The 57,671-nt window shown below is 46.4% G+C and carries 48 protein-coding genes and 2 tRNA genes (1 of these 50 running past the window's edge); 19 read left to right on the top strand and 31 right to left on the bottom strand.

The window, feature by feature from the left end; genetic code table 11:
* The 12 genes from ACEW81_RS11175 to ACEW81_RS11120 form a co-directional block, all read right to left on the bottom strand.
* Positions 1-2,577: the 5' portion of a tetratricopeptide repeat protein gene (locus tag ACEW81_RS11175; protein WP_373533068.1), read on the bottom strand. The gene continues 456 nt to the left of window position 1, outside the view; the window shows 2,577 of its 3,033 coding nt (coding positions 1-2,577); it begins with the start codon at positions 2,575-2,577; the stop codon falls past the left edge of the window.
* On the bottom strand, positions 2,578-3,900 hold the full coding sequence (locus tag ACEW81_RS11170) for an HlyD family type I secretion periplasmic adaptor subunit (protein ID WP_373533067.1): 1,323 nt from the start codon (positions 3,898-3,900) through the stop codon (positions 2,578-2,580).
* A gap of 15 nt (positions 3,901-3,915) precedes the next feature.
* Complete coding sequence (locus ACEW81_RS11165) at positions 3,916-4,254, bottom strand: type II toxin-antitoxin system PemK/MazF family toxin (RefSeq protein WP_373533066.1); 339 nt, start codon at positions 4,252-4,254, stop codon at positions 3,916-3,918.
* A complete protein-coding gene (locus ACEW81_RS11160; RefSeq protein WP_373533065.1) occupies positions 4,254-4,496 on the bottom strand; it encodes an AbrB/MazE/SpoVT family DNA-binding domain-containing protein in 243 nt (80 codons plus the stop codon). Before ACEW81_RS11160 ends, ACEW81_RS11165 begins: the two co-directional genes overlap by 1 nt.
* A gap of 75 nt (positions 4,497-4,571) precedes the next feature.
* Positions 4,572-6,707, bottom strand: coding sequence for a peptidase domain-containing ABC transporter (locus ACEW81_RS11155; RefSeq protein WP_373533064.1), 2,136 nt, complete (start codon positions 6,705-6,707; stop codon positions 4,572-4,574).
* A 4-nt stretch (positions 6,708-6,711) separates the two neighbouring features.
* On the bottom strand, positions 6,712-8,022 hold the full coding sequence (locus ACEW81_RS11150; protein ID WP_373533063.1) for a TolC family protein: 1,311 nt from the start codon (positions 8,020-8,022) through the stop codon (positions 6,712-6,714).
* A gap of 172 nt (positions 8,023-8,194) precedes the next feature.
* The gene (locus tag ACEW81_RS11145) at positions 8,195-15,877 is read right to left on the bottom strand and encodes a calcium-binding protein (RefSeq protein ID WP_373533062.1); all 7,683 of its coding nucleotides are present in this window, start codon (positions 15,875-15,877) and stop codon (positions 8,195-8,197) included.
* 12 nt (positions 15,878-15,889) lie between these two features.
* Positions 15,890-16,348, bottom strand: a complete 459-nt coding sequence (locus tag ACEW81_RS11140; RefSeq protein ID WP_373533061.1) for a hypothetical protein — start codon at positions 16,346-16,348, stop codon at positions 15,890-15,892.
* Between the two features lie 9 nt (positions 16,349-16,357).
* Entirely contained in the window at positions 16,358-17,140 is a 783-nt protein-coding gene (locus ACEW81_RS11135; protein WP_373533060.1) for a hypothetical protein, read from the bottom strand.
* 2 nt (positions 17,141-17,142) lie between these two features.
* Positions 17,143-17,646, bottom strand: coding sequence for a hypothetical protein (locus ACEW81_RS11130; protein WP_373533059.1), 504 nt, complete (start codon positions 17,644-17,646; stop codon positions 17,143-17,145).
* A 188-nt stretch (positions 17,647-17,834) separates the two neighbouring features.
* On the bottom strand, positions 17,835-18,182 hold the full coding sequence (locus tag ACEW81_RS11125) for a hypothetical protein (protein WP_373533058.1): 348 nt from the start codon (positions 18,180-18,182) through the stop codon (positions 17,835-17,837).
* A 166-nt stretch (positions 18,183-18,348) separates the two neighbouring features.
* Positions 18,349-19,203 (bottom strand): tyrosine-type recombinase/integrase, encoded by an 855-nt coding sequence (locus tag ACEW81_RS11120; protein WP_373533057.1) that lies wholly within the window; start codon positions 19,201-19,203, stop codon positions 18,349-18,351.
* A 138-nt stretch (positions 19,204-19,341) separates the two neighbouring features.
* Between ACEW81_RS11120 and ACEW81_RS11115 the strand changes: the two genes are divergently transcribed.
* Positions 19,342-19,716, top strand: a complete 375-nt coding sequence (locus tag ACEW81_RS11115) for a hypothetical protein (protein ID WP_373533056.1) — start codon at positions 19,342-19,344, stop codon at positions 19,714-19,716.
* A gap of 33 nt (positions 19,717-19,749) precedes the next feature.
* Here ACEW81_RS11115 and terL read toward each other — a convergent pair whose 3' ends face one another.
* From terL to ACEW81_RS11095, 4 genes are read right to left on the bottom strand one after another with little or no spacing between them, the layout of a single operon-like run.
* Positions 19,750-21,402, bottom strand: coding sequence for a phage terminase large subunit (terL, locus tag ACEW81_RS11110; protein ID WP_373533055.1), 1,653 nt, complete (start codon positions 21,400-21,402; stop codon positions 19,750-19,752).
* Positions 21,302-21,757 (bottom strand): hypothetical protein, encoded by a 456-nt coding sequence (locus ACEW81_RS11105; protein WP_373533054.1) that lies wholly within the window; start codon positions 21,755-21,757, stop codon positions 21,302-21,304. Before ACEW81_RS11105 ends, terL begins: the two co-directional genes overlap by 101 nt.
* On the bottom strand, positions 21,732-22,382 hold the full coding sequence (locus tag ACEW81_RS11100) for a ParB N-terminal domain-containing protein (protein WP_373533053.1): 651 nt from the start codon (positions 22,380-22,382) through the stop codon (positions 21,732-21,734). The genes ACEW81_RS11105 and ACEW81_RS11100 overlap by 26 nt, the downstream gene beginning before the upstream one ends.
* 2 nt (positions 22,383-22,384) lie before the next feature.
* A complete protein-coding gene (locus ACEW81_RS11095) occupies positions 22,385-23,455 on the bottom strand; it encodes a DNA adenine methylase (RefSeq protein WP_373533052.1) in 1,071 nt (356 codons plus the stop codon).
* A 100-nt stretch (positions 23,456-23,555) separates the two neighbouring features.
* Between ACEW81_RS11095 and ACEW81_RS11090 the strand changes: the two genes are divergently transcribed.
* Positions 23,556-24,392, top strand: a complete 837-nt coding sequence (locus ACEW81_RS11090; RefSeq protein WP_373533051.1) for a hypothetical protein — start codon at positions 23,556-23,558, stop codon at positions 24,390-24,392.
* Between the two features lie 56 nt (positions 24,393-24,448).
* Here ACEW81_RS11090 and ACEW81_RS11085 read toward each other — a convergent pair whose 3' ends face one another.
* On the bottom strand, positions 24,449-24,925 hold the full coding sequence (locus tag ACEW81_RS11085) for a hypothetical protein (RefSeq protein ID WP_373533050.1): 477 nt from the start codon (positions 24,923-24,925) through the stop codon (positions 24,449-24,451).
* Between the two features lie 387 nt (positions 24,926-25,312).
* Here ACEW81_RS11085 and ACEW81_RS11080 point away from each other — a divergent pair, with 387 nt between their 5' ends.
* Positions 25,313-26,455 carry a virulence factor gene (locus tag ACEW81_RS11080; RefSeq protein ID WP_373533049.1) on the top strand — a complete coding sequence of 381 codons (1,143 nt, stop codon included), beginning with the start codon at positions 25,313-25,315 and terminating at the stop codon, positions 26,453-26,455.
* Positions 26,456-26,567: 112 nt separating this feature from the next.
* On the opposite strand, the gene ACEW81_RS11075 is transcribed toward ACEW81_RS11080, so the two are convergent.
* Entirely contained in the window at positions 26,568-27,488 is a 921-nt protein-coding gene (locus ACEW81_RS11075) for a restriction endonuclease (RefSeq protein ID WP_373533048.1), read from the bottom strand.
* Between the two features lie 255 nt (positions 27,489-27,743).
* On the opposite strand from ACEW81_RS11075, the gene ACEW81_RS11070 reads away from it, so the two are divergent.
* Genes ACEW81_RS11070 through ACEW81_RS11060 form a run of 3 tightly spaced genes read left to right on the top strand, consistent with a single transcriptional unit; the run spans position 27,744 to position 30,702 of the window.
* A complete protein-coding gene (locus ACEW81_RS11070) occupies positions 27,744-28,682 on the top strand; it encodes an ABC-three component system protein (RefSeq protein ID WP_373533047.1) in 939 nt (312 codons plus the stop codon).
* Positions 28,679-28,930 (top strand): ABC-three component system middle component 6, encoded by a 252-nt coding sequence (locus tag ACEW81_RS11065; RefSeq protein ID WP_373533046.1) that lies wholly within the window; start codon positions 28,679-28,681, stop codon positions 28,928-28,930. The genes ACEW81_RS11070 and ACEW81_RS11065 overlap by 4 nt, the downstream gene beginning before the upstream one ends.
* Positions 28,927-30,702 carry an ABC-three component system protein gene (locus ACEW81_RS11060; RefSeq protein WP_373533045.1) on the top strand — a complete coding sequence of 592 codons (1,776 nt, stop codon included), beginning with the start codon at positions 28,927-28,929 and terminating at the stop codon, positions 30,700-30,702. The genes ACEW81_RS11065 and ACEW81_RS11060 overlap by 4 nt, the downstream gene beginning before the upstream one ends.
* Before the next feature lie 881 nt (positions 30,703-31,583).
* Here the strand turns inward: ACEW81_RS11060 and ACEW81_RS11055 are convergent.
* The 3 genes from ACEW81_RS11055 to ACEW81_RS11045 form a co-directional block, all read right to left on the bottom strand.
* A tRNA-Pro gene (locus ACEW81_RS11055) sits at positions 31,584-31,660 on the bottom strand.
* Positions 31,661-31,818: 158 nt separating this feature from the next.
* Entirely contained in the window at positions 31,819-33,012 is a 1,194-nt protein-coding gene (locus ACEW81_RS11050) for an NAD(P)/FAD-dependent oxidoreductase (RefSeq protein WP_373533044.1), read from the bottom strand.
* Positions 33,005-33,739 carry a methyltransferase domain-containing protein gene (locus ACEW81_RS11045; RefSeq protein ID WP_373533043.1) on the bottom strand — a complete coding sequence of 245 codons (735 nt, stop codon included), beginning with the start codon at positions 33,737-33,739 and terminating at the stop codon, positions 33,005-33,007. The genes ACEW81_RS11050 and ACEW81_RS11045 overlap by 8 nt, the downstream gene beginning before the upstream one ends.
* Positions 33,740-33,912: 173 nt before the next feature.
* Here ACEW81_RS11045 and ACEW81_RS11040 point away from each other — a divergent pair, with 173 nt between their 5' ends.
* Positions 33,913-34,989 (top strand): type III polyketide synthase, encoded by a 1,077-nt coding sequence (locus ACEW81_RS11040; protein ID WP_373533042.1) that lies wholly within the window; start codon positions 33,913-33,915, stop codon positions 34,987-34,989.
* Between the two features lie 46 nt (positions 34,990-35,035).
* On the opposite strand, the gene ACEW81_RS11035 is transcribed toward ACEW81_RS11040, so the two are convergent.
* Positions 35,036-36,121: a hypothetical protein gene (locus tag ACEW81_RS11035; RefSeq protein WP_373533041.1), complete on the bottom strand. Its 1,086-nt coding sequence runs from the start codon at positions 36,119-36,121 to the stop codon at positions 35,036-35,038.
* Between the two features lie 43 nt (positions 36,122-36,164).
* Complete coding sequence (locus tag ACEW81_RS11030; protein ID WP_373533040.1) at positions 36,165-38,378, bottom strand: vWA domain-containing protein; 2,214 nt, start codon at positions 38,376-38,378, stop codon at positions 36,165-36,167.
* Positions 38,379-39,017: 639 nt separating this feature from the next.
* Here ACEW81_RS11030 and ACEW81_RS11025 point away from each other — a divergent pair.
* A complete protein-coding gene (locus ACEW81_RS11025) occupies positions 39,018-39,590 on the top strand; it encodes a hypothetical protein (RefSeq protein ID WP_373533039.1) in 573 nt (190 codons plus the stop codon).
* 41 nt (positions 39,591-39,631) lie between these two features.
* On the opposite strand, the gene ACEW81_RS11020 is transcribed toward ACEW81_RS11025, so the two are convergent.
* Positions 39,632-40,393, bottom strand: a complete 762-nt coding sequence (locus ACEW81_RS11020) for a nitroreductase family protein (RefSeq protein ID WP_373533070.1) — start codon at positions 40,391-40,393, stop codon at positions 39,632-39,634.
* Positions 40,394-40,412: 19 nt separating this feature from the next.
* A complete protein-coding gene (locus ACEW81_RS11015; protein WP_373533038.1) occupies positions 40,413-42,758 on the bottom strand; it encodes an ATP-binding protein in 2,346 nt (781 codons plus the stop codon).
* A 323-nt stretch (positions 42,759-43,081) separates the two neighbouring features.
* Between ACEW81_RS11015 and ACEW81_RS11010 the strand changes: the two genes are divergently transcribed.
* On the top strand, positions 43,082-43,780 hold the full coding sequence (locus tag ACEW81_RS11010; protein ID WP_373533037.1) for a dienelactone hydrolase family protein: 699 nt from the start codon (positions 43,082-43,084) through the stop codon (positions 43,778-43,780).
* Positions 43,781-43,832: 52 nt separating this feature from the next.
* Here ACEW81_RS11010 and ACEW81_RS11005 read toward each other — a convergent pair whose 3' ends face one another.
* Both ACEW81_RS11005 and ACEW81_RS11000 read right to left on the bottom strand, forming a co-directional pair.
* A complete protein-coding gene (locus ACEW81_RS11005) occupies positions 43,833-44,936 on the bottom strand; it encodes a M48 family metalloprotease (RefSeq protein ID WP_373533036.1) in 1,104 nt (367 codons plus the stop codon).
* 147 nt (positions 44,937-45,083) lie between these two features.
* On the bottom strand, positions 45,084-48,185 hold the full coding sequence (locus ACEW81_RS11000; protein WP_373533035.1) for a carboxypeptidase-like regulatory domain-containing protein: 3,102 nt from the start codon (positions 48,183-48,185) through the stop codon (positions 45,084-45,086).
* Positions 48,186-48,488: 303 nt separating this feature from the next.
* Here ACEW81_RS11000 and ACEW81_RS10995 point away from each other — a divergent pair, with 303 nt between their 5' ends.
* The 6 genes from ACEW81_RS10995 (at position 48,489) to ACEW81_RS10970 (ending at position 52,665) form a co-directional block, all read left to right on the top strand.
* Positions 48,489-48,980: a hypothetical protein gene (locus ACEW81_RS10995; protein WP_373533034.1), complete on the top strand. Its 492-nt coding sequence runs from the start codon at positions 48,489-48,491 to the stop codon at positions 48,978-48,980.
* 190 nt (positions 48,981-49,170) lie between these two features.
* Positions 49,171-49,434: a hypothetical protein gene (locus ACEW81_RS10990; RefSeq protein ID WP_373533033.1), complete on the top strand. Its 264-nt coding sequence runs from the start codon at positions 49,171-49,173 to the stop codon at positions 49,432-49,434.
* Between the two features lie 68 nt (positions 49,435-49,502).
* A complete protein-coding gene (locus ACEW81_RS10985) occupies positions 49,503-50,444 on the top strand; it encodes a hypothetical protein (protein WP_373533032.1) in 942 nt (313 codons plus the stop codon).
* A gap of 66 nt (positions 50,445-50,510) precedes the next feature.
* Positions 50,511-51,392: a hypothetical protein gene (locus ACEW81_RS10980; protein WP_373533031.1), complete on the top strand. Its 882-nt coding sequence runs from the start codon at positions 50,511-50,513 to the stop codon at positions 51,390-51,392.
* A 199-nt stretch (positions 51,393-51,591) separates the two neighbouring features.
* Positions 51,592-52,068: a thioredoxin family protein gene (locus ACEW81_RS10975; RefSeq protein ID WP_373533030.1), complete on the top strand. Its 477-nt coding sequence runs from the start codon at positions 51,592-51,594 to the stop codon at positions 52,066-52,068.
* Positions 52,069-52,098: 30 nt separating this feature from the next.
* Positions 52,099-52,665 (top strand): hydrolase, encoded by a 567-nt coding sequence (locus ACEW81_RS10970; RefSeq protein WP_373533029.1) that lies wholly within the window; start codon positions 52,099-52,101, stop codon positions 52,663-52,665.
* A gap of 13 nt (positions 52,666-52,678) precedes the next feature.
* On the opposite strand, the gene pip is transcribed toward ACEW81_RS10970, so the two are convergent.
* Positions 52,679-53,626: a prolyl aminopeptidase gene (gene pip / locus ACEW81_RS10965; protein WP_373533028.1), complete on the bottom strand. Its 948-nt coding sequence runs from the start codon at positions 53,624-53,626 to the stop codon at positions 52,679-52,681.
* Positions 53,627-53,796: 170 nt separating this feature from the next.
* Between pip and ACEW81_RS10960 the strand changes: the two genes are divergently transcribed.
* Positions 53,797-53,879 (top strand) — tRNA-Leu (locus ACEW81_RS10960).
* A 112-nt stretch (positions 53,880-53,991) separates the two neighbouring features.
* Here the strand turns inward: ACEW81_RS10960 and ACEW81_RS10955 are convergent.
* A complete protein-coding gene (locus ACEW81_RS10955; protein WP_373533027.1) occupies positions 53,992-54,543 on the bottom strand; it encodes a DNA-3-methyladenine glycosylase I in 552 nt (183 codons plus the stop codon).
* A gap of 456 nt (positions 54,544-54,999) precedes the next feature.
* Between ACEW81_RS10955 and ACEW81_RS10950 the strand changes: the two genes are divergently transcribed.
* Entirely contained in the window at positions 55,000-55,218 is a 219-nt protein-coding gene (locus tag ACEW81_RS10950) for a hypothetical protein (RefSeq protein WP_373533026.1), read from the top strand.
* A 179-nt stretch (positions 55,219-55,397) separates the two neighbouring features.
* Here the strand turns inward: ACEW81_RS10950 and ACEW81_RS10945 are convergent, their stop codons facing one another.
* Both ACEW81_RS10945 and ACEW81_RS10940 read right to left on the bottom strand, forming a co-directional pair.
* On the bottom strand, positions 55,398-55,757 hold the full coding sequence (locus tag ACEW81_RS10945) for a DUF3768 domain-containing protein (RefSeq protein ID WP_373533025.1): 360 nt from the start codon (positions 55,755-55,757) through the stop codon (positions 55,398-55,400).
* A gap of 73 nt (positions 55,758-55,830) precedes the next feature.
* The gene (locus ACEW81_RS10940) at positions 55,831-56,433 is read right to left on the bottom strand and encodes a tyrosine-type recombinase/integrase (RefSeq protein WP_373533024.1); all 603 of its coding nucleotides are present in this window, start codon (positions 56,431-56,433) and stop codon (positions 55,831-55,833) included.
* A 121-nt stretch (positions 56,434-56,554) separates the two neighbouring features.
* Here ACEW81_RS10940 and istA point away from each other — a divergent pair, with 121 nt between their 5' ends.
* Together istA and ACEW81_RS10930 are read left to right on the top strand one after the other, a co-directional pair.
* Entirely contained in the window at positions 56,555-57,316 is a 762-nt protein-coding gene (gene istA / locus ACEW81_RS10935) for an IS21 family transposase (RefSeq protein WP_373533023.1), read from the top strand.
* Positions 57,317-57,339: 23 nt separating this feature from the next.
* Positions 57,340-57,561 carry a hypothetical protein gene (locus ACEW81_RS10930; protein WP_373533022.1) on the top strand — a complete coding sequence of 74 codons (222 nt, stop codon included), beginning with the start codon at positions 57,340-57,342 and terminating at the stop codon, positions 57,559-57,561.
* The last annotated feature ends 110 nt before the right edge of the window (positions 57,562-57,671 follow it).

Genomic DNA, 57,671 nt, shown 5'->3' with positions numbered 1-57,671 from the left:
TGCCCCCAGTTGTTTTCGTAAAGCCAGATCGTTAATCAGGCGCACGTAAGCCTGTGTGCACGCTGGAATATCCACCGCAATGGATTGACTGGTTTTGCCAATATAAAGATCATACGAATCGTGTTGGGTGAGATATTGGTAGGCCAAGTCTTTCCCCATCCCAGGGCCTGGCATGCAAGTGGGAATTAAATACCCATCCAGTCCCTCTCGAATCGTTTCCCGGTACCCATCCCAATCACTGGCCACTACCGGCAAGCCCGCGGCTTTGGCTTCTAAGGGCGTTAAGCCAAAGGTTTCCTGAATGTTATCCGATAGAGACGTAAACACATCGGCAGCCGCCCAAATCTTCTCTCGGATGTCTGGCTTCCGCCCGTCCAACACAATCACGGCAACCGACGGGCACCAGAGCGCGGCCGCTTTTTCAAATTCAGCCTGAATGGCCGCATTGGCAAACCAGCCAGCTAAGAGTAACACCAGTTTCTTGCCCGTCTGTTGAGCGGCGGCTTCCAGAGAAACCATCATGGGATAAGGGTGGGCTTTGGCATGAAAACTCAAACGTCCCATAAATAAAAACACCACCGCCTCTGCCGGAATATTCAGCGTTTGCCGCAATTGCTGCCCCGCCTGCCGCTTAGCCTCCGTAGGGGCCAAAGCCGAGGCCTCAATGCCCAGCGGAATGACCGGTAATTGCACCGGGCATTTTAAGCTTTTACTCTGAAATCGCTCACGGAGATAAGCTTGGTATTCGCCCAAAACTTGCTCAACCATCGCTTTGACTGGATGAGAGGTACAGATTAACGCATCCCAAGGCTGGGTGGGCGCAGTCAATAATTCCCCAATGCTGTCCATCACCCGATCAGAAGCCGTGGTATGCGTAATGCCGCATAAACTATAGGCACTATTTGAAACCATGCGCCGTTGCCAGGCCCATTCTCCCAAACCTGGTCCAGGCAAAAACAAACACCCCGCCTCAGTCAATCCTGTTGAATCATTCGGCGAACTCCAATGGGCCGCTTTCTGTGAAAATTGTTGAACCTGCTGTGCAAATACTTTTTCGGTCGCAGGTAACAGCCCATAGCCATGCACCCGCTCAAACCCAGAGTGCTGACACCAGGCTTTTAAAAAACTTTCCCCCGCCGCTTGACGACCCATCAGTTTAGAACCGGTGGTGGAAAAGCCTTCAGGATGATAAAAAATCACTGGATTCACAGGCATTGTATCCCGGGCTGATTGAATCATCCGCTCCCTCATTACCCCTTGTAATGCCTGAGAGACCCCCTGAATCACTTCTTCCCAAGCTTGCCCGTATTCTTGACGGAACAAGCGCACGCTGGGATACCAGGGGGTGTCTGTCCGGTTTGAAAACCAACGCCACTCGGATCCACTGGGAAGTAAAGCCCAACAGGGAATGTTCAATGCACCGGCCAAATGCACCATGGCCGTATCCACTGAAATCAGCAAATCCATGTGTTGTAAAAGCGCTGCTGTATCGGCGAAGTCTCCCATCTCAGCATCCAGATTGTGAATCAGGCTTTCTAGTCCTGAGTCTTTCAAGGCAGCCACAGCAGGCCCTTTTTGAAAGCTGTAAAATTCACATCCGCTTTGAGTCAATAACGGGATTAGCAGGTTCAAGGAAATCGAGCGCTGGCGAGTCCCCACATCCGCATGGCCACTGGACCAAACCAGACCAATTCGTTTAGCCGAAATCGCTAGCGGCAATGTTTTATGCTGGAGGGGGAGGGGCTTTAAATAAGGGGTTTCATTGGGAATGTTCTCTAATGTCGTTCCCATCACCGCCGGTAAACTTAATAACGCACAATGGGTATCAAAAACAGGCATTGGTTGCTGAGGGCACACCACCTGATCCAGATAAGGCAAGGTCTGCATAAGGCGTTGAAGCGGTTGGGGGCATTCCAGGATTAACTGCCCGCCCGCTTTTTCAATGTGGGCTGCAAACCGGATAAATTGCAAGGTATCCCCAAACCCCTGCTCACTATATAACAGTAAAGTCTTACCTTGTAAGGATTCACCTTGCCATGCGGGTTGCACATAAGATCGTTGTAAGCGTGGCTCATAGGCAAAGCGACATTCATAAGCCCGAAACCCCGCCAATAAATCCCCCGTTTGCAAAAGGCACACTGCCCGGTCAAAGGGCGCATCCACCCGCTGTGGTTCTAAACGCAATGCGGCATCAAAACAGGCAATGGCTTTTTCAGGTTGCTGAAAATCCATATAGGTCAACCCCAGATTATAATGGGCCGCCGCAAAGTCTGGCTGCAGCATCAAAGCTTGTTTGAGGATTACAATGGCTTCATCCAACTGACCCAAAGCGCGCAACCCGCCCCCTAAATTGCTCAAGGCGGGTACATAATTTGCATCCAGGGTGAGTGCATTTCGATAAGCGGCAATGGCTGCTTTAATGTGCCCCTGGGTTCGTAAGGCCACCCCTAAATTGGTATAAGCAACCGCCGTAGGATGGGTCTGAATACAATGGCGGTATTCCGCAATCGCCTGGGTCAAGTCTCCGCGTTGGTGATACGTCAGCGCTTGCGCTAAAGAATCTTGCTGAACCACCATTTACCGCACGCTCATGCCTTCATCCAGATGTTTTATCAATGGATAAATAAAGAACTCGATAATCCGGCGCTGCCCCACTTTGACTTCCGCGGTCACACTCAGCCCTGAACTCAAGCGCTGAGTCTTTCCATCCACGGTAAGATCTGTTTTTAAAGGGCTTATTTGCAAGGTATACACCGGCCCCAGCTTTTGATCTTCTCGGGCATCTTTACTCACCTGCAGCACTTTGCCCGGAATAATCCCGTATTTCTGAAAATCATAGGTATCCACTTTAATGGCCACCGGCATGCCCGCTTTCACAAAGCCAATATCCTTATTGGCCACCGTGGCTTGCACGGTTAAAGGGGTATTCACCGGCACAATGGATAAGACTTTCTGAGCCGGAGTCACCACCCCGCCCAGGGTGTGAATAAATAATTCATGCACATACCCGTCCACCGGTGAAACCAGATTTTGGCGAGCATTTTTAAAGGACGATTCCTGGATATTGGCTTTCAGCTGGGTGATCTGTTTTTCCTTTTCTGAGAGCTCATTCAAGGTAGTGGATTTAAAATTCTGCCGCAAATAGGCCATCTCTTCCCGGGTTTGCCTTTGCTGAAAGCGCAGTTGCTCTAGTTCATGGGTTAAAGCGCTCAAGCGATGCTCTGCGGTCTGTACCTCATTCTGCACCCGTTCATACTCGTCTTTGGCGATAATGTCTTTCACCGCATCCAGCCGGACTTTTTTGGCCAGATTCAACCCCAGGCTCTCTTGCACCTGGCCCACTTCCACTTGTTTGCCTTGCAATTGCTGATCAATGCCGGATAGTGTTTGCACCTTGGCATCCAGTTGCTTTTCCAAAGCACTTAAAGACGCCGCATACAAGGCCGCTTGCGTCTCATCGCTGCTACGGTACCCCCCTCCCCCTTGTCCTGAAGCCGCTTTTAACCGGGCCTCCTCCGATTGCACATGGGCTAAACTCTGCTGGGCGCTTTGCAGCTGTGGAGCGGTGGCGGAGGGATCAATCACCACCAGGGTCTGCCCTTTTTTCACATAATCGCCTTCTTTCACCAAGAGTTGGCTGACTACCCCGCCGTTCAAAGGCTGAATCAGCTTCACTTCCCCCTGAGGCAGCACTTTGCCCCGGGCAGAAACCACCACATCCACTTGCCCGAACATGGACCACAGCAGGAAAAAGGCAAATACCGCCATCACCAGCCAAAAGGTCAGCGCCCCCAATGGATTGCCCGGGTCGCTTTCGATTTCCGCCAGAATGGGCTGAAACTCATGGGCATCGTTGGATGAATCTGGCTTGTTGGAGGGTTTAAGCAATCTCAACGGCATTCTAAATAGTCCTTCTTACACCGTAAACATTTCAACCAGAACCTGGCCCAGCTTAATAGCTGTTTTGTCATCCACCGCACCCCAATGCTCCACCAAACGAACCTTATCCACCGCCCGCATTTGATCTAGCACCACCTCTCCCCGCTTGCGACGAAAAGTCAGTCCCACCCGAGACGGATACCCCCGAACCGTGCTGGTCAGGGGCGCAATAATCACTGTTTTTAAGGGGCGGTTCATCTCATCCGGGGAGATGACCACGCAAGGACGCACCTTTTGAATCTCAGCACCCACGGTGGGATCCAAATTCACCAGATACACCTCAAAACGACGGGGCGAATGGTTGGATTTGCTCATTACCAAGTCCATTCATCCTGATCAAATTCATTTGAAAAGGTGTCCGGTAAAATTAAAGGCTCTTTCTTAACACCCTGAAATCCACGCTCCCAATCGGCTCGCACCCCCCGCACCGGGGCAATCACCAACCGGTTGTTTTCCACCGTTAATTCCACCGCCGTTTCAAAGCCAATCTCATCAATAATGGCCTTGGGAATGCGAATCCCCTTGGAATTGCCGATTTTTTGTAATTTTGCTTTCATACCCAAAAAGATCCTGCATTAGAAGGCTTACCATGCCATGTTATCACATTGTAATTACATTTCAAGGGGCTCCCCTTAAGCAATCTCAACGGCATCATCCACCCCCGCAGTCTCTTGTTCCTGCTGAGAGGCCAGCATATGGTAATAGCCTCGCTTCAGCATCAGTTCGGTATGCGTGCCTGATTCCACAATCTGTCCTCGATCCATCGCCAGAATGACCTGGCAATCCCGCACCGTGGACAAGCGGTGCGCAATAATAAACACGGTGCGCCCTTGCTTAATCTTGGCCAGATTATTCTGAATAATGCGTTCCGATTCATAATCCAAAGCAGAGGTGGCTTCATCGAAAATCAGAATCCGGGGATTGGTAATCAAAGCCCGGGCAATGGCCACCCGCTGGCGTTGCCCGCCCGATAGAGTCGAACCCCGCTCCCCCACCAGCGTGTCATAGCCTTCTGGCAATTCCTTGATAAAATCATGCGCCCCTGCCACTTGTGCGGCTTGAATGATTAGCTCAATGGAAGCATCTGGGCGGGGCAAGGCAATGTTTTCCCGAATGGTCCCAGAAAATAAATAATTCTCCTGCAACACCACCCCAATGTGATTGCGCAACCACAACGGATTCATATGCCGACTGTCCACATCGTCCACATAAATGGCCCCTTCTTGCGGCAGGTACAAGCGCTGAATTAGTTTGGTAATGGTACTCTTTCCACTGCCTGATCGGCCCACCAAACCAATGCTACTGCTGGGAGGCACGTTGAAACTCACCTCGCTCAACACATTGGGCGTGTCTAACCCATAGCGAAAGGAAATCTTCTCAAACCGCACTGAGCCTTGTAATTGAGGCAAGGTAATGGCTTGGGCCGATTGCACTTCCACCGGATGATTCAAAATATCCCCCAGCCGGTCCACCGCCAGCAAGGTCTGCTGAAACTCATGCCATAACCCTACCAAGCGCAAAATGGGATTGGTAAGCTGGTTGGAAAACATCTGAAAAGCAATCAGTTGGCCCACGGTCATCTGGTTGTTAATCACTTGCTTGACCCCAAAATACAGAATGGCAATGGTCATGGCCTTCTGCAACAAGTTAGAAATGGCTTTGGCCCAATTATTGACGTTATTAAGCTTGAAGCTGGATTGAATATAAGTCCCCAGATAATCTTCCCATTTCTTTTGCATCGATCCTTCAATGGCCAGGGATTTTACGGTTTGCACCCCAGTCACCGTTTCCACCAGATAGGAATTGGATTGCGCCCCCATCTGGAACTTCTCTTCCAGCCGGGACCGAAACACCGGGGTCACCCCGATATACAGCAAGGCGATTAAGACAATAAAGCCCAACACCATTAAGGCCAGCTTCCAGCTGTAGAGGAGCATCATGGCAAAAAACACCACCGAAAATAAAGTATCGATAATTACCGAAACCGATTTATTGGTAATGAAATCCCGGATGTTATCCAGCTCTCGAATCCGGGAAACAATATTCCCTACCTTCCGGGATTCAAAATACATAAAAGGCAAGCCAAACAAATGCTTGAACAGCTTGGCCCCCAGCTTGGCGTCAATTTTATTGGCAGTGTGCGTAAAAATATAATTGCGACTTAAATTGAGCAGAAACTCAAAGATCATCACCGCCAAAAAAGCCACCCCCAATACATCCAGGGTGGTCATGGCATGGTGTACAATCACTTTGTCTAAAATAACCTGAGTGAATAAAGGGGTAATCAGCCCAAAAAGCTGAATCACAAAGGACCCCAGCAACACTTCCCCAATGATCCGCTTGTAATGCAAAATTTCCTTAAAAAACCACTGAAACCCAAATTTAATTTGAGCGGTCATTAACTTGTGCTTCAGCACAATGACCGTCCCCGTGCTGTGAGCCACTAGGTCCGTATAAGTCATTTCCTCAGGCTGCTTGTTTTCCGGGCGGAAAATCAGCAGTTTTTGAGCAGGCGGGTTCAACTTCAGCAGTACCGCATAACCTCCATCATTCAGTTGCACAATGGCCGGCAACGGATATTGCTGTAGTTGTGAAACATGCAAGCGCTTGGCCTTGCTGGTAAACCCCTGGTGCTTTAAAATACGCACCATTTCAGCAACCGTTAACTCCGCTTCGGTTAACCCGTATTCTCGAACCAGCGCCCGGGTGTCAATGGATATCTGATTTAATTTTCCAGCCAACTCGATACAAATTAATCCCGTTTGCATGGCCTTATCCTTCCGCCAAAATTTGTAGCTTTTTCAAAGCCGCCATCTGTTCAATCAAGGCCTTTTCTGCTGCCATCTGTTGTTGCCCCCGACTCAGTTGAGCCTGAATTTCCTGGGTGGCATCCACCACCTGATTCTCAGTTAAGCGCGCCACCAATTGCAATTTATCCTGAGCGCTGTTTAACACAATCACCTTGGTCTTCAAACTCACCAAGCGCCCGCTCACCTGAGTCTGGTACAAATCAGCCTGCTGTTTCAATTGAGCCAGCTTTTCGGCTTTTTGTAAGCGCAGTTTTTCTTGTTCTAACTGCGCTTTTTGTAACTGCCCCCGGGTCTTGAAGCCATCAAAGAGGGGCATGGCCACATTTAAGCCCAAAGAAATGGTACGCTGAGACAAGCCGGTAATGGCTTTGCCCGGCCGATCCGGGTCAAACCCGTATAAATTGTAATAAGAATACAAGGACACCTGGGGCAAAGCTTGACGACGCAATAGCTCCATCTCCGCTTGTTTGGCCCGAATCTGGGCATCGTACTGCTGGGCCTCGGGACTGTGGGAGAGAGAAATGCTCAGGGTCTGCGCTTCGGGGTCACCAGTAAAATCAGACAGGGTGGTGGTTTCAGGATCGTAGTCCATTTGGGTGAAATAACTGAGTTGCTCGAGTTCCTCGGCCAACTGGGCCCGGTGCCCTTGAATGGCGTCCAGGGCTTGGGCCACTTGCATCGCCTCTTGGGCCACATCCACCCGAGACTGGGTGCCTGCTTCATACAAGCGCTTTTTCAACTGGTACCCCCGCTGGGCTAACTTTAATAAATCCGACTGGCCCTGCAATTGCCGGTAACTGATTAATGCTTCTGCGTACAAATCCACCAGCTTCAGCCGCAAATCCCGGAAGGTTTGAAAATAAGTGGCCCCCTTGGCTTGGGTTTCTGCCTGAGCCATCCGCAGACGTCGTTGACGGGCTCCAAAATCGAGTATCGTGTACTGACTGCTAAGACCCAAAGAATTTTGGTAGCGAGTGCCTGAGGGAATAATAGAAGATCCCACCGCCACCACCGGCTGCGGCGTTTTTTCCAGATCTTTTAAATATTCCGTGTTGAAATTGGCTTTAAGGGTGGGGAAGTAATCCGCCTTCACAATCCCTTCACCCGCTTTGCCAATCTGAATGTCCAAATGCGCAATCTGCAAAGCAAAAGAACGCTCCACCGCTTGCTGGGTCACCGATTCCAGGCTCAAAGATTCCGCTTGGGCCGGTAAAATGGGCAGCATGAAAAAAGCCAACAGAACGGACCCAAAGCCCCAGTGTTGTAATCTCAACGGTTACTTTCCTTCTCTGGTAAAGCGGGGAATTTCCACGTGTTTTGAGTTGAGGTTAATTTTATCACGCATGCCACCCGTGCTCCAAACCAATATAACGCCAAATTTACAGAAACGACCGGCTTCTCTCTGTGGAGAAGCCGGTCGTTCGTTGAGGTGATTAATTGACCAATTAACTCTGCCAGCCGCCATTGACGATGGCCACTAGGTTGGCATCCGCTTTCACATCATCCAGGCTGGTGAGTGAAATGCTGTTTGCCGCGGCATAACTGGCCATATCAGACAGGATCTGGTTGACATCCGCATCGCTCATGTATTGCCCGTTACTCAGTTCAAAACGCTCCACTGCGGTACTGGAATTATTTTGGCCTTGTACGGTTATCAGATCCCCGCTGCTATTGGTATAGCCAATCTGCAGCTCTCCCGCTCCAGTCTGGTAAAACACCACACTGGATAAGCTCACCGAGCTATCAAAGAGCATGGTATCGCTGTTGCCAGAGTCTTGAATGATATCCTGACCATCGCCTTGAGCAAAGATATAAGTGTCATTGCCACCGCCACCCTGGAGAGTGTCGTTGCCCGTAGCACCAATGAGCGTGTCATTACCCGCTCCAGCCTCTAAAGCGTTGTTTATACTATTGCCAGTTAAAACATTATCCAGGCTATTGCCAGTGCCATTGAACGCCAGATTACCTATTAGCGTTAAATTTTCCAGATTACTACTTAAGCTATAGGCAGCCGCGGTGGAGATAACCGTATCCGATCCTTCACCACTCTCTTCAGTTACTAGATCACCAGTCAAATTGACATAATAGGTATCATCGCCAGTACCACCAATTAATGTATCTATCCCCAGCCCACCATCAAGAGTGTCATTGCCAGAATCACCCAATAAGGAGTTGGCAGATACATTGCCCGTAAGATAATTAGCTAAGCTATTCCCGGTACCGACCAGCGCTTCATTACCAGTCAAAATCAGATTTTCAACATGATTACTTAAGGTATAGCTAACGCTGGACTCAACCGTATCCATTCCTTCACTAGTGTATTCGGTAATTACATCTAAAATATTGTCGATGTAATAATAATCATCCCCGCTACCACCTACAAGCGTGTCATTACCAATCCCTCCAAAGAGGGTGTCATTTCCAGCACCGCTGGATAAAATGTTGTTTCCATCATTAGCATAAAGGAAATTATCTAAGCTGTTACCGGTCCCATCAATATGTGCTTCCCCAGTTAATACAAGGTCTTCAACATTGGCATTCAAACTGTAGGTGACGCTAGTTTCTACGACATCATGACCTTCATCGGCAGCTTCGCTCACGGTATCATTGCTACTCTCAACAACATAATAATCATCACCGTTGCCACCTGAAAGCGTGTCATTACCAGCCCCACCGTCCAACAAGTCATTACCGTCGCCACCCGATAGAGAATTGGCCCCCGTATTGCCCAACAAATAATTGTCAAGACTATTTCCAGTACCGTTAATGTTACTACTTCCCGTTAAGGTGAGGCCCTCAAAATTGGCTCCCAAAGTATAAGTAATACTGCTTTGCACAGTGTCAAAACCAGCATCAGCGTTTTCACTTACAACATCGTTAGTATTATCCACCACATAGTCATCATCACCTAAGCCGCCTGCCATAGTATCATTTCCAGTTCCACCATCCAGGATATTACGACTTGCGTTACCAATGAGTTCGTTATCGAAGGTATTTCCCGTGGCATTGAGGGTAGCTGCACCTATTAAAGTTAGATTTTCAAAATGCTCACCTAATGTATAAGAAATAAAGCTCTGAACCGTATCCGTTCCTTCACTGGCGTTTTCAATGGCAACATCGCCCACACTGTTGATTAGATAGGTGTCATTCCCACTGCCGCCCGCAAAGGTATCTTCACCGTCTTCACCAATCAGAATGTTATTACCGCTATTGCCAGTCAATAAATTATTCAAAGCGTTCCCAGTACCATTCAAATCTGAAGATCCAGTCAACGTTAAGTTTTCAACATCATTCCCCAATGTATAACTAATACTAGCTTGAACCGTATCAATGCCTTCATCCGTCAGCTCAGTCACTATATCGTTGACCGAGTCTACCGCATGCACATCATCACCAGTGCCGCCTACTAAGGTATCGCTGCCAGCACCACCGTCTAGCGTGTCATTTCCCTCAGCGCCCACCAATGAATTGTCACCGCTGTTACCAACCAGGAAATTGTCCAGCGTATTACCGGTGCCATTAATCGCCAAAGAGCCGGTTAAATCTAAATTCTCAAGGTGGTCTCCCAAACTGTATGAGAAATGAGCCTGAACCGTATCGATGCCTTCTGACGCATTTTCAGTCACCACATCCGCCATGCTGTTCAACACATAGGTATCGTTACCCAGGCCACCCAAGAGTGTGTTATTACCAGCAGCACCATCCAAAATATTATTACCGCTATTCCCGGCTATAGTATTGTCCAGACTGTTACCGGTGCCATTAATATTGCTAGCTCCAAGTAAAGTCATATTTTCAAGCTGACTGCCCAACGTGTAAGAAACTTTAGCTTGTACTGTATCGGTGCCTTCCGATGCATTTTCAGTAACTACATCAAAAATAGAGTCGACAATATAGACATCATCGCCTACACCACCAATCAGGGAATCTGTGCCGACCCCACCGTCCAGGGTATCATGGCCCGAGCCGCCAGTCAGGGTATTGTTTCCTGTATTACCGATTAAAACGTTATCAGACCCATTACCGGTTCCCGTTAAGTTTGAAGTCCCGGTCAATATCAAATTTTCAAGCGGAGTGCCGAGAGTATAACTGATGCTACTTTGAACAGTATCTACGCCCCCATCAGCATTTTCTGTAATGACATCGCCAACCACATTAACGACAAAAAAATCATCCCCTAAACCGCCCACCAGGGTATCATTCCCGGTTCCGCCATCTAAGGTGTCATTGCCCGCCGCACCCGTTAAAGAGTTATTGCCTGTGTTCCCAATTAGCAAGTTGTTCAGCGTGTTTCCTTTACCCGTCAAATTGGTGGCCCCGGTTAATGTCAAATTCTCGACATGATTCCCTAACGTATAACTAATACTCGCTTGTACGGTATCAATGCCTTCATCCCCATTCTCAGTCACCACATCGCCAACCGCATTGACCACCAAGGTGTCATTACCCAAGCCACCAATGAGAGTATCGTTACCCGTTCCACCATCCAGCGTATTATTTCCACCATTGCCGGTGATGAAGTTATTTAGCGTGTTTCCTGTGCCAGTTAAATTAGCAACACCTGTTAAAATCAAATTCTCAACGTTAGTGCCCAGGGTGTAATTCAAACTGGCTTGTACTGTATCAGTTCCAGCACTGGCCGCCTCGGTAACCACATCTCCAGTCGCATTGACTCCATAGGTATCGTTTCCAGTGCCCCCTACCATCGTATCATTTCCGGTTCCACCGATTAAAATATTGTTTCCGGTATTCCCGGTGATTGAATCGTTGCCGGAGCCCCCCGTAGCATTCTCAATGATATTGCTGGTCCAATTGACTTTATGAACGCCACTGAGAATTTCATTTCCCGTTCCTGCCACTAAATTAATGGTGAGATTGGTGCTGACACCCGATAAATCAGCGGTATCCGTTCCGGCACTGTCCGCAATAGAGTCAGTTCCCCAGTTATTGTTAAAGCGATAGATATCGTCTCCTGCTCCACCTGTCAAAGTATTATTGCCCGTATTAGCAGTCAATACATTATTCAAGGTATTACCAGTCGCTGTGTGGCTGCCCGTTCCGGTTAGGGTTAAATTCTCAACATCAGAACCCAGAGTGTAGCTAAAACCAGCTTGAACCGTATCAGTGCCTTCGTTGCTATATTCAATAACGCTGTCATTTATCGTATCTAAAACGTAAGTATCATTGCCCAATCCGCCATAGATAGTATCGTTCCCAGAACCACCGTATAATGTGTCATCACCGCCCTCACCAAATAGGTAATCATTGCCTGCTTTACCCCAATAAGTCTCTGCATAATCCGATCCCTGAAGGGTATCATCTGCGGTAGTGCCTAATAGTTGAAGACGATTGGCAATATCATTACTGGTAATAATCGTATTGTCAGCAAGCTTAATCGTAAATGTTTCCCAAGTAGAAGCACTGTAGAGCTTAATGGCATCAGACGTATTGGCAATGGAAACCGTCAATTCACTAAAATAATTGGTGCTAAAGATCAAATCCTCTTCGGCGATACCCGCCCCAAACTCAATGACATTCAAGCCTTCGGAATCATTAATCTCATCCTGCCCGTCGCCTAAGTTGAACATGTAAGTATCATTGCCAGAACCGCCACTCAAGAAATCGTTGTCTAATCCACCAACAAGGGTATCTTGACCATCCCCAGAAGATAAAGAGTCACTTCCTGCTTGTCCGAAGTACTGACCATTTCCGGTCCCGCCAGATAATTCATCATCCCCGTCACCGCCTTCTACAGTATCGTTTCCATGACCACTGTAAATATAATCGTTACCCGCCCCACCCAATAAATTTTCTGCGTAATCGGAGCCACTTAAACTGTCATCTCCACTGGTGCCAAGAACCTGTAACCGCTCCATAATTTGAGCGTTAGTGATTATCGTGTCATCATTCAGTTTAATAGAAACCGTGTTGCCATCCAACGCATTGTAGAGGCTCATTGAATCAGAGGTGTTGGCAATGGAAATTTGCAGAGAGTTGGTAGGTCCATTGCTGAAAATCAAATCCTCTTCGGCGATACCGGCCCCAAATTCAATGAAATTCAAGCCTTCTGCATCATTGATCTCATCTTGCCCGTCGCCTAAATTGAACACGTAAGTATCATTGCCAGAACCGCCACTCAAGAAATCGTTGTCTAATCCACCAGCAAGGGTATCTTCACCATCCCCAGAAGATAAAGAGTCATTTCCTGCTTGTCCGAAGTACTGCCCATTTCCGGTCCCTCCAGATAAGTCATCATCCCCGTCACCGCCTTCTACAGTATCGTTTCCATGACCACTGTAAATGTAATCGTTACCCGCCCCACCCAATAAATTTTCTGCGTAATCGGAGCCACTTAAACTGTCATCTCCACTGGTGCCAAGAACCTGCAACCGCTCCATGATTTGAGCGTTAGTAATAATCGTGTTATCACTCAGCTTGATAGAAACGGTGTTATCATCCAACTCATTGTAGAGGCTCATGGAATCAGACGTGTTGGCAATGGATATTTGTAGGGAGTTGGTAGGCCCATTGCTGAAAATCAAGTCCTCTTCAGTAATCCCCGCCCCAAACTCAATGACATTCAAGCCTTGTGAGTCGTTGATCTCGTCCTGCCCATCGCCTAAGTTAAACCGGTAAATATCATTACCAGAACCGCCATAAATTGTATCGTTACCGATACCACCTTCCAAAATATTGTGACCCGGTGCTGGCCCGGAAAGTGTTAGATAATCATCACCCGCACCACCGATAAGATGGTTTGAGCCATTGACCCCATCCAGAGTATCATTACCACTTCCACCATCTAGAGTATCGTTGCCGTCCCCTCCATACAGAGAATCATCACCGTCTTCGCCATTGATAATATCGTTACCCACGTCACCATCAACGGTATCATTGCCCATACCCGCATTGATAGAATCAGAGCCAAATCCGCCGTTAAGGGTGTCATCGCCATCCCCGGCATTCATGACATCTCCCAAACGAGTTCCCGTTAAATTATCAGCAGAGCTGGTACCATTGATAATTGCGGTGGCTAGTAAATTAGCGGTATCAATCACCGTACCGTCACCGGTGATGAGGTATTCAACATTCCCATCACCCAAACTACTGTCAAGTGCGTTCACAATGGTAATTTGTCCATTGCTGCCATCATTAATAGAAATCACCAAATCTTCAGCAGTGCTGCCTTCACTAAAACTCAAGTCATTGGCAGTGATGCCGGCACCAAAAACAATGGTATCCAGCCCTCCATCCAAAGTGTCTGATAAAAAGCTATTGCCTTCGCGAATTATATCTTGGCCGTCTCCAGCGTTAAAAATATAGGTATCATTTCCCTGATGGCCCACCAAGCTGTCATTGCCAGTACCACCCACAAAAATGTCATCGCCATAGGTGCCTTGCAAGGTATCATTGCCCGCTTTGCCATCCAGGTACAAAGCACGAGTATCTTGTGTTTGATGTCCACTTCCTTCATCCCAGGTACCTGAACCTGCAGAGCCTATGGTTTCATCACTAGACGAACCATTCACAATTACTTTTTCGGCGGTATCAATCGCAAATTGAAAATCATTTCCCAAGTCAGCCATTGCCTGATAAAAATCCAGATAATTACTGAACGGGATTAAACCTAAACCGCTTAAAGCTCTAGAAAACTGGGCGGCAGCTTGAATAGCAGCACTTTCATTGGTTACGGCCAAGGTTTCAATCATTTGGGTAACAGCGGAAATGTTATAGTTATACCCCTCAGACTCGGCGTTCCATTCCCAGTAAGTGGCATCAAAGTAATCCTTGAGCTGGGTTTGCGCCATAAGTTCACCATACAGGTTCTCAGCCAAAGCATAATAGCCTTGAGAGAGATAACCGGCTGGTACAGTCCCGATAAATTCTGAGGCTCCACCAACCCCCCTATCAAACTGGCGACCTTGAAATTCTTCCATAATATAGGCGTGCGTATCCAGCATCAAGCCACCCCGGGTAATTTCATTGGTGATGGCCACCCCAGTCCACTTGGATAAAATTTGGTCCAGCAAGCCATTTTGAGTGGCCGTATTCGTCGATGCGATAAAAGCTTCCACCAGATCCTGCAAATCGCCACTGGTATCCAAGGCCATTGCGTCTTGCAAGTTATAGACATTGCCAGTACCCAGCACCTTGGGCAGCGCGCCAATCTCTTCAGGAATCGTAACTAAGGTGATTGGTTCTGAGATTTTAGAATTCCGCAGAAAATTATAATCCCCCATCTGGGCCGTAGTGCCATCTGTTTTGGTGTAAGAGCCTAAGGCGACCTGGGTGTTGCCATTTTCATCCACGGTGTTGGTTTGAGTGTTGGCTAAGCTCAAGGAAGTAATGCCCGCTTCTGCCAAGGTAATGAGGGTGCCGTCCCCTTTCAGGATTCTAAGTTGCGCGAAATTGAGGTCGTTGATATCCACCACCCCATCCAGGTTGCTGTCATAATCGGCCAGCGCTTGATACCCATCGGTGGCAGTACCGCCGCCACTGAGCGCAGTGTTATCCCCAAAAATCTCATTGCCATTATCGATAGTGCCGTTGCTATCCTTATCCACCGCCAGAATGCCATCGTTAGCATCCACCCAGTTGGTGAGCTCAGCAAAGCCATTGTTATCATGATCAAACAAAATGGCGTTTTCATAATTGGTAGTTTTAATACCATCCCCATTAAGATCCAACAGCAAAGGATCTCCCTTATCGGGTGCGGAATCCGCCAGTTCAAAATACCCTCCGCCTCCTGTGGGAAAACTGTTTTTAGGCGCGGTACCCGTAGGATCAAAATTGCTGGAAGGGGTTAAAGGAGCAACTGGCAATGGGAAAAATTGGCTGCCATTAATAAATCCAGGCGTTTGGCCGGGAACTGGTTTTGTCCCTAACTCAGAAGGCTCTTCCGCAAATCCGGCTGCTCCAGCGAGCACAAGAATTGCAGCACCCCCTACTACTACTGGTATTAACGGAACTTCAAATATAAATACTAAAATACCCCCCACCACTAAAACTGTTGGAGCGGTTTTTCCTGCATATTCAATAGATGTTGCAATAGTATCACCCATATTAAGAATGTGAGCTCTTCCATCACCATAAGTTGTTACGTCACCTTGTTGGCTCAATCCAGACATTTAGTTTCTCCATTATAAGAAATTAACAGTATTTAAAATAATATGAGCGCTTGGCGCATTTTTTTGCACTTGATCCTTAAATGATTTCCAGTTATTTAATGGAAGGTTAATATGGCGACATGAAATTGGAATTCCCAAAAAACATTTTTTGGTAATAAGCCGTATACGATTCTTATCAGTCAATAAAATAACGTCTTGTATGTCATTCCATTCAAGCAAAATTCCCAAAAAAATAAAACCAAATTGGATGCCTTTTTTCTTGACTGAAAAAACATCATTATAAAAGCAAAGAAAAAAAGTATAGATAAATATAAAAAAACCAAAGATGTGATTCCCTCCTCCCCACACTGTGACAGGCTTAATTGTTCCATAAGCCAAAAAACCTGGGGTAATTTCAAAGGAGGACCACATAATAATCGCTAAAATCAAAGCGAGTAGGTAATCTTTAGCAGTTTTTTTTCTGAAAAACATTTTATATCCTCATAAGCTCAAGGAAGTAATGCCCGCTTCTGCCAAAGTAATAAGCGTACCGTCCCCCTTCAGAATTCTGAGTTGCGCAAAATTGAGGTCGTTGATATCCACCACCCCATCCAGGTTGCTGTCATAATCAGCCAGCGCTTGATACCCATCGGTGGCAGTACCGCCGCCACTGAGCGCAGTGTTATCCCCAAAAATCTCATTGCCATTATCGATAGTGCCGTTGCTATCTTTATCCACCGCCAGAATGCCATCGTGGGCATCCACCCAGTTGGTCAGCTCGGCAAAGCCATTGTTATTGTGGTCAAACAGAAGGGCGTTTTCATAATTGGTAGTTTTAATGCCATCCCCATTAAGATCCAAGAGCAAGGGATCACCTTTGTCTGGTGCGGAATCCTCTAGTTCAAAATACCCTCCGCCTCCTGTGGGAAAACTGTTTTTAGGCGCGGTACCCGTAGGATCAAAATTGCTGGATGGGGTTAAAGGGGCAATTGGCAGTGGAAAAAATTGGCTGCCATTAATAAATCCAGGCGTTTGCCCAGGTACAGGATCAACACCGTCTTCTCCATAAACAGCGGCCATACCAGAAGTTGAGCCAAGAAAGAGGCCTGTTAATAGGATTGCAGCCGGAATAGTTCCCCCAGAAACGACACCTGAGCTAATAACTATAAGTGCTCCAAAACCACCAACGGCTGCACCACCCAAGGCTCCAAGTGCAACATATCCTGCACTTTCAGCATTGGAAGGATTATAAAAAGTTTCGTTTGCCCTACGATATCTATCCATGGTCAAATATCCCTATTTTCTAAAATCTTTCTAATGCAATGATTTTCTGGTGAATGTTTTTTAATAAAATCAATAAAATATGTTTCATTCTCCAATGGAAAAAGTATCTCTTTTGTTCTTCGAAACAATGTTTTTTTATCGGAATTTATGTGCAAAATATATTTAGAGTCATTAATAGCTTTAACTTCAGTAATTTCCTCCCAGCTAAAAGTTGCAAGCGGAATCTTCTCAGAAAACCCAAGTAAAAAACCAGACTCATTTATATAAAACGAATCAATATTCCTTAAGAAAAAATAAGTTAAGAGCGCACACCCGAGTGGAGAATAAGAATACACAGCAATATTTTTTAAAAGATAAAAACTTGTCAAAACCTCAATATTTGGCGTGGAAAAGTTTAACAGTATGGCCACAAGAGCAATCTCCACTATAAGAAACATTAAAGCGGCCAAGCCTATTAAGACCAGATTCTCATGAGTGGATATTTTTTTTTGAAATTTTATTGTCATAATTAAGGAAACCCTATTTTCAAGCTTTGAAAATTAAAGAAAGCTTTAAATTAAATTTAAGGGCGTCTTAGTATATTAGACATAAAGTATATAGAAGCACTCATAGCCTCAACTATAAACAAGTTATCACGCATTGCAAATTTTGACAAACTTTTAACCGGATTTTTCTGACCTCAACTCCTAAATCTTCATGCCGCCTGCCTTTTCGGCAACGTAATAAGCGTGCCGTCCCCTTTCAGGATTCTAAGTTGTGCGAAATTGAGGTCGTTGATATCCACCACCCCATCCAGGCTTCTGTCATAATCAGCCAGTGCCTGATAGCCATCGGTAGCCGTGCCGCCACCACTGAGCGAGGTGTTATCCCCAAAAATCTCGTTGCCATTATCGATAGTGCCGTTGCTGTTTTTATCCACGGCCAAAATGCCATCGTGGGCATCCACCCAATTGGTCAGCTCGGCAAAGCCATTGTTATCATGGTCAAATAAAATGGCGTTTTCATAATTGGTGGTTTTAATGCCATCCTCATTGAGTTCCAAGAGCAGGGGATCGCTTTGCTCAGGCACTGCATCTGCAAAATGATCTAAAGTTAAAAAAGCTTCAAGACGATTTTCAGATATATGTTGCATAACAATCTAAGCGTTGACAATTAAAACTATCATAATCTAATTGAATGGTTATGGCACTTGTATAAAAGATGGCGCTTTAATCCCATGCCTGCATGGCTTCAATCGTTTCATCTTCCGTGGTCATGCAATAAGACCGGGTGGTGGCGATATCATTATGACCACAGGCAATCTGTAACATCACGAGTGGCCTTCCTTTATTAGCATTGAGGGTAACAAACGCACACCGCAAGGCATGAGGAGTCACTTTCACTTGGGCACGTTGACCCAATCGATCCAGTCGATTGCGGATTCCATACCGATCCATTCGATTGCCATGCCGGTTAATCAGCAACCAGTCCTCTTCTGTTTTATGCCGGTATACTAAATACCCTTGCAAGGCTTCAATCACTTTACTCTGCAACCCGACTCGGCGGGTTTTGCCCCATTTGGCCAACCGCACCGCGAGAGATTGTTTATCAAAGTCAATATCATCCAGCTTGAGATTCGCCGCTTCATTGACCCGAAGCCCGGTCTGGCTGAGCAAGGTGACCAAGAGATGCTCCAAGGGGGATTCACAGGCTCCCAGTAAAGCATTTAGCCCTTTCTGATCCACTGTATGCTTTTTCTCGAGTAAATGGCGTCTGGGCCGGAACTTCTTGGCTTGTGCCAAATATAGATCCATATTGACGCCCTCTTGCTCCAGATATCTGGCAAAGCAGGCCAATGCCTGATACAGCTTCTGGCGTTTGGCAAAATGCTCAACGGGGATAGACAGTAACACCTGTTTGAGATTATCGACCGTGAGCTCCCCGTATTGCTCCAAGAACCCTTGGGTATAAAACAAATAGGTTTTGATACAGATTTCGCTAAAGGGCCTGCCGCCCAACAGGCCAAAGCGCATGGCATCCTCCCACCCGGACACATATTCTACTTGGGGTTTCATATCGGGCATATCAGTGCTCCTATCAATTGGGACAGCCTATTTATGGATAGGAAGTGCGCTATGATCAACCATTAACCCAAAATTAAATAGCTGGACTGTGTATGTCTTTAAAGCATTAATCGGGAAACCCCAATGAAAGGCTTTCCCATGCAATCAGACCCCATGACGCTGGCTCTATTAATTGAGCTGTACTTATCTGACTTAACCCAACAGGGCAAACATCCCTGCACCCTTTATACTTACGGTAAAGATTGTCAACAGATTCTGGCCCACTTTGGCGCTCAACGAAAACTCCGCAATATTATGCCTGCCCATATTGCTCGATTTTATAAATCCAGTGAACTTCTATGCATACCCAAAACTGGTAAAAGCCGAGCACCCGCAACCATTGCCAAAACCAAACGGGTGTTAAGACAACTCCTCACCTGGGCACATCACTATAACCATCTTTCCACGCTACCCTTGCCCAAGGCACCAGCACATCCAAAATCCGCGGTCAACGGTAAAAGCCAACCAAGGTAACCCCAGACATCTTCCTGAGAGGAGTCAGGCACATTAACCCTGAAAAGCTCTACCGGCCCGTTTCCACAATGGCTCAATGGCCCCATACAAGGCATCGGGTCCATCGTCATGAGTAGTAGGAAATAGCGTTAGTTGGCTAATCAAACGGGGATTCAGATCTTCGTTAAACAATAACTGCCCGTTCGTTACCAGGGGCTCTAAACTGGCAATTCGCTTTTCCTTGTTGGTGTGTTGATTGATCTCCTTCACCCGAAGGGTCGCACCCATATCTTGTTTAGCCCGGTAACTTTCCTTTAAAATCCCCTGAAAATTATTGCTCTCCAAATACAAAACATCTAAATTCCATTTTTCGTGCATCCTGAAAGCCTGCTCAATCTGTCGGGAAGGAATCACTTTTTCAATATAGGCATCCAAACAATACAAATACCCATTCAAATCACTGGCACATACCACAATGGCCGCGTAATCGGATTCTGAACTGTTGGCCATTGCCGGATCATGGAAAGCCACAATTTTGATTAAATGCTCAGCCGGAATATAGCGATCACTGCCATCCAAAAAGCGAATGCCTGCTCTCAGGCCAAACTCATTATAGACAAGCTTGAACCGCCGGGCCTGCGCCATATTGAAAATCTGACGCTCTGGGTCATAAGGCTCATTCTGCTTTTCTGACTGAAAACTGCCTTGCCCCTCATTCACCATCATTTTCATCAGGCTCAAATAAGGTTCAACCTCAGGCCATAGCACTTGGGTGCCCGATAACAAGGCCGTCTCATTCTCCTGGTAAAACGCATCTGAATCAGCCACCCGGTGGGCATTGGTTAAATCGGTATATAATTTTCGCCAGCTTTCCCATAATCCCGGATGGTCTGAAAATTGCTGAATGGCCTGATACTTTCGCCCTCGCCAGCCCGGAGAGACCAACAATTCAGGTAATAAGGCCTCTGGATGTAAACAGGTGCCCACAACCACGATATTGGCTTGCCCGTCCACACTGCCCAATTTCAAGATATCCTTTTCCAACCACTGCCTGGTCTTATAACGCTGGGATTCAGACAGCACTTTATCCGGCGATTCAATATCATCCAGCACAATCAATGTGGGCCGATAAGCCCCGTGCTTAAGCCCACGCACTTGTTTACCCCGAGACTTGGCCATCACCCGGATTTGATTCTGGGTCACAAAGTTTTTGGTGCTCCAACCCGCCTGCCCCTTCTGAGGGGCTAATGGCCCGTAAACCTCCCTCAATAGTTCATTTTCTTCCAATTCTTTTAAAATGTCTTTTACTTTGGCTTCCGCCTCAGGAGCAGAATGCCCCACAATTAAAATGAACTTTTCATACTCATACACAATGGCATGCAATACCTTGAAAAATACTTTAAACGTGGTCTTGGCATGCCCCCGAGGAGCGGCAATGGCTTCTCGCCGCCCCCGCAAAGCGGGCTCTTGCTCATCTTCAAAAAAATCGGCATGCATGGGCGAAAAATCATAGCGACAATGATCAGGAAAAAAGAACCGCACAAAGAATTGAAAATCATAAAAAGCCCGTAGTTGAATATATTCTAATTTTAACTGGAGAGACGCTTTAGGTGATTCCGCCTGCTCCAGAAATAGCTTGTCGTTTAATAGCTGCTTCAAGTTCGGCTGATAAAGAATTTTCTTTAACCAAGGATGTGTCGTTGGCATCCGCTGTTCCTCCTATTGCTTTAGGAATTAGACGAGTTGAAATGTCAACCGTTTTAAGAGCCAGGTTATAATCTTTATCCGGGCCGACCGTGGCATGTTTATAGATATGATCAAGCTGGCTGGTTACTTTACCGAGCTGAAATGCCGTGGATTGGTTACCTAGTCCCGCTACCGTCTTCATCGCAGCGTCATAAGCACGACGTGCCTTTTTTTCATGAAACCCTTGCCCAATCAAGGTCTGCAAAACTTGAGTCTTGCTGAATCCATGGATAATCATGCTAATAACTTCCTGTTCCCGCTCCAACATTTCCTGCTTGCTAGCGCGTTTTCTAGGCTGCGGAGACTGTGGACTCATCGCTCACCTCCTGCAACGCAAGTACATCCCGACAAATCGCCACCAAGGCTTGCCCCTGATCCCGCGAACTTTGTGCCTGATAAACAGCCAGCGCCTCTTGCACCAAGGGCAAATCATCGGCTGCGATCATAAAACCCAAGGGCACCGGCAATGACTGTTTCTCAGCATCCATTTGCGCTTGAAAGGCCTTTTCCAATGCCGACTCATCTTGCCTTAATAATGCCAGCAACCCCTCAATTTCCCCTTTTCCCTCCGGCAACAACCTTGTCAGTTCGTCTAGTCCCAGCACCGGCATTAAGGTGTCAATCAGCGCCGCGCGCTGGCGTGGTGAATCAGTGCCCCGCAACCGGTTCAGGGTCAACAACAATAAACCCGCCTGTGTTTCATCCAGATCAAAAATTTGACATTCGGCTTCTGTCCAGCCTAACGCTTCCAGCACCTGCTTTCTGTGATGCCCGTCAATCATCATATATGCATCAGCCAAAGTCGGATGCGGGCGCACCTGCAAAGCGGGGCACAACCCGGTCCGCTGGATATGGCGTTGAATCGTCGCTAGTGTTTCTGGCAGGCACACATTGGCGTTACGCGGATCTGGGTATAATTGACTCAAGGCAATGATCGGCATGCTTAAAATCCTCCCTGGGGATAAGCGATCACTAAAAGTTCTTCATTGCTTTCATTACGGCTCACATGGCTCAGGTGCTTGTAGCGCTTGGCATAACCCACCACCGTGCGCTCTCCCGCATACACCCGCACCAATTCCTCTAAATCCGCTAAAGACAATTCCTGATTCCCATAACTGAGCAGCCAAATCGGAATATGCTCTGCCTGAGACAATAACGCTTCTAAAGCCGCGACCCCTTTGGAAAAAGCAGAAACCACCGTTGGCTCGGGTGATATTTTTCCAGCCAGTAACGCATCCAATACCTGATTTCCGCGTTCATACGAAACCGTGCCAGCATACGGGGGATCTAGGTATAGAATATCGCCCTGCAAGGTCGGCAAAATAGCCAACGCATCCGCTTGATACACCTGAACCGGACTACCGCCCATTACCCCACCGTTGACCAGGCGGGCTTTTTGCCCCAAGCGCGTCCAGGTGGGTTCACACAAACGCTTAAGACTTTCATCCACATAACGCTTGGGGTTCAAGTCATCCCAGCGACGCAACCCATCCAAAGCTTCCGCAAAGGGGCGGTTACTGCTACCCAGGGAAGTAGGAAAGGCCACAAAGTCACTGGCCAAGTGCCACATCACAGTCAACAATAAAGCTCGCTTGCTGGGCTCCGGGTGCTGGCTTGCCCAGTAAAACCCTGTATCCAAAGCTTGTGCATGTCGACTTGAAAAGACCGAAGGGCTATAGACGGCTTCAATCCAACCAGCGCCCTCAGGGAGATTCTGAGTTAAGCCCAAAAGATCGGACTGCGTCAGGGTGACCCGCTGGTTGCACAGAAACGCGGTGGCCAAAATCTGAGACCGCAAGCTGATATCATTGGCAATCACCTGCTGGAACCCCTGGGCCTTGGCCCACAAGGAAACTGATCCCCCGCCCATAAACAGGTCTATGAACGTCAGGTCTTTCCAATGAGGAGCCGGGCAAATTTGACTCAAACCACTTTGAATCCAGGACAGCAACTTACGTTTGGCACCCAGATAGGTGGGCAGCGCTTGCAGTTGATTTTGTAGTGGTGTCGACATAAAAAGCTCCAAATATGAGTAACAGTCTCTCTATTTTCAGCAATAAAAGCCTGTATTTGCTATACTCATACTTTCAATAATTAGAGACAGCAACAAATAAATGAATAGCAAGCAATATTCCTATTTAAAAACCGTAGCCAGTCAGTTTTTGAAAGAAAAAGCCGCTAGAAACCCCGCGGCAAAAGCAATGAAAGAGGCCGCACTGATTGCTCAGCTTCCAGGACCAACAGAGCCCAGGAAACACCTTTTTGAACAGCTGAATGTCTCTACCGAGCTTTTTTATGAAAAATACCTGACCCCTTGGAGCAACTTGACTCAGGAGCAGGTCATTGAGCTGGTTAAACACTGGAATTTGGTCAACTGTCCTGAGAAAAATCTGCTCCTGCAAGCCATTCCTACGTATGAGCATTTGGCCTTACATTGGACTCTGATCAATATCTATGAAACCAAGCTGTTTGATGTCTTCTTGAAAGAATATCAGACCGAATTACCCGCTACATGCCCTGAAAAACTGGATTGGATTAGTTATAAGTTTGGCGGACCAGCCTATGCCTTACCCTTCAAACAGTGCTACTACTGCGGCCGGCTGGAAACAGACCCTCGAGGACGGGAGTTTGGAAAACAAGGCTTGTTCTACTGTCATTTAACAGAGTGCTCACCCGAACCAAGCCCCAGCGCTCATGCATTCGGTTGTTGTTATGGAGATTGGAAACGCCAAAAGAACAATATAAGGAACATTTGCAAACGACAACAAACAGACCCTAATAAAGTCATCGCTGCGTTTTTAAGTTTTTGCGAGGCTCGGTATCAGGCCAATCTACAGATGCGGGTTCGCGTGCAAGTCAAACAAGAAAAACCCTATGATTGGATCCATTACGATGACTATTTAGGCTCTATACCCTATAAGTATCAAATAGAAATTAAACAAGCTAATTGATTTAAAAGATTTTGACTCGGTATATCAGGTTTAAGCACTGCTTACACCGGAAACGTTCATCCAGGCCGTTGTTTTAATTTTTTAGGCATCTTACTTGCTTGACGCACTTGAGCCATTCGAATTTGCGTCTTTAATGCTTCTGGTACTTTGACCAATACAATTTCAATGTCATGCACATCTGCAAATTTTCGGTACCAGGATTTTCCTTGTAAAAAACGAATCGCATCTTCGCAAATAACTGCAAATATTTTCCGCCCCTTCCTACCTAACATCTTTTCAATGAGAACCATTTTGGCAAAATCACTCATAACTTTATCAGGATGTGCACCAATTGCTTTTCCAACTCGTGCCCAAATTTCAACAAGAACAAGTGGTTCAACACTATAGCCATCCAGTTTGACCCCCAATACGGATGGCGTTTCACCAAAGTGAATCGTGGAATCACCTGTAAAATACTGCTGTTTCAATGTTTCCAATATAATCTTTTCAGCATTAAGCTGCTCACCAGAGTGAGAGTCTTGAAATTTCATCATCAATTCCCGGCTTAAAACTTGCAAAGTCCACTATCAATCAATTTTATTAACAGTGTCTTTACAAAGTACTGAGTTAACAAAAAAGCTACCCTTCGTTAAAAGGGTAGCCGGGAGTTGATAAACCGTGGTGACACGGCCGCGGCAACTTTTAGCCGAAGCCTGGACATATGTTGCCGCCTCCTGGCAAAGCCGGAGAAGCGGCATCTATTCTGGTCGATGCAGACCAGTCACCACGGGGTTATCACGCCCCGGCTGCCACTATCGTGGCAACCCCTTTACATTAAGCCAGGAGATGCCTTTGTGCAAGTCATTCCAAGTAAACAAGACACTTTTGGACACAATTCCGGTCCTTTATTGGGTTAAACTATGGCTAAGGAGGTGCAGTCTTTGACCACCCTGGTTTCTATCGAGACAACGCCCAATCCCAACAGTATGAAGCTCAACCTGAGTGAAGCCCTTGAGCTTCTAGGGACATTCAGTGCTGAGAATATGGATCAGTGCCCGGTACTGATTCAGCAGCTTCTGCTGATTCCAGGAGTCGCTGGTATCTTTGCCACAACAAACTTTCTAACCCTCAACAGGGACCCAAGGCTAGACTGGCAGCCGATTCTGGAAGCGGTGCGAAACATTTTTGCAGGTGAATCTCCAGAGAGTGAAGTCATCCAGCAACGCGTTTCGGCCGAACAGCAGGGCCAAGTCCAGGTCTGGGTACAGACCTTTAGAAAAATCCCCCTCCAGATCAAAGTAACGGATGGGGTCACTGAAGAACGTGCCGGTCTGTCAGAGCGCTTTGGAGCAACAGCCAGGGAACTCCAGGGACACTTTGCCGCAGATTACTTAAAGGAGCGCTTCTGGGCCGATTGGGGTACCCGTTACGGGGCCTTAAATGAAGTAGCCCATGAAGTGGCTGAAGAGATTGAGAGCCTGTGGAGTGACACTAGGCTCAGGCGCGAAAAAGAATTGGCTTTAGGCTACACCACCGCAAAGAACAAAAATCAGGCGCACACAGATGCTAAAGAAGCAACCTCACAGCGCTTGTCCAGCCCAGACTGGCAGGAGCGATTCCAAGCCGTCCAAGAGATGGAAGCAACCGAGGAAACTCTTTCACTGCTGGTTCAGGCTCTTCAAGACGAAAAGCCTCAAATCCGCCGTTGGATCGCGGCGAAATTGGCGGGTGTGAAGACTGCTGAATCTGTGAAAGCACTATCAGAAGCACTCTTGAATGATCCAAACGTAGGCGTCCGACGTACGGCTGGGGATAGCTTATCTGATATTGGCGATATTTCAGCACAAGGGGCCATCTGCAAGGCGCTTGAAGATCCTAACAAGCTGGTCCGTTGGCGTGCGGCCCGCTTCCTAGCAGAGGTGGGCAACGAGGAAGCATTGCCCTCTCTGGAGAAGACTAAACAGGATCCAGAATATGAGGTTCGCCTTGAAGTAGAAGCCGCTATCCATCATATTGAAGAGGGTTCCAAAGCCGCCATGCCTGTCTGGAAATTAATGGCTCAAGGGAAGCCTGAGGTTCAGTAGTGTTTATGGAAAGCTCCCCTTACTTATTTCAATATAAATAGCGCACCCGGGAAAGGGGTGAGATCCGATGTACATGAGAGCGCAGTATCGGATGGAGTTTTGGCTCAACGTTCTAAAAGTCTTTTGCGGCTAAGAAAGCTTCACCAGATTGTGAAGCATGCCTCGATACCCGCCTTATTACATCTGTCAACGACATCGTACCAGGTAAAATGAAGGTGTAGAAATGCGCATGATCCAGCAAAATTAGCGGAGTACGGTCATGTGATGCTGTTTCGAGTGCTCCACTATTGAAGCCTGCCATGGAAATTAAAATTCCCATTGTATTATCGGCTTTGGTTCTAATCTTGCTTAAGAAAATATCTATATCTTGAGAGCCAACAGGATCCTTAGTAAATTTGGTTTCGACTAGGAAGGTAGTTCCATCTAGAGTGAGGGAGCCATCAATTTGCCGACCCCTAGTGTCTTTATAAGGCAATCGGCACGGAATTTCATGGAAATTAACCATTTCATAAAACCATTTTTCGAAAGTAAGCCCAGCTTCTATCGTACCAATTTGCATAACCAGATTTTTAAGACCGGATCCTAGATTTTCGAGAGAAGTAGAAGCAGCGATAGCTTTTTGCCTCTCTTCTTCAGAACGTCTTCTACGCTCTAATGCTTCTTTCTCGTCCGTTAGGACTTCCTTAGCCTTGCCCACCTCTAATTTAAGTCTTGATACAGCTTTATTAGCTTCTGAGATTTTCTTGGGCGTGTCTTCCCAGTTTTCAAGATCTGGAAAGTGCTTCATTTCAGCAAGGGAGCAGGCCATATCGAAAATGATTCGGTAGCCATTATTGCTTTTTAAGCCAATCAGTTTTTCGAAAAGCCGGGCAAGAAATACGCGTTTTGACTCATCTTCAGCCCAAGTTGCTAACATTGCATCTGCAATGCCGTGCTGTTTTAAAAATAATCTTAAAGCAGGCTTACGCCAGAATGCTTTTAAACAAGCATCCTTTGTGAGTTCTATTACATGTGGGGAAAGGATTTTAGCCATACTAAAGTTCTGTCTATATTGGTAAAGGTACTATAAAGAGTATAGGCTGGCCTAATCATCACTGCTAATACAAGATTTACATAAGCAAAATTCGTATTACATAAGACCTTCCAAGCATGGTGGTATATATTATTTTTATATAACGTTGAATTTTAGGATGAGCAAAAAGGACTATTCTCATCCATTGGCATTTTCACGCAAATATGGTTCACTTGCTGTGTAATTACCTTATTTTACGAAGTTTTGGTAAAGCAGATGGCTGTGCTCTCGCCTGAGCAACGTTGGCAGTATAAGCTCTCCCTTAATTTGAAAGTTCGAAGTTCCTACGGGACGCAGTTTCAAGATTTCTTCTCGACAGTCATGGAAAAGGCACACGGTACGGACTTCGTTCGTGTACGACCTTTCGGATCACTGGGTGATAAAGGCTGTGACGGATATCTCCAATCTAAAGGACAAGTCTTTCAATGCTATGGCAAGCTTGAAGATGCCACTATTAATGTAGCAAAAATAGTCGCAAAACTTGAAAGCGACTATGCATTAGCTTGCAACCATTTGGAAACAATTTTGAGGGAATGGCATTTCGGACACAATTTAGTAAGCGGTTTGCCCACCGAAGTTGTTTTGAAAATTGAAGCAATGAGGAAAGACTTTCCACATCACCAATTCGGACTCATCGGCCCAGAAGCTCTTGAAATCTATGTTTTCCAGTTGAGCATTTACGACTTATATGAACTTTTAGGCCCTGCTGCCACGGCACAAGATAGTCGAAATCTTCAAATGGAAGATGTCCAAGTGCTCATAGATACTCTAATCAGTAAAATAGACGATGGACCTGCTCCAGTTGAGGAAATTAAGCCTGTTCCACGTGAGAAATTAATATTCAACAACCTACCTCAACATTGGATTCATCTCATTTCGCAAGGATTGCAAAATGCTCCATATGTTAAGCACTATATAGGCCAAAACCACGATCCAGAAATCGGAGAGAAGTTGGCCACCATTTTCAATGAGCGCTATAAATCACTTAAGCTCCAGAAGATACAGCCTGGAGAAATTATGGATCAACTCTATGAGCACATCACTGGTATAGGTAGTGTTACTGCACAAAGGCAAGTTGCAGCTCACGCTTTACTAGCACATTTGTTTGAATCCTGTGACATCTTTGAAGATGCGCCGAATAAGGTCAATATATGATTTTACCCAGTAAGCATTTAGCCCAAAGCCGAGCTATAATTGGAGTAGGGGCCGATATTCTTAAGCAGCTCAGTGAGCCCTGTAGCATATCGGAACTCTGGAATAAAATTCGTACAGCACAATCTTTACGCCAAAACGAGCCTCCACTATCCTTTGATTGGTTCGTTCTAACTTTAAGTTTTTTGTACGCCCTCAATGCAATTGAAATGAATGAAGGCGTAGTGATTGCACAGAGGGAAATAGAATGATTCTCCTGATTGATAGTGATCTGCCAACATTCAAAGCTATCCAGTTTCACAAAGGTCTGAATGTTTTGCTTTCCGACAAGTCACCAGACTCTGGAGCTAAGCAAACTCGTAATAGTGCTGGAAAAACTAGTCTTATAGAGATTATTCATTTCGTGTTGGGCGGAGATGCGGGCAAATCATCACTTCCGAGAAACCCAGCATTAATTAATCATTTTTTCATCGGGACTTTCCAGCTAGAGGAATCCAAAATCACTATTAAAAGAAGTGGGAAAGATCCCGCCAAAATTTGGATGAGTGAATCTACAGCAGAGCGTCTGGGTTTAGCAATACACAAAGATAAAAACACCGGGGCAACATACATTAAAAATGCCGCTTGGAAGGAACTCTTAGGTCATAAGATGTTTGCTTTGCCAGCCCATCTTAAAGGTTCAGCATTTGATGTTCTGTTTTCGCCCTCATTCAGAGGGCTTTTCCCGTATTTTTCAAGACAGCGTGGCTCTGCTGCTTTTTTTCGACCAGAAAAACACAATGAGAAGCAACAGAGAGTTGGCTGGCAGGTAAATTTGTCCTACTTGCTGGGGCTTGACTGGCGAATACCCGTAGACCTACAACAGGTGCGTGAGAGGGAAAGCCAGCTTAAGGAGCTAAAGCAAGCTGCAAAAAGTGGTGCAATTGGTCAAGTTATTGGGACAGTGGCTGAGCTTCGGCCAAAAGTTGTGCTTGCTGAAGATAGGGCCAGAAAACTCAAGACTGAACTTTCTAATTTCCAAGTTATTGAGTCATATCGAGAACTATCTAATAAGGCTGCAAAAGCCCGGACGGAAATGCTTGCTATTGAGCGTCAAGCAATATCCTTAAAAGAAACTTTAAATCATCTACAAAATGCACTTGAGCAGGAGCGAGGACCCGAGAGTACTGATTTGACTAGGCTCTATAAAGCAATCGGGGTGGAACTACCTGGGGTGGCTCATCGCAGATTTGAAGAAGTAGCCGCATTTCATAATTCAGTTGTAGAAAACCGGCGAAACTATCTGCAAGAGGAAATTACTGGAATTAATGCTAAAATTTCCCATGGTGAAAGAGTATCTGCCGAATTGAATCGTGAAAGAAGCGAAATACTAAAGTTTTTAAGTGGCAGGGGAGCTTTAGAGGATTTTACTTCCCTTCAAAAGAATTTAGCTGAGCTGGAGGCTGAAGCAGCAGCCCTTAGGCAGCGTTTTCAAACCGCTGAAATATTAGAGGGTGAAACAACCAAGCTAGATATTGAACGAGCAAATATCAAACGTCGCCTCCAGGAAGACCATCATGCCAGAAAAACTAAGCTGGATACGGCAATTCGTTCAATTGGTAACTCAATCTCTGATCTTTATGATGATAGGTCTGGAGAATTCGTGGTTGAAGCTACTGATAATGGGCCTGAGTTTAAGATTACTATTCAGGGAGACCGTGGAGGCGGTATTTCTAATATGGAAATCTTCTGCTTAGACCAAACTCTGTTTGCCATTACAGGGCAAGAAAAACGTGGGCCTGGCTTCTTGATTCACGATAGCCATCTTTTTGATGGTGTGGATGAGCGCCAAGTAGCTCAAGCACTTCTGTTAGGGAAACAAACATCTGAAGAAACAGGTGGCCAGTACATTGTAATGATGAATTCTGATATTTTCGATGGCTTACCTCTGCCCCCCGATCTGGATAGAGAGAGCATTATCCTTTCTACAAGGCTTTCGGATGAAGGGGAAACAGGTGGTTTATTTGGTATTCGGTTTGACTAAAAACCTACAAAAGCGTGAAACATTACTTGACCGGTCTCATCCTAAATAAAACTTGGGTTTACCACCTTGATACCTGCCTGGTATGACTTTCAGGCTCAGGATTTTGGAACAAAAGTTGTAGGTAGAATATTACTGATGAGTGTAACCGTAGAAGGAGTGGGCTAGATGCACGCTACCCAGCCGCCGGCTCCTTAAGGGATTGTCGAGTACCTTTTTAAACAGCTTAAGCTTTCGCTCTAGCGCTTGGAGGTTATCATCAGTAATTTTCTTTGGTCTCAAGGGCGGCTTCCCCTGTCCCATATTGATAGAAGGATTCGGCAGCGGTTTAAGCATGTCCACAGCTGGTTGTAACGAAGGGTAGGAGCTGGGAAACTGAGGCGTGAGGCTAGCCAGAACTGAGCCTAGATTCGGGGTCGGCAGGGTCGAAGAATTTGCCAGCCCGGCCAGACCGGACAAAAAGCCTGACGGTAGGGTAGGCAGACTGCCGTAGCCGCTCTTAAAGGTAGGACTAGAGCCCAGATTCGGCGATTGCGAAAGATGCTCCCCTAGCAATGCCCTCAATATTTCAGAATTTTGCCCAAAAGTACCCATAAAAATGATCGTACAGATCCAGACGCTTGCCGTCAATGCAATGTATTAGCTGCTCGACTGCTCTGCACTCGCTGGTTTGAATTTCTGAGATTAATGATGTACACAAAAAAACAGCCATTTTCGGCTGTTTTATCAAACTTTGAGGTTGTATGGTGGGCCATCCGTGACTCGAACACGGGACCTCACCCTTATCAGGGGTGAGACATAAAATTGAGTTTTTTAGTGTTGAGAAAACTCATTGTCCCTAAAAAGCTAAAAACCCCGAAACTTAGTAAGCTTCGAGGTTAAAATGGTCGGACCGACAGGATTTGAACCTGCGACCCCTTCCACCCCAAGGAAGTGCGCTACCAAGCTGCGCTACGGCCCGACAAGTTGTTTAACTGGGGTTAGATGCATAGTATAGGCAAAGAGTCTCTCTAGGGCAAGCGCTCTTTTGAACGTGGCTTTAAAAGATTAAAAAATTTATAAGCAATCAATTCCTTGATGAACAAGTTTGAAAACGATAATCACGCACAAACGCGCCATTTAACGATAAAGACTGGCCAAGGTGGGCATAAAAGGGGGCAGTAATGGCCAGCAAGCCTTCTGCAAAAAAGATTGCCCTAACAAAGGCCGCACCCATCGAAGATACCTAAGCTGCCAGCCAAACTGCCGATGATAACGATGCAGGTATTGACGCACTATTTGTGGATAAGTCTCTCCCGATTGCAGGCCCTGATGGACGCAATTGGCCGCAAGTACCCCGGTTTGTAGCGCATGGCTCATGCCAAACCCGCTAAAAGGCTCTACCGCAAGCAAAGCGTCCCCCACACTCATCAAAGATTCACTGGCTGGCCTTTTTTGATGCAAGGCATGAATGCCTCCCACCGTCTTAAAAGGCTCATAAAACTGCGCTTGCTCAACCAGAGCTTGGGCCGCTAAATTTTGACCCAAGGTAGCCTTTAAAAAAGAAGGCAAGTCTTGTCGACTACTCCGGGACAATTCGGGGGTCAACCACAAGCACACATTAGAAAGCTCTGAGCCAATGGGCTGAACGCCCCCATAACCGCCTGGAAAAAAATACATGTTCAAATCGTTGGAAGGAACCCTCAGTTTGACATGACATTGAACACCCACATACGGTTCAATGATTTTTTTAAGCCCTGAATCAGCAGTTTTAGGTTGCGAAGACTCAGAGGCCGTATTCCTGGTTAGCAAGTTCGCTAACTGGCTATTTCTGCCGGAGGCATCGATAAGAATCGCCGCATGGATAAATGATTGCCCCACAGGCTCTGATTGCGTGGATTGAATGGTAAGCGCGAATTGATTGGCTTCTGCCTGATAATGGCCCTGCTCAATCTCCGCCTCTTCCTGCACAATGGCCCCCATTTCTTCAGCGCGACGCAGTAGCAAGGTATCCAGAATAGCCCTAGGCATGGCCAGCGCAAACGGATAATCAGCGCGAAGCCAAGCCAGTTGAATGCGCAACGCTTTTCCGGCCACATTGTAAAGGTGGGCCGACTCAATGGGTACCCCACTATGAGCCATCACCGCTTTCAAAAGGCCCAATTTTTCCAAAACAGGCATTGCGTCAGGCCCCAAAAACTCCCCGCATAATTTACGCCGAGGAAACCTGGACTGATCAATCAACACAACCGGGTGTCCCAGTTGCCTCAAGCGAATGGCGCAAGCCGAACCTGCCAAACCACCGCCATTGATGAAAATTAGTGATTCAGCCATTACCATTGCCAGCCCTTAACCAGACAATAACCCAGCGGAACGGAAAATGATGTTCAACCTGGGCCTCAGGCAAGCCAGCCCGCATGCAAAATGATTCCAGTTCCTTCCGTGTGAATGCCCGTTTAACGGAAAGGGCGGAATCATAGCGGAAAATTTTTCCTTTCCCGGTAAGCCACCCCAATAAACGAATGCCAAGCCATGCCAAAGGATGACGCTGCAAGTCGTTGATCACAAAACCTCTCTGGGCTTTTTTCGCCATGCTTTTTAACAACTGAATGGCCGCATCATCATCCAGGTGGTGCAAAAACATGGAGCTGATCACAAAATCATAATCACCGGACTGTTCAGACAAGCGCATCGCATCGCCCTGAACCACCGTGATTTTCGGATGGTTTTGAACATACTGTCGAGCGGCCTGAACAGCCACTGGATGCAGATCAAGCGCGGTAATGGAGAGCAATCTCCCCGATTTTTTAGCCCACTGAACCAGCGCCTTGGGAATATCAGCCGAAGCGGTTCCCAAATCCAGAATACGCAAAGGAGCATCATTAGGAATCTTCTTACATAAGCGTTTAAACACCGTTAAAATACAGCCTGTGCCATTTAAGTAACGGTTCACCCAACGAATTTCAGCCATCGCTCGCAAAAAATCACATTCACGAACCTGCGCATCGTCCATTATTTCAGGCAGTTGGCTGCGTGTTTGATAATCAGCTAAAAAAGGCATGAGACTATTTAACCTGCCAATCTATTTGAACAATGAACGGAGCCCGCCATAAAGGATGAGGTCAACGCCTCTGTCCATAAAGCCTCTCTCGAGCCTCTATGGTATAGTACAAATCTCGCAAAACCAAGATATTTTATTGAGCATGTTGAATACAATGATGAACGGATACTTTAATGTCTGATCCAGGAATTTTATCCGTCTCAACGGTAGTGCCAGAAAACGTCTGCCTGCTGGAAGAGGTGGCATTTCAAGCTCAGGCGTGGGTAGAAAAGCAGGAAAAAGGATTTAAAGCGAAAGTCGATCGGCTTTTTCGACGGGCGGGAGTCAACCGGCGGTACACGGTTTTGCCCTTGAAAAAACTGTTTGAGCCCATGACCCTGACTGAAAAAAATAATATTTATCGTAATCATATTGTGGATTACGCAGAAACGGCACTCAGAGAAGCCCTAAACCAAGCGGGCATTGAGGCCTCAATGCTGGACTGCCTGATTGTTACAAGCTGTACAGGGCATATGTCGCCCTCTCTGGATGCTTTTTTAGTGAACCGTCTCGCTCTAAAACCCTCTATTCAGCGTTTGCCTGTGATGGAAATGGGGTGTATTGGCGGGGTCTCGGCGTTAATGTACGCTGAAAATTATTGCCGTGCTTATCCCGGAAGCCATGTCGCTGTTATTGCGGCAGAATTAACCAGTATTACTTTTCAAAGGGATGACTACAGCTGGGCTAACATTATTAGCACCGCAATTTTTGGAGACGGCATTGCCTGCGCCATCTTAAGCAGCTGCCCAGCCGAGAAAAAAGCTGCAATCCGCTCTTCCGGCATGTATCATTATCCAAATAGCACCCACTTGCTTGGTTTTGACTTAAGCAGCACCGGTTTTACCATGCAGCTGGACTCCAATTTACCGACCGTTATTGGCGAACAATTTTCAACCGTTCTTGAAAAAGCCTTACACCCGGTTGGCTGGTCCTTTGATGACCTCCATGAATTTATGATCCACCCAGGGGGGCTTAAAATTTTAAAGGAGCTGGAATCCTTGATGGGACCCATGCGAAACACACGCTTTGAAGACCCGCCATTCCAGCTCTCCGCGTCTCGCAAAATTCTTCAGGACTATGGCAATATGTCTAGTGCCACCGTGTTGTTTTTACTGAAACAATGGCTGGATTCTGGAGCTCCCAAAAAGCGTGGCTTGCTTGCGGCCTTCGGGCCGGGCTTAACCGCAGGAACTATACTGGTAGAACAATAAGAGTAAGATCGCTTTAAGTGAATCAAAAAAAGGACTTCCTGTAAAGCTAGTCGTACTCAAAAGTCATTTTTTGTTTTGAAGTAGGCGGACCAAGACCATTGTAACCTTTCAGTCCAGATAGATACAAATCATACTTCTTGTTTGAAAACAAGGATGGTTCGATGGAGGGATAAATGGTTAGCGTGTTTCCAGTTTCTACAAATTTATAATTGATAGAAACCAGTAATTTGGAAGGATTATTTAAATTATTTGTGGTGTTACCCGCCGGATAAATTCTAATGCCTGAAAGCGTTCGATAATCAATAGGTTTATCAAAAATAAGGGTAATGGCTTTGTTACTATCAGCCTTGGTAATATTGGCTTTCCAATCCTGAGGCGCGCCAAGCCCGATAATATACTTGATAGGAGCAGGTCCTCTGGCAGCTCCATCGCATTCCTGATGCCAGACATCTTGAAATTCCTGAGAGGTAATTCTAACACTTTGGTTAATTTTATTTTGATTGGCAGCGGTAATAGTCGAACTGGTGTTTGCGCTTAACTGTTTCAGGGTAATATCAGCCCGAATGGGCATTTTCAACAAATTGGCGCTACCAGAAGGACACATAGGCTGGTTATTCTGATACATAACCCCGCTTGGGTCAATTTTTTGACTCTTGGGATTAACGCAAATAGCACCTTCGCTGTAGATATAAAAGCCAACTGACGTATCGGGATTTGCATAATTGATGACAGCAGGATTTGCCTTTAGCTTAACGATGTATCGATATAAACCCTGTGTAGCCTTTGGGGTGTTAGAGGTGGCAACCAAATCGCCGTTTGATGAAACCCTGCCAGACTGAGTACGATAAGGATAAAACGTTAACCCCCCTCCATAATTCCTTTTTTCAAAATTCAGACAATTAGAAGCAGGCACAAAGCGTGTTCCTAAAGCTTCTTGGATACCCGATTGAGCATAATAATAAGCGGATAGGGAATTTTTATCGGCCAAGTTATACTGCACTGCATCTTGGTGAGATTGACTCATCATATAAGCAACTGAAAAGCTTAAAATACCGGTAGAAATCAAGGCGATCAGAATAATTAAACCACCTTGCCCCATCTGGCTTTTATCAATTATGTGCTTTGGATGCATCTATGAGTACCCTACTATTCTTTCAATTGACGTCAGTAAGTGATTAGTTTAATAGATTTTCATCAATATAATTGTAACTTGAGATTATGTTTAAAGCAATTTGCCGGTTAATTAAAAGGTTCATTTTATCGAATGCATCATTTAACTCCCGGTCATTACTGGTAAAAAGCGCATCACCGCCCCAGGAGCTGGTGCCCCATTTCTTAATGCTGTCACGTACATTCAAATTAAAATCTTCAGGGGCGGCATTTGTCATCGCAATCACAAACAAAGTGATTTTTTGCTTTTTTAAACTGCTCGCCAGCTCCAGCACTTTCCCTGCGGTGGTTGATGTAGGCTCTCCATCGGTCAGTAATACAATAATTTTTGCCTTGTACCTGGGTGAACCATCGCTATTTTTTCTGTTCAAAGCGTTCACCGCTTTTTGCAAGGTCTCATAGGTAGGTGTTGAATAATGGTTGCGAGCATTCAAGGGCCCCCCAGGGGCTCCATATCGATTAATGGATAAGATACGCATTCTTAAATCTTCGAATCGACGGGTTACGGTTTGAAGTTTTTTTGAAGCAGGGGTTGGATTTAAGATTTTCTGGTGGCTGTTGAAGGGGATAAAACCAATTTCACCGTCAGATATTAATTTTGAATAAGCCGGATTAGCGGGATCTTCCAGATTTAACAGAAATCGAATCAAAGCATTCCGAGCTCCCTCAATGGGCACTTGATAACTGGCTTTGAATTTCTCAAAATCTTTTAAATTCTGACTCGACGGATTGGGGGGCAGTGTTCTGGCACAGACACGCCTTAAGTTTTCACGATAATCAACAGGGTGAAACGGAGGGGTCATGGGCTGGTACATGCAAATTGGCACATCCAGAACTTTATAATACAGTGAATAGGGCCCTGTACTGCCACCAGCCAATATGTCGGCTAACGTAATTTGATGATAATGCGCTTTTTCAAACGCAAGATTACCATTAAATTTAAACAGTTTGTCTGGCAGTTTGTTGGGAGCATCAGGCTCCTTCAGCCAATGGCGAAGGCTATTACAAGGACAGTTATAAGGGCTCTTACAAGTACTGTTGCTAGGTCGTCCAACAACCAGGCCTTTCACATAGGCGCTAGAGAAAAAATGGCTCAAACGATTGCTCGCGTTCGTCGTTCCCCATGCGCTGGGATTTGCGTCACAAGCACCTTGCGTACCGCTACTGGTTAACTTGAGCACGCCAGGACCTGGATAAGTATGAATGCCGTCTCCCTGTCCTCTACTTTTATAATTTTGGGGTAAGTCAAACGTAATATCGAGCTGCTTGCTATCGAAAGGATCCAGCAATGGCCCACCATACAAGCCATGGTAGGAATTCGCATACCCCGATTTGGACTGATAGCGATAGGCCAGAAAAGGAAAGGAGAGGTTATCATCGTTGATAATACCAGCGGCATCTTGTTGGGCTCGCAGTTTTTCATTTGCCCAAAACAGGGTACTTTTTTTATAGCTGTCCCAGTTGGTGGTAGAAGCAATGGTGCCACCGTTTCTGGCAGGAATGCCCAAATACTGATCTTCCCAACCGCTTGAAGGCGTTTTACCCACAGGGAACTTGTCCGCGTAAGAACCAAGGGTGTTGCCTGTAAATAAACCCGTTACAGGCGCTTCATCTTCTGGCACAAGCGCTTCAGGTGTTCCCAGCATGGAGCCCGAATCATCCAGCAAAATTTCCATACCGATCTTGTCACTTTCTTTTTGCCGGATATTCACTTGAAGAATGGTGTTAAAAGATTCAGGTTGATTGTCCTTAGGCGATTTGTAGACATTCAAGGTCGCATTATAAAGCCGAAGCCCGTTGGGTGTACGGCCGGTCAGCTTATTTTGAGAAATATCCTGAATACGCCAGGTATATTCCATTTTTTGAGCATTCAATTCATTTGTATTAATGGTTAGTGGAATGCGGCTGCTGGTGTACGTGGTGGTCAATCCATTATCCGAAGAAATCGGTGAATTTAAGGCCAGGATAGAGTTGCTCATTGCCTGGCCACCCTTACTGGGTTTTAATGGATATTTGGAACTAATACCAGCCAATTCGCCCGTATTTGCCTGTTCCAGCAAGCCGTTAATTCGGATCAGTTTTTCTGTAGAAACTTTAACCACTTGACCGACTTTTTGTACGCCAGAACGACTGCTGATCATAAAAACAAGAATAGAGGCGAACACCAAAAGCAAAGAGGTTTCAATTAATGTCATTCCAGGGGATTTTGAATACTGCATGCAAAACCTTCCACGTCGGACAAGTTAAAATTATTTAAACTCACTATCGGCTCAAACCGGTTCAAGCTTAAGGATGCTTGAACAAATATTAACAATCTTATCATAGGAGCACTAAAACGAGTGCCACAGAATGCAAACACCTCTTGCCACAGAGATGCATGAATGCAGCTGTAAGCGCTACCCAGAAAATCTTAAGCGAATCAATGTAGCACCATGATTTGACAGCCAGTGCATTAAAGCATCAGGCCCCCTTCAATAAGCCCTATCGACCAATTGTGCCAGCCTGAAGCCTTGCGCTGGCCTTTCAATATTAGCTGGTTGAAGTCTGATTCAAACGCTTTAAATGCTGGCGCAGTGTATCATGGGCATTTCTGCGCCTGACGCTCTTTTATTAACAGTCTCCATAGAATTTCAGCCGAGAAAACACAAGAACCTAAAGGCTTTAAAGCTGAGAAAGAGCTGAAACGTAAATGGAGAAAGGCTTTCATTTGCGCCCAACGCCAAAGTGTAAAGATTTATAACACGATACCCATTGAATTATTCAAGAAATTGAAAGTGCCTGCCGATAGGAAACACAATACCCACAAGCAAGCACAAAATTTTGTGACTAAAATCACGTCAACTTCCCAAAGGTGGCACATGTTGAATATGCGTCTCAAAACTGAAGGGCTCAGCCTGATCGAAATGTCTTGTTGCTTTGCGATCATCGCCATTTTATCAGGTGGTATTGGCCAAACGCTTTTAAGTGGCGTGAAAATGCACTTGATCTCAGGCAGTGAAGCCGCCCAGCAAAGAGTTGCCGTTGTTTTCACCCGGCTTTTAAGAGAAGACCTGAGGGGCGCCTCGGATGTTACAGTGTCCGCCAATGGACTCACCCTTGTTATTGCAAAAGGGGCAAATCAAGTGAGGTATCAATATGTAGCCAGCACCAAACAAATGGCAAGAATGATCAACAACGCTCCTGGACAATCTTTTCCAGACAATAACGATAGAAATACGCGGGGCCTTCAACTGAGTTGCACCGCTCAATGCTTCAAGCTGGATGCAGTCACCATTCCAAGTCAAAGCTTTTCAAATAAGAAATTAAACCTGGCTAAAATTACAATCACTGATAGCAAAACCAAGTTGGGGTCTGGGCTCACTGAAAAATGGAAAGCCTATTCATTTGGCCCCAACGAATACCAGATCGCAAGCGGCAGTTTGTTCAATTAACGGGCCATTATCTAAACAAGCGGGCTTTAAGTCTTTCGGGGTTAGCCAGGAAAACGGTCCGTAATCACAACATTCTCCAATGGAAGCTGTCCGCCACGAGCACGAGCAGGCTGTAGGGATTTTCCGATAACCACCATCAGGGCAATCTCATGGTCTTTCGGCAAATTAATAATTTCTTTCACTTGCTCGGTGTCAAATCCAACCATGGGGCAGGAATCATAACCCATCGACTGAGCCGCCAACATTAAGGTTTGAGCGGCAATTCCGGATGAGCGCATAATTTCATCCCGCTGTACCTGAGGCTTGCCCTGGTAAAAATTTGCGATAGCGGGAAGTAAAAACGCACGGACCTCTTCCGGTGCCGTTTGCCAATAGCGCTCAGGTTGATCTGACCAACTATTCAGGCAGCCACAAAGGACAATCACTAAAGCCGCATCGGTCACTTGATCCTGATGCCAGGCCGCAGCTTTGAGTTGCTTACGAATTTCTGGATCTTCAACGACAACAAAACGCCAATTTTGAATGTTAAACGACGTTGGAGAAAGCATAGCCAAAGACAAAAGTCTTTTTTTATCCTCTGCAGGCATAATAAACTCAGGATCGTAATGCTTGACGGCACGACGTTGCTCAATAGCGGAAAAGGTGTCTAAAACGGTTAAAACCATTGCAAAGTTAATCTCCAAACAACCTGAATAGAGTAACATCAACCAGGCTTGAAGTCCGTAAATTTTAGCAGACGCAAAACAAACTGAAACATAGGCATCATAAAAAATGGCCTGCGTCTCTGGCTTTGCCCCCTTCATTGCAATCAAAGAGTCAATTTCACGAGAAAGTGTTTGTTGCCGGAATGCTCAATTTTTGTTTAAGGGGTAACCTCACAATAAAAGTAGAACCTTCATCCGGTGAACTTTTAGCGGTGATGGTGCCATGATGGATTTCAACGGCTTTCCTCACAATCCCTAAGCCAATACCACTGCCTTCATAGGCAGACGTCCCGTTTAGTCTTTCAAAATTTTTAAAAATCCGATCCAGATATTTCTCATCAAAACCGATGCCGTTGTCCTGAATCCGGATTTCACAACTGTTTTCATTGAATGGAAATGCTCCAATCTTAATGACAGGCTTTACGTTTGGCTTTTGGAATTTTATAGCGTTCTCAATCAAATGTCTCAACAATAAATGCATTTTTTGCGGGTAGCACTCAATAGAAATGGAATGCTCAATATCAATACTCGCTTGAGTTGAATGAACCAGAGGCTCAAGCTCACGAAGAACCATCAATATAATATCTCTCAATTCAACCACGGAGATATTTTTATCAAATTGACTCATTCGAGACAAACTGAGCAAATTATCAGTCAATACTTGCATTTTATGAACTGTACTTTGAATTCGTTCAATATAGTTAATCTCATCGCCGGAGGGGCTGATGTTAGGACTGTTTTTCAAAAAACTACTGAATTGAGCCAGTTTTCTCAATGGCCCTTGAAGATCATGAGAGGCGATTAAGGTGAATTTTTCAAGTTCTGAATTGCTTTTGGCCAAATCACTGGTTTTTTGAAGAATTTGGATTTTCAGATATTTATTTCGAGTGATTAAGGCCTCTTGCTTGTAAAAAGAGACTCGCAGAATCATTTCCCGGAGCTTGGCCGCAGCCAGCTGTTCATGAGAAGTCCAGGGCAAAGACTTTAATCGTACGGTTTCTTTCCACTTTTCAAAAGAAGCCCTGGGGGTTAAAGACTCCCCTTCTTGTTTATAAGTCTCTGATTTTGAAGGATCTCCCGCCCAGTTGACTGTCTCAATTTTTTCAGGCCGAAACCATAACACATAATTGGGAGGGGTCACTGAAAGGGTAATGGCAAGCAAGCCAGACGCCAAATCTTTATACGCCAATGCGGGTGGAAACACCTTGGGAAGTTCATTCGTGCAATAGACCGCTGCTTTATTCTCAGAGCTCAACCAGTCAATCAAATCCTGAATTTTATCTTTAGGAGGGGTTAGGCCAACGGCCTTGAAATTTCCTTCCGTATAAATGACAGAACCTTCATACAACATGGCGCCTTCCGCATTGATAAAATCACCCAGATTGGGGTTGAAATTCATTAAGCCATCGCCAATAGTCTCTGAATTTGACATGAATTCGATAAATCGTGATTCCATTTCAAGCAATCGAAGTTCATATTGATATTCTTTTTCCTCCATCCGAACCAGATATTCCAAATTGATAAACTGTCCCAAAATATAGCAGGCAATGCGCATATCGTACGGAATATATTTTGGGGCATAATGATGACAAGCGATCAGTCCACATAAAGAACCACCCTTCAAAATAGAAAGGGTCATTGTTGCCGTAACGCCCATATTTTGAAGATACTGAATATGAATAGGCGATACGCCACGCAGTATGGCATACGTCATATCTAAGGGCTGACCTGTTTGAAGAGGCATATAGGGTAGTAATTTAACGGGTTCATAATCAACATTCGGGATAATTCTTAATTTATTTTTCACATACAGCTCTCTGGCCTGATTGGGAATATCAGAAGCAGGGTAATGCAAGCCGAGGAAAGTTTCCAAATAGTCTTCTTTCACCTCGGCAATCACCGACCCGCTACCATCCGGCTCAAACTCATAAACCATAATGCGATCAAATCCACTGATTCGTTTAAGCTCGTGAATCGAATTCTGCCAAAAATCATTTAAATCCGGGGTATTTCGAATTCGGCACAGGGAATCCTCAATGGCATGGATAAGATCTTGCTCATTGCTCCATGAAGAACCACTAGCAGACTCCATTTCAATGATCAAAACACCTTCAATCCGGTGAGAAATAATATTAAGAGGGATTTTGGGGTATCCAGAATGTGGGGTCATTTCAAACAAAAATGTTGAGTTCTGTTGTAGGTCTTTATTTTCCAGCAGGGGTTTAAGGCTTTCAAAATAACCATTTTTAAAAAGTATTTCTACAGAAGCACCCAGTAGGGCTTCAGGGTTCAGGTCGTCAAAATACAAAGGCACATTTTCACTGATTTGAATAATCTCCAGCTCAGGTTCTTTTAAAACCACTAACATGCCATGCCCCTGAATCGTACCAGGGATATGGATCGGCTCTTGATCGCAATTGGTCAAATCCACCTGATATGCCACACCGGACATTAAATTAAGCATTCTAACCTTTCCCCTTGATAAGCAAGCATCAGCATAAGCGTTTCCTGTTAACTAATCAAACACAGCCGTTTAAATAGCTCCGTTAACCGTTCTATGCTTCAATTGTTCCATCTTAATTATTTTAAAAATGCTCAGTTTGAAATGGTAATACATGTTTTTTCTATTTTGTATGAGAGGCCATTTGCAGGCATTTAGGCAAGTGCATGGATTAAAAATGGATGGCTTGGTTATTTTGGCATTTGGCAATTACCCGACTCATTAGTTTACTGCCAAAAATTTTTAGGACATATTTGAGTTTAATCTGAATTGACGGTGGGAGGATTATGTCAAAAATATCAAGCCCAAAGGCGCAAAATCAGGCGATACTACAAAATCAGGAGGTGCTGATTGATGTGGGTGATGAAAGCCTACCGGGCATTCTGGCCGTTCCCAATGCTGCGGCAGGCATTATTTTATTTGCCCATGGCAGTGGCAGTAGTCGCCTCAGCCCAAGAAATCAGTATGTAGCCCGGCAATTCAATCAAGCAGGGCTTGCTACATTGCTTTTTGACTTGTTAACGTCGCCCGAAGAGCGTTTAGACCGTTTAACGGGGCAACTCCGGTTCAATGTAGGGTTACTGGCAAACAGGCTGTCGGCGGTTGCGGACTGGGTAAGTCACTATCCAGAAACGCAACAGTTCCAGATTGGCTATTTTGGGGCAAGTACAGGGGCGGCTGCCGCTTTAATGGCCGCAGCCCATAATCCCCACACGGTTAAGGCCATCGTATCTCGGGGGGGAAGACCCGATTTAGGGGGCGATTCATTAAGAGACGTTCAGGCACCCAGTTTATTGATGGTGGGCAGTCTGGATACGGATGTGATTGGTCTGAACGAGCAAGCGTTTCAGGAAATGCGCTGTGAAAAAAAGCTGCAAATCATACCCGGCGCCAGCCATTTATTTGAGGAACCCGGCAAGCTGGAAACCGTATCAGAAATAGCAACCACCTGGTTTTTAAACCATTTAATCAAGGACAACCTTTAAAAAGGTCTTCTCAAAAAATGCGCATCAAAAAGACTCTTCCAGAACAAGCGCACTAACCTTCACAGGGTAAAAATACCCATAAGTCTGGACGGCCCACGTTGCAATGCACCGCCCGGTTCAATAAGCCCATAAAGGGCCAACTGAGAAATAAGGCCCGTCTGGCGATATGCCAAGTCAGGGGGAGAGTTGTTGTGGATGAAGCAGGTGCTTGCATCTGATTGAGACGCTGCTCGACAGAGGGCAATGGATGAAAAATTCTTTGAATACCCGGGTGCCGCTTTGGCTCTTCATCCTGCCAACGATCCAGGGTTTGAATAAGATCAGTAATCTCAAGTGATGAGGCTTTGCCTGATTGCCGCTGCACTGATAATTGATCAAGACCCAGCACCGCTTTTTGACTAAGCGTAGGCAAGACCAGCACGCCTAAAAATGACCACAAACTCATCCCCCAAATCAAAGTCAGCAAATCAACCGGGTGAGAAAAAGTAACGCCGGTTAAAGACTTAACCGCTATAAAGCCCAGGGTGTTAAAGGCAATGGCACCCAAAATGCCCCATACGTTCATGGCCTGATGAGAGAGCGTTTGGCGACGCTGAAGCAACCAATCTAGCTGCGTTTTGGATAGTTTTTGCTGATACTGCTCTGGTATGACAGAAGCGCCCATTAAAGAGACGCCGCCCGTAAAACCAATATCGTCGCTGTGCCATACGTTTGGGTTATTGGTTGGCGATTTCACTTGAAACCGGCCAATCAAGCGGGCTATAGGCACTTGCAGCATCGCAAATATAAGTTGCACCGCCACAACATACCCCAATTGCCAGCCAAAGCTCTTCACCTGATGAAATACCAGCCAAAGCAAGGCGATGGAAGCGCTAAAAATAACGCCTTGGGCCAGTGCCCCTTTTAGCCAGCCGAAAAACCACTGCCCATAAGTGCCTTTCCATCGATCATAACGCTTGGGCAGCATATAGCCCCCCCACAGATCAAAGGGAAAAGAAAAAAGAATATAGACCACAATAATGCCCGGAATAAGCTGTTCCACTGGGATAGGCATCAAACTGCGGGCGGGGAGGCCAAACAGTCCCGCAATCGCAAGTAAAACCCAGAAACCAACGGTTGTTATGCCTAAATTAAGTCTGGCACGCGCGTAAGACATGATGGTGACCCTTATATACCGACTGGTATAATTGAAGCCTAAATAGTCCATGAATGCAAATGACTGGGCCATTCCGGTTCCTGTTGCACTATCCGCGTCTCAACAATGAAAATTGATGGTCGGCAATGACACTCAAAACGTTCTCTTTTATAAGGCCAGTAATTTCAGGTTCAGATTTTTCACTTCCACACTTTCCTGATAATTACTGGAAACCGGTAAATCGATCCCGCTAGGCCCATCCAGGGTTTTGTAACGACCGCTGGCCAGGGTTTTGGGTTCCAGATTTACCGCGTAAACCCCTGCCGAAACGTTACTAAACTGATAATTGCCCTGAGCGTCCACGCTGGTGTACTTCACACTCTCACCCGACTGATTGGTTAATACCAGCACCATATTTTCGGGACTGACTGCCTGCCCTTGACCGTCCACCAGTTCCAAATGGCCACTTAGCCGACCGCCCTCGGTAGCCAACGGGATGTTGAGGCGATGGGTTTTGCCTTCTTGCACTTTCACTTTATAGGTGGGATTTTCCGCATTAATGGTTAAAGGGAGCGTCTCGGGCAGTATCTCAATCGTATGGTACCCACGGGACAGACCGGCCAAGGCAAAATCCCCGTTGGCGCTGGTGGTTATCACCCGCTGATTGTCGATGCGCAATTGTGTGTTTTTAATACCCGGTTCCAGCGGATCCAGAGTGCCGTTGGCCTGAGTATCGGCAAACACCTTGCCGGTTAGAATGCCTTGACCCTCCCCGTGAGGCCCCAGAGATTGCAAATGATTGGCAACCAGCCCAAAAACATCGGTGAAATCAAAATACACTTGATCCGTTTTGATTTGTGAGCGGGTTGCACCCACCGCAGCAGGCCCCTGAAAACTACTGGACAGCTTGGCGTAGGCCACACTGATTTTGGCCCCGCTTTTAAACTGATACCCCAACCGAAGCCCTACCTGATTTTGAATTTGAGGTTTATTTCCATAACTCAGCTGGGCAAAGGGTTCAAAAAAAACACCACGCATCTTAAAATAGCCCTGAACTGAACCAAAGTCCACGAAATTAGACCACCGGTGCGCCAAGCGGATGTGATTGGTTCGCAGAAGGTTCAATGGAATATCCAAGGCCGTATCCAGACTGTTGTTTTCGTAATCAAACGCTGTAAGGTTGGTTCCCAGCGTTGGCGAGGGAAGAAAAACGGTATTGGTAAAGTAGTGAGCGGCCCGTACATCTCCCTGCAACCCCCAGGGGAGAGACTGCGTTCTATAATTCACATCCAGTGAGCGTTGTAAAAATTCTCGCTGCCGGTTGTCCCCATCAATCAATGAAAACCCCAGGGTGAGAGCATTTTTTTCACTTAGCTGGCTATTAATGGTTCCTCCCCAGTGGCTGGCATTGATAATGCCCCCTGGAATCAGCTTTTGCAAATTGGTTTGATAATGACTCCAGTATAAATTGTAGCTAATGGGTAGCACGGTCTGAATCATGCCAGTAATGCCGCCTTTCAGCCCCTGCTTGTCGAAAAGGTTATTGCCGTATAAGGAAACCGCAGGGGTATAGTATTCAGGATCATAACGAAAAGCGTCCAGATACCAGGATAGCCGGTTGCTTTGCCTTTCCAGATGAATTTGAGCGGCCTTGCCCATGGCGGAGTCCTCAATGGGCAAGCGGCTACCGGCTTTTAATCGATATTGACTCACTCCTAAATCAGAAGAAACCAGCCAGCGATCGGCGAGTTGATACCGCAGCGACAATGCCGCGTTTTGACCGCTAAAAAAATTCGCATCCCGCTGATAACTGCTGAAACCGGTTAGGTCCACCGCCAAGGGATCCAGGTTGTTAAAGTAGGTTCTGGGCCTCCCGAAAGTCTGGTCAGCGGCGGCGGAAAGACCCACCGTTAAACGATGACCCGCCCCATAAAAAAGCCTGCCCCCGGCCAGCCATTTTTCAGTTTGCGGCATCAGTAACGGTGTTTTCTGATCGGGGATTAAGGGGTAAAACTGAAGGGGCGCCCGACCCAAAAACGTGGAGTACCCCACCGTTCCCTTAGGTAACAGGTTTGAAAAATTAGAGATTTTTTCAGTCCGTAATACGGTTTCCTGATTTTGGGGGTCTTTTTCCACAATCTGGATGTCGTTGATGGACTGGCCTTGCAGGTAAACCGGTTCAAACTCATAAGCGCCGTTCTGGGCGGTCACGGTTTGTACGGTGCGTTGATTCAGCATAACGGATACCTGATTGCCGGTTTTGGCGCTACCCGCAAACTCATAATTGGCTGGTGGCGATAAAAATGACGACTGCGCATTTTGAGAAGCGAATTTTAAACCCCATACATTTAAAGAAGGGCTGACCAAAGGGCTTAACCCGGCTTCTGTACTGCCCAGGCTGATGGCTTTGCCTTTCAATTGCCGAATAATGGACCAGTCAATATTTTGCAGGGTGGCTTTATCATTAAAGCGAGTAATAGAAGGCTTGAGATGGTAATTCAGGCCCAGCAAAGATCCACTGACCCCAACCAGTGAAGTATCCACCAGTGCGTTGAAGCGGGTGCTTTGAATCCTGGCGTTAATGGGTTGTAGAGATTCCTGAAAGCCGTAATTGGTGGCATGCTGAATGTAAATCTTGTCCACCAGCGGCTGGCTAATTTCCGGGTTGGAAATTAAGCGGATATTAGCGTCCTGAGCCGTTCGGGGTAAGCCTGTGTCCTCTAATCCAGAGATTTTCAGTGGTCGATCAGTGGTCAAACTCAAGGTTCCGGTTTCCCGATCCAGGGTTAGCCCGGCCCCGAAAACAGCCTGAAAAGCGGTTTGATCCAGATAAACATCATCTTCTATTAATAGCCCTGCCTGACTGCGGGTAACCGGATGCAAGCCCACCGGCACGGTTTGCTCCCCCACCGTGATTTTTTGTTGTTCCCAATTGATTTCCACTGTTTTTTGACGCTGTGAATCGATGAAAAAAATACGGTGTTCATCGGATTGCTGTTGGACCTCAATCCCAAATAAAGCGCAAAAGGCTTTTACCGGCAGCGAAAACCCGCCATCCGGCCATTGAATAATTTCCATATCAACGGAAACGCTGGGAGATACAGCCAAAGTAACAATACCCGGCTGAATTTCAGCGCTGGAAACAGTCGCCGATTCCGGGGCTATGGGCAGAATATCCTCGCCATATGTCACCGATAAAGACTGCAAGACAAAAGGCACCACCAGTACATTGGCAAAAATCCAGCAAAGACGGGAACGGCATTGCCGCAAGGATCCAACCTCTCATCACAGGGCGCGGAATATGACTTGCCTTGACACTTGGGACCAAAAAAACGGAAAAAGCGCCATTAGCAAGATGGGGATGGCTAAAAATCAGAAGCCCAGCGCTTTACACTTGTTATTATACAGTAGGCAGTGTTTAATTCTGACGCCTACCGATCTAGATCGATCAGATGATTTATACCCTTAAAAAACCAAGTAAATTTAAGTTATGAGTTAAGAGCAATCCGGAAGCGGTAAGCCCTGATACCAGGGTTAATCTCAACGGGTCAAGAAAGACAGGACGGTAATTCGATGTTGAACGCAAGACTGCCTTTAAAAATGTTGTCACTGGCTGTTGTTGGCCTGATGGCCTCTTCCACAATGTTTGCTCAAGCCGATAACGGAGCATCAAGCGCTACCATGACCCTGGTTGTTCCGGTTAAAACGGTTGTTACCTGCAGCAGTCCTTCGGTAACCGCTGCTCCGGGCGTCAATTCACTGGTGGTGACCTGCAGCATTAACGGCAACCCCAACAATCTGGCGGCAGGTTCATCCAACACCTTTGGCCCCAGTGATGTCACCTTGTCTTCTAGCGGTGGTAATCGATTAACCGCAAGCTTACAAACCCGTGTTGCCTCACCTGACTCAACAGTCGCTTCCATTAGCGGAACCAGCGCTGGCTTTTCAGGAACCATTCGGTCTTTACCAGCTACAGTGCAAGCCACTTACAACGTCAGCACCGATGAAGCCACCAAATCAGGCACCTATACCGGCTCCACTACCTACACCTGGTCCACACTGTAGTTAAAAAATATTGAAAAATCAGGCCGGTTTGTTACAAAAAATTGATATTTAAGCGCCTGACCCTTCAGAAATAACATCATCGTATCGAGAACAGGGTAACTTCAAACGTTATCCTGTTCTCTTTTTGTCTGTCTGTTCATCTTGGCAGGCCCATAACACGCTCTGACTCTTGCAGAAAGCTGTGGTGTTTATGACGATGATTTTATCCTCGGTGAAGGTTTGCGTTGCGCTGCTCATCATCGGGCTAATCGGTTTCACGGATCTGTCTGCTCAAGCGGACAACGGTAGTACTCAGGCTGTTTTGTCACTGGTGGTACTGCCTGACCGCAACAATCTATTTCCCAAACAATCCACATCCCGTCAGCGGATAACCCCAACTCATCCAGCGGATACCCGAACCGGGCTGCTGGAAAAAACAGGCCTCATCACCCGTCAGGTTTGGATCGCCATGTAATTTACCCATTTGTGATTGCCAACCTATATAATAGTAAAGGTGTTACTGAGGCTATTTAGAGGCTGGGCATGAGAGACTTACGGGTCATGACTTTAAGAGTGGGTTTGGTTTGCCTGTTTCTGGGCCTGCCTTTCCTCCTAGCTCAAGCCGATGAGGATGATGACAGCAGTTCTATTTCCGTAGGCTGTAACAGCCCCATGGTGTCCGCCCCAGCAGGTGGTGGTACTGTAACCGTGAATGTGGACTGCCTGATTAATGCCCCCAATGCCGGCCCCAGTTACCGGATTACCGCCGCCGACAATAATTTTATGGCCCCCCGCACCATTTATCTGAGTCGGGGGCTGAATTTTTTAACAGCCACGCTGCAACCCGCGGTTCTATCCCCGGACAATACGGTCACGTCTATTTCAGGAACCAGCAGTGGGTTTACCGCTGGCCTTTCCAGTTCTCCCACCCCCAAAACCATTCGATTTCAATACAGCGTTACTACAACCAGCGCCACCCCTACCGGCAACTATTTGTCGTTGCTGAATCCCGCCTATTACCGCTTCAGAATTTGCCGGACACCCGCTTGCAACAAAAATGTCTCAACCGGAACCGCCCCGGCCAGCCTTAACGTGAGGGTCATTTCTTCCCCGGTCAGTGTCAGCTGCAGTAGCGCCCCGGTCAATGCCGTACCGGGTGGCGGCACCTTTGCGCTGGATGTCCTTTGTACCATCGCTGGTGGCAACCCGGATAAATTTTTTCCGGTTACCCAAAATGTATTTTCTCCCGCTGTCATTACACTTTCTAACGGAACGGCCAATTTGAACGCCAACCTGCAACCTACGGTCAGTTCCCCAGACAGTTCCGTCAGCGGGATTTCAGGCACTGCCGGGGGTGGATTTTCGGCCAATATCAACGCCATGCCCGCAAAAATTCAGGTAAAATACCAGGGAAGCACCACGGTAAATAGCCCTGCAGGGACTTACACCAGCCCCCCTGTTTCATTCACCTGGTCTACGCTTTAATACCCTTTAAAAAAACAGATCCCCTTCTTTTATTCATTGATTCAATTGTTGTGGAGAGACTCACGGATGCGTACCAGAAAATTTAAGTGGTTATTCAAGCTCTCCCAGCTGGCAGCGATAAGCTTGATTGTGCTGCCCTTTACGCTTGCCTCTACCTCCAGCTACTTTCTGGATTCTTCCCGGCTGGAAATTCAGGCCTCACCCCAAACCCACGTGGCCTCCGGCTCAATTAAAGTGAGTAGTAACAGTGAGCGCACCATTCGTTTAAAAGTCATTCCTAAATTATGGCGGCTCAACCCGCAAGGCGTTCTGGTTTACAGTAAACCCGCCGAAAACGAGTATCCTCTGTTGGATAATATCCGGGTCAACCCCGAAGAGTTTGAGCTACTGCCCGGAAAATCCCGGCTGGTCCGCTTTATTGTCAAAGTCTCCCCCGATGCTCAGGATGCGGAGTACCCCTTTCAACTCTATTTTGAGCCAACCAGTCTGTTAGAGCCTGATGTTAAAAAGCCCAATGTCAATGTTAGTAATGTTTTAGATGTGATTCCCGTATTTACCACCACGGTTTACGCCTATCAGGGCGATCCAAAACCAAAAACTTCAATCAATACCTTTGCTTGCGGCTATGATGCGGAAGCCAAACAGGTTTCTGTGGACTTAACCCTGAACAATGCGGGGAGCAAACACGCCCGTGTGTTTGGCAACGCCATATTAAGCCGTCAATCTGAAAAAGAGGCGAATGAGGTACTGGATGTTCTGCATTTACAAAACGCCAGCCTGATTATCGTGTTTCCGAATACCCCCCGTCAAATTCAAAACCAGATGGCCTTAAAAAATAATCAAGCCCTGGAAGCCGGACAATATCAGCTGGAGCTTCGTTTGGTGGATGAACGCAATTTGCAACCCGCTGTAGAGTCGATGTGCGAGTTCACCGTTCCCAAGGTTTAATCTTACTCATTGGATGATCGAGCCCCTTCGAAAGCGACTGTCTACCGCATTGATTCCAGATTTCGACGGAACAGGCAGAACGTGAGATAATGACCTGAAAACTTTGTGCTGTTAGCGGGTAGAGGCAATATTTGTGATCAACGAACGTTTGATACGGTTGAACGGCTTATCGCTCAAGGGCATCTCCAAAGGCATTTCAATGATGAACGGCTTTCTGATTGGGCTGATTGTGCTGGTAATGGGATTGGGTGGGGTGGCCATTTTTCGCTCTTTAGATGTACAAAACCGGGTAAGTGCCAGCTTTCAGGGGTGGTATGAAGACGCTCCCGGTTATCAACGGGCTATGAGCGATCAATCGGCTACCCAAAAACCGGTGCTGCTTTATTTTTACGCAACCTGGTGTCCTCACTGCAAGCAATTCGCGGCCAATGTCCTTTCCGATCCCAAAACCCAGACCTTCATCAAAGCTTTTCCCCACGTTCGCATTGCCCCGGACAATGGCGAGGCTGAAAAAAAGTTGATGAGTGAGTTCGGGGCCGAGGGATATCCCGCGTTTTATGTGGTAAGGCCCAACCAGCAACCTATCCAGATTGATACGTTCGCCAGTACGCCCACCCCGCACCCCAAAACAGCCACCGAATTTATTGACTCCATTCAAGCAGTTCTGAATCAATAAATCCACAAAAAACACAAGGAAGGAGGGTCCATGGACAACGATCCAAAATCTCGCTTGCTTTCAGCAGACAATACCCTGTTGCTCATTGTGGATATTCAGGAAAAGTTGTTATCCGCTATGGAAAACCCGGAAAAGCTGATTGAAAAAGTAAGCGCCCTCATACAGGGCTGCACGGCGCTCAATATTCCTATTGTGGTTTCCGAGCAGGTACCGCACAAGCTGGGACCCACCGCCAAGGAATTACTGGCGCATTTACCTGATGAAACCACAACCTGGGCTAAAACAGCGTTTGGGTGCGTCCAAGATGCCAATATACAAGCTCATCTGAGCCAGCTAAAGCGCAAGCAAGTGATTCTTTGTGGGCTGGAAACCCATGTTTGCGTCAGCCAAACCGCCCATCAACTCCTCAGCCAAGGGCATCAGGTGCATTTAATAACCGATGCCTGCCAGTCTCGCCACAAGAAAGATCACAAAACCGGACTGAGCAAAATGACACAATCCGGGGTTATTCCTTCCAGCGTGGAAATGGCGCTGTTTGAAATGCTGGCCAGTTGTGAGCATGCTGCGTTTAGACAGGTGCAATCCCTTATTAAATAAAAGCACCCGCTTTTTAAAGCGGCAATTTGCTCTGTTCAGTGGCTTCAATGAGGGCGTTTAAGATGCCCGGTTCATCATAAGCGTGTCCAGCATCCGCAATCATTTCCAGCTTGGCCTGCGGAAGCGCTTGAGCCAATTCATAAGCGTTTTGGGCAGGGCAAACCACATCATAACGCCCGTGAATGATCCAGGTGGGAATGTGGGCAATTTTAAAAGCGTCTCGTAGCAACTGATTCGGCTCAAGCCAGCAGTGGTTCACAAAATAATGGCACTCAATACGGGCCATTGCCAAGGCATGAGCGGCTTCTTCAAAGTGATCCATGACCTGAGGGTCTGGGATGAGCTTACAGGTGGCCCCTTCCCACTTGCTCCACGCCTTGGCTGCCTGCAAGCGCAGCGGTTCATTGGGGCTGGTCAGCAGTTCATAGTAGGTTTGAACCATGGCCCCTTGTTTTTCCGGGGGAACCGGCTGCATAAATTCCGCCCAGAATTCGGGAAAAATCCAGCGGGTGCCAGACTGATAAAACCATTCAATCTCTTCGGGGCGACAGAGAAAAATTCCTCTTAAAATCAGGTGGGTCACTCGCAGCGGATGTTTTTGAGCGTAGGCCAAAGACAGCGTACTACCCCAGGAACCCCCAAAAACCAGCCATTGCTCAATGTTCAGGTGGGTTCGAATGCTTTCAATGTCGGTTACCAGATCCCAGGTGGTGTTGTTTTCCAAGGAGGCATGCGGGCGGCTTTTTCCGGCCCCTCGCTGATCAAACAGGATAATGCGGTAATGAGCGGGGTCAAACAACCGGCGATGGTTGGCAGAAATCCCTCCCCCCGGCCCACCGTGTAAAAACAGAGCAGGCTGCCCCTTGGGATTACCCGCTTCTTCCACATATAAGGTATGCCCCCCGGTTACAGGCAGGTAAAAATGATGGTAGGCCTCAATTTCCGCAAACAAAGCGTGCATCCGGATTCCCCTTCTTGACAGACCCTTATTGTACAATGCCCAAGCGCTCAGGCCATGGTATTTTTAGCGATGAAACTCGGAGATGACCGCCCATTTCTGACTTTTTTAAAAGAATTTGTTAGAAATGCTGGGCAAGCGGCAAGGCTTTTGATACTATAAGGCGGAAGCGTGCCCTTGTGGCGGAATGGTAGACGCTGCGGACTTAAAATCCGTTGATAGCAATATCGTGCCGGTTCAAGTCCGGCCAGGGGCATGCTTTTATTTTGATTAAAGTTGGGTGTGGGATTTGGATAGTCGTTTGGGGTTGCTTGTAGTCATGGGTAAGCACTCATAATCCCTATGGATGGGCTATGCCGATAAATTTTTCAAGTACCCTGAAACCACTTTGGTTTACTTTCAAGAACCTGCTTGTAAACAGGACAACTGGCGTCATGGGCGCCGGGTAGATATCCAATACTTTGTAAGAACTCATTAACAATTTCGCCCCCAGTAAAGCGAAAGGTCTTTTTGAAAAGCTTAACCCATTCTTCCTTCGTTTTTGGATGATGATGGGTCAGCCAGTTTTCAAACGAACCATGCTCACTTTGTAATTGAAGAATCTTTTGGGCGTTTTCAATGGCCGCATTGATCTTCAGTCGGTTCCGAATAATGCCCGCATCACCCAAAAGCCTTTCTCTGTCTGTATCGGTGTAAAGAGCCACTGTGGCAATATCAAAATGACTGTAGGCCAGTCGAAAATGATTCTCTTTTTTGAGAATCGTTTCCCAACTCAAGCCTGCTTGATTGATTTCAAGAAGAAGCCTGCCAAACAGCTCATTATCATCATGGATGGGGAAACCGTAGTGCTGGTCATGATAATGCTGGTGTAAAGCTTGACGAGCACCTGTCATGGATTCAATCGCTGAGCAATATGACATAAAAAATTCCTGAACCAGAAAGAACGAATACTTTATGGGTGTATTTTAGCTGATCATCAGTAGTTTCTGCTGGAATAATCTGGTGCCTTTTTATTAAGGGGGATCAATCTCTCCATATTTCTTGTATCATTTTTGAAATGATATTAATATTAATTTTTTTATAGTTATTTTTAATTGAAAAATCTAAATAGTGTAGAAGTTCAAGCAAGGAAAAATTTATGATTAATTTTATTCTGTTTTTTGAACTTATTATTCGTTTAGGCTATGTTTTATTTCAACTATATCAAAATCTACAAGCTCTACTTTAATATTATAAAGTAGTTTGGAAGTTTGTTTTGAACTGACCGGTATAAAAATCCCAGGAATTCTGGCACTGGTCTGCTCCCCGGAAATCGTACCAAGGATAATGAGAAATCGGGTTAAAATTCCGTTTAGAAAATAAGGAGTTTAACTCGGATGAAAAAGTCTAAATTTACGGAAGAACAGATTGTTTTTGCTCTTAAAGAGCACCAGCAAGGCACCAAGGTAGATGTAATTAGTTTTTCATTAAACAGCTCCCATCAAAATGTCATTAATACGATTCACCCATCTAAAACTTCAAAGATGCCAGTTAAACGGAGCCTTATTTTGCACTTTCCCAAGTCGTCAAAATCAGGGAGGGGAGAGCAATATTAACCAAGGGGCCAGTCAGCCACCTGAAGCCGTACCAGAAGATTTTGGAACACGCATTGAGTTTCTTGGCGTATTGGCAACGCTGTTGAACGCTATGCGGTAATATCATGATTATTGATAGAGTCCGGATTCACCGGGTCATTGGAAATGAATCCGGTGTGGTTCTTTTGCTGTTTAGGTGCTTAATACTCGTCAGCGAGCATGACGGTGAGAACTCGCTGGGTTAAACTGGGGTCGGCGGGGTTTTCGCTATGAAATTTCAATGCCAGATCGTAGTAGTCCATTTTAAAAAACACCCGATGTCCTTGATAGATTATGGTGCCAAAGTCATGTTCTTGGTGCGGGTCATTATCGGGGGTAAACACATTAAATGTGCGTACGGCATGCAGAACCCCGATCTGGGTTTCTTCGGGCAGAGCTTGAATGCCAGCACTCAATACCAATATTCCTCCCTGATAGGTGGTGCGAAAAGCGTTATTGAGTGCCGCAATTTTAGAGCTGGATTGCAGATCGACGTTGAAAGACTGAATGGAATCGGTCATGGATGAATCTCCTGAATTCAATAAATTGGGCATCTTGAAGCCAGCCAGTTCTAATCACGGGCTGATCACGGTTTTAGCGAGATTGGTCGTGGGACGCTTTGAGCCGGGTTTCCATCTTATCCAGGGCCCATTGCAAATGATCGGTCGATTGGTGGCTGTAGCGAAAAACCATCTGAATGGTTTTATGGCCTGAGAAGCGCTGCACCGTGGGCAAGTCCACCCCTGCCTGAACCAGGTGCGTAATGGCGGTATGTCGCAAGGTATGGCGGCACACTTGATAGCGATCCAGTCCGGCGGCGGTGGCCACCCGGTAAAAGGGTTTCTCAATCTCTTGCCGGTGTCCACTGATGGAGCGTTTGGCCGGAAATAGATATTCCTGGCCCGGTTGGGTATGGTATCGCAAGTAATGACTCAGGTAAGCAGTGAGTCCCGCGGTCATAGGTTGCATCCGGGCACCACACTTGGCTTTGGGAATAAAGAGTTCCCGTCGGGCGCAGTTAATGTCCTCGATTTTGATGGATAGAATTTCGCCCCGCCGCATGGCGGTTCCCAACGCAATTCGGATAAATGGTTCAATCACGGGGCATTCATCTTTACTGGCCGCTTCCAGCAGCGCGTCAATTTCAGGAGCTTCCAGATACCGGGTGCGGATATTGTCCTCCCGGTATTTCAACACTGGAAACGGTAATCTAAAAGTGAGCCATTTTTAAGGGAAATGGCCACCGAAAAGTGAGCCACCTCTTTTGAGTTAAGTTTTGGTGAACGCCGAAGCCAATTCAAGAGAGGAAAGAACGCGGGTGAAAAGTGTGTACGACCAGGAAGCAGTTCGCAAAGCGTATTGGGTGGATGGGAAAAGCCAGCGCCAAATAGCCCGTGAGTTGGGATTTTCTCGAAATACGGTAAGTCGGCTATTACAAACAAAAGCTGGAGAAAACCGTCGTTATGCTTTGCAAAAGGCAAGAGCCAAACCGGCACTGGAACCCTATCAGGATTGGATTCAGTCGGTACTGAGCGCAGATGAGCTATCACCTCCAAAGCAACGACATACTGCTCAACGCCTGTACGAGCGCTTAAAAATAGAGTTTGGCTATACAGGCAGTGAGCGCAGTATTCGCCGGTTGGTTGCTGAACTGAGAAAGAAACGTCCTGAAGTCTTTCTTCCTTTGGCCTTCCAGCCGGCTGAAATGGCCCAGGTGGATTGGGCGGAAGTCACTGTCGATATAGCAGGACAGCGCAGGAAGGTTCAATTATTTTGCCTGGTGCTGAATTACTCGGGAGCTTTGTATTGCCAAGCCTTTGAACGGGCCAATCAGGAAGCCTTCTTTGAGGGGCATGCCCAAGCATTCAAGTTTTTGGGCGGCGTCCCCAAAACCATTACGTATGACAACCTCACCAGCGCCGTGAAAAAGGTATTGGAAGGGAGAAACCGGGAAGAGAACGAGCGGTTTGTAACCTTTCGTAGCGCCTGGCTCTTTAATAGTCGATTTTGTAACCCGGCCCGAGGGAATGAAAAAGGGCGCGTGGAAAACAGCGCGAAGCCTCCCCCTGGGGGATGGTGAAATTCGCGGAGCGTAATTTCTTTGTGCCAGTACCATTAATCGCCGATTTAAATGAACTGAATAAGCAGCTAAAAGCCCATTGTGAAAGTTATTTGGAACACACCCAGGCTCGCCAATCCCAAACAGTAGGAGAACGCTTGCACATTGAACAACCGGCGTTGTTGGCCATTCCTGAATATCAGCCAGAGTGTTGCCGAATCATTTCTCTCAAGGCTGACCGGGTCCTTAATTTAGATCCACTTTGAATTAGAGATTTTTGGATTTTATCACGACCAGTTCTTTGGGTTACAAAAAAAACTTCGTCGTAAAAAAATCAGAAGAAACGGCTGTAAAAAACCGGTTGGAAAGCCGCTAG

It is taken from the genome of Vampirovibrio sp., from assembly GCF_041737375.1.
In the GTDB taxonomy this organism is placed as follows: domain Bacteria; phylum Cyanobacteriota; class Vampirovibrionia; order Vampirovibrionales; family Vampirovibrionaceae; genus Vampirovibrio.
The sequence above is the reverse complement of the archived record's forward strand: the minus strand, read 5'-3'. Positions and strand labels throughout refer to the sequence as shown.

Excerpts from the sequence above, each read along its gene's own strand:
- ACEW81_RS11170 (WP_373533067.1), bottom strand. The coding sequence starts at position 3,900 with ATGCCGTTGAGATTGCTTAAACCCTCCAACAAGCCAGATTCATCCAAC.
- ACEW81_RS11165 (WP_373533066.1), bottom strand. The coding sequence starts at position 4,254 with ATGAGCAAATCCAACCATTCGCCCCGTCGTTTTGAGGTGTATCTGGTG.
- ACEW81_RS11160 (WP_373533065.1), bottom strand. The coding sequence starts at position 4,496 with ATGAAAGCAAAATTACAAAAAATCGGCAATTCCAAGGGGATTCGCATT.
- ACEW81_RS11155 (WP_373533064.1), bottom strand. The coding sequence starts at position 6,707 with ATGCAAACGGGATTAATTTGTATCGAGTTGGCTGGAAAATTAAATCAG.
- ACEW81_RS11145 (WP_373533062.1), bottom strand. The coding sequence starts at position 15,877 with ATGTCTGGATTGAGCCAACAAGGTGACGTAACAACTTATGGTGATGGA.
- ACEW81_RS11140 (WP_373533061.1), bottom strand. The coding sequence starts at position 16,348 with ATGTTTTTCAGAAAAAAAACTGCTAAAGATTACCTACTCGCTTTGATT.
- ACEW81_RS11135 (WP_373533060.1), bottom strand. The coding sequence starts at position 17,140 with ATGGATAGATATCGTAGGGCAAACGAAACTTTTTATAATCCTTCCAAT.
- ACEW81_RS11130 (WP_373533059.1), bottom strand. The coding sequence starts at position 17,646 with ATGACAATAAAATTTCAAAAAAAAATATCCACTCATGAGAATCTGGTC.
- ACEW81_RS11120 (WP_373533057.1), bottom strand. The coding sequence starts at position 19,203 with ATGCCCGATATGAAACCCCAAGTAGAATATGTGTCCGGGTGGGAGGAT.
- ACEW81_RS11115 (WP_373533056.1), top strand. The coding sequence starts at position 19,342 with ATGCAATCAGACCCCATGACGCTGGCTCTATTAATTGAGCTGTACTTA.
- terL (WP_373533055.1), bottom strand. The coding sequence starts at position 21,402 with ATGCCAACGACACATCCTTGGTTAAAGAAAATTCTTTATCAGCCGAAC.
- ACEW81_RS11105 (WP_373533054.1), bottom strand. The coding sequence starts at position 21,757 with ATGAGTCCACAGTCTCCGCAGCCTAGAAAACGCGCTAGCAAGCAGGAA.
- ACEW81_RS11100 (WP_373533053.1), bottom strand. The coding sequence starts at position 22,382 with ATGCCGATCATTGCCTTGAGTCAATTATACCCAGATCCGCGTAACGCC.
- ACEW81_RS11095 (WP_373533052.1), bottom strand. The coding sequence starts at position 23,455 with ATGTCGACACCACTACAAAATCAACTGCAAGCGCTGCCCACCTATCTG.
- ACEW81_RS11090 (WP_373533051.1), top strand. The coding sequence starts at position 23,556 with ATGAATAGCAAGCAATATTCCTATTTAAAAACCGTAGCCAGTCAGTTT.
- ACEW81_RS11085 (WP_373533050.1), bottom strand. The coding sequence starts at position 24,925 with ATGATGAAATTTCAAGACTCTCACTCTGGTGAGCAGCTTAATGCTGAA.
- ACEW81_RS11075 (WP_373533048.1), bottom strand. The coding sequence starts at position 27,488 with ATGGCTAAAATCCTTTCCCCACATGTAATAGAACTCACAAAGGATGCT.
- ACEW81_RS11070 (WP_373533047.1), top strand. The coding sequence starts at position 27,744 with ATGGCTGTGCTCTCGCCTGAGCAACGTTGGCAGTATAAGCTCTCCCTT.
- ACEW81_RS11065 (WP_373533046.1), top strand. The coding sequence starts at position 28,679 with ATGATTTTACCCAGTAAGCATTTAGCCCAAAGCCGAGCTATAATTGGA.
- ACEW81_RS11060 (WP_373533045.1), top strand. The coding sequence starts at position 28,927 with ATGATTCTCCTGATTGATAGTGATCTGCCAACATTCAAAGCTATCCAG.
- ACEW81_RS11050 (WP_373533044.1), bottom strand. The coding sequence starts at position 33,012 with ATGGCTGAATCACTAATTTTCATCAATGGCGGTGGTTTGGCAGGTTCG.
- ACEW81_RS11045 (WP_373533043.1), bottom strand. The coding sequence starts at position 33,739 with ATGCCTTTTTTAGCTGATTATCAAACACGCAGCCAACTGCCTGAAATA.
- ACEW81_RS11040 (WP_373533042.1), top strand. The coding sequence starts at position 33,913 with ATGTCTGATCCAGGAATTTTATCCGTCTCAACGGTAGTGCCAGAAAAC.
- ACEW81_RS11035 (WP_373533041.1), bottom strand. The coding sequence starts at position 36,121 with ATGCATCCAAAGCACATAATTGATAAAAGCCAGATGGGGCAAGGTGGT.
- ACEW81_RS11030 (WP_373533040.1), bottom strand. The coding sequence starts at position 38,378 with ATGCAGTATTCAAAATCCCCTGGAATGACATTAATTGAAACCTCTTTG.
- ACEW81_RS11025 (WP_373533039.1), top strand. The coding sequence starts at position 39,018 with ATGTTGAATATGCGTCTCAAAACTGAAGGGCTCAGCCTGATCGAAATG.
- ACEW81_RS11020 (WP_373533070.1), bottom strand. The coding sequence starts at position 40,393 with ATGAAGGGGGCAAAGCCAGAGACGCAGGCCATTTTTTATGATGCCTAT.
- ACEW81_RS11015 (WP_373533038.1), bottom strand. The coding sequence starts at position 42,758 with ATGCTTAATTTAATGTCCGGTGTGGCATATCAGGTGGATTTGACCAAT.
- ACEW81_RS11010 (WP_373533037.1), top strand. The coding sequence starts at position 43,082 with ATGTCAAAAATATCAAGCCCAAAGGCGCAAAATCAGGCGATACTACAA.
- ACEW81_RS11005 (WP_373533036.1), bottom strand. The coding sequence starts at position 44,936 with ATGTCTTACGCGCGTGCCAGACTTAATTTAGGCATAACAACCGTTGGT.
- ACEW81_RS10995 (WP_373533034.1), top strand. The coding sequence starts at position 48,489 with ATGTTGAACGCAAGACTGCCTTTAAAAATGTTGTCACTGGCTGTTGTT.
- ACEW81_RS10990 (WP_373533033.1), top strand. The coding sequence starts at position 49,171 with ATGACGATGATTTTATCCTCGGTGAAGGTTTGCGTTGCGCTGCTCATC.
- ACEW81_RS10985 (WP_373533032.1), top strand. The coding sequence starts at position 49,503 with ATGAGAGACTTACGGGTCATGACTTTAAGAGTGGGTTTGGTTTGCCTG.
- ACEW81_RS10980 (WP_373533031.1), top strand. The coding sequence starts at position 50,511 with ATGCGTACCAGAAAATTTAAGTGGTTATTCAAGCTCTCCCAGCTGGCA.
- ACEW81_RS10975 (WP_373533030.1), top strand. The coding sequence starts at position 51,592 with ATGATGAACGGCTTTCTGATTGGGCTGATTGTGCTGGTAATGGGATTG.
- ACEW81_RS10970 (WP_373533029.1), top strand. The coding sequence starts at position 52,099 with ATGGACAACGATCCAAAATCTCGCTTGCTTTCAGCAGACAATACCCTG.
- pip (WP_373533028.1), bottom strand. The coding sequence starts at position 53,626 with ATGCACGCTTTGTTTGCGGAAATTGAGGCCTACCATCATTTTTACCTG.
- ACEW81_RS10955 (WP_373533027.1), bottom strand. The coding sequence starts at position 54,543 with ATGTCATATTGCTCAGCGATTGAATCCATGACAGGTGCTCGTCAAGCT.
- ACEW81_RS10950 (WP_373533026.1), top strand. The coding sequence starts at position 55,000 with ATGAAAAAGTCTAAATTTACGGAAGAACAGATTGTTTTTGCTCTTAAA.
- ACEW81_RS10945 (WP_373533025.1), bottom strand. The coding sequence starts at position 55,757 with ATGACCGATTCCATTCAGTCTTTCAACGTCGATCTGCAATCCAGCTCT.